The organism is Nonomuraea sp. 10N515B (genome assembly GCF_052245915.1).
GTDB lineage: Bacteria > Actinomycetota > Actinomycetes > Streptosporangiales > Streptosporangiaceae > Nonomuraea.
Genome location: NZ_JBQQBQ010000010.1, coordinates 171,588 through 225,918 on the forward strand (window position 1 = coordinate 171,588; position 54,331 = coordinate 225,918).

Annotated in this window: 58 protein-coding genes (2 of these 58 only partly in view); 27 read left to right on the forward strand and 31 right to left on the reverse strand. The window is 71.5% G+C overall.

Going from position 1 to position 54,331, the window contains the following annotated elements:
* Nucleotides 1-841: the 3' portion of an SGNH/GDSL hydrolase family protein gene (locus ACTWQA_RS17425; protein WP_443160245.1), read on the forward strand. Its footprint begins 419 nt before the window's first position; only the last 841 of its 1,260 coding nucleotides appear in the window; its start codon lies beyond the left edge, outside the window; its stop codon occupies nucleotides 839-841.
* Nucleotides 842-850: 9 nt separating this feature from the next.
* Here ACTWQA_RS17425 and ACTWQA_RS17430 read toward each other — a convergent pair whose 3' ends face one another.
* On the reverse strand, nucleotides 851-2,065 hold the full coding sequence (locus ACTWQA_RS17430; protein WP_443160246.1) for a PP2C family protein-serine/threonine phosphatase: 1,215 nt from the start codon (nucleotides 2,063-2,065) through the stop codon (nucleotides 851-853).
* Between the two features lie 80 nt (nucleotides 2,066-2,145).
* A complete protein-coding gene (locus ACTWQA_RS17435; RefSeq protein WP_443160247.1) occupies nucleotides 2,146-3,918 on the reverse strand; it encodes an aldehyde ferredoxin oxidoreductase C-terminal domain-containing protein in 1,773 nt (590 codons plus the stop codon).
* A 177-nt stretch (nucleotides 3,919-4,095) separates the two neighbouring features.
* Here ACTWQA_RS17435 and ACTWQA_RS17440 point away from each other — a divergent pair, with 177 nt between their 5' ends.
* Nucleotides 4,096-4,866 carry an SDR family oxidoreductase gene (locus ACTWQA_RS17440; protein WP_443160248.1) on the forward strand — a complete coding sequence of 257 codons (771 nt, stop codon included), beginning with the start codon at nucleotides 4,096-4,098 and terminating at the stop codon, nucleotides 4,864-4,866.
* A gap of 58 nt (nucleotides 4,867-4,924) precedes the next feature.
* Here the strand turns inward: ACTWQA_RS17440 and ACTWQA_RS17445 are convergent, their stop codons facing one another.
* The gene (locus ACTWQA_RS17445; RefSeq protein ID WP_443160249.1) at nucleotides 4,925-5,185 is read right to left on the reverse strand and encodes a hypothetical protein; all 261 of its coding nucleotides are present in this window, start codon (nucleotides 5,183-5,185) and stop codon (nucleotides 4,925-4,927) included.
* Entirely contained in the window at nucleotides 5,182-5,991 is an 810-nt protein-coding gene (locus ACTWQA_RS17450) for a phytanoyl-CoA dioxygenase family protein (protein ID WP_443160250.1), read from the reverse strand. Before ACTWQA_RS17450 ends, ACTWQA_RS17445 begins: the two co-directional genes overlap by 4 nt.
* 85 nt (nucleotides 5,992-6,076) lie before the next feature.
* On the opposite strand from ACTWQA_RS17450, the gene ACTWQA_RS17455 reads away from it, so the two are divergent.
* Nucleotides 6,077-6,853, forward strand: coding sequence for a helix-turn-helix domain-containing protein (locus ACTWQA_RS17455; RefSeq protein WP_443160251.1), 777 nt, complete (start codon nucleotides 6,077-6,079; stop codon nucleotides 6,851-6,853).
* A 9-nt stretch (nucleotides 6,854-6,862) separates the two neighbouring features.
* On the opposite strand, the gene ACTWQA_RS17460 is transcribed toward ACTWQA_RS17455, so the two are convergent.
* Nucleotides 6,863-8,719, reverse strand: coding sequence for a LamG-like jellyroll fold domain-containing protein (locus ACTWQA_RS17460; protein WP_443160252.1), 1,857 nt, complete (start codon nucleotides 8,717-8,719; stop codon nucleotides 6,863-6,865).
* A gap of 203 nt (nucleotides 8,720-8,922) precedes the next feature.
* Here ACTWQA_RS17460 and ACTWQA_RS17465 point away from each other — a divergent pair, with 203 nt between their 5' ends.
* Together ACTWQA_RS17465 and ACTWQA_RS17470 are read left to right on the forward strand one after the other, a co-directional pair.
* Nucleotides 8,923-9,873: a transglycosylase SLT domain-containing protein gene (locus ACTWQA_RS17465; RefSeq protein WP_443160253.1), complete on the forward strand. Its 951-nt coding sequence runs from the start codon at nucleotides 8,923-8,925 to the stop codon at nucleotides 9,871-9,873.
* Between the two features lie 89 nt (nucleotides 9,874-9,962).
* Complete coding sequence (locus ACTWQA_RS17470) at nucleotides 9,963-10,403, forward strand: hypothetical protein (protein WP_443160254.1); 441 nt, start codon at nucleotides 9,963-9,965, stop codon at nucleotides 10,401-10,403.
* A 67-nt stretch (nucleotides 10,404-10,470) separates the two neighbouring features.
* On the opposite strand, the gene ACTWQA_RS17475 is transcribed toward ACTWQA_RS17470, so the two are convergent.
* Genes ACTWQA_RS17475 through ACTWQA_RS17495 form a run of 5 tightly spaced genes read right to left on the reverse strand, consistent with a single transcriptional unit; the run spans nucleotide 10,471 to nucleotide 13,137 of the window.
* Nucleotides 10,471-11,058 carry a hypothetical protein gene (locus ACTWQA_RS17475; protein ID WP_443160255.1) on the reverse strand — a complete coding sequence of 196 codons (588 nt, stop codon included), beginning with the start codon at nucleotides 11,056-11,058 and terminating at the stop codon, nucleotides 10,471-10,473.
* Entirely contained in the window at nucleotides 11,055-11,459 is a 405-nt protein-coding gene (locus tag ACTWQA_RS17480; RefSeq protein ID WP_443160256.1) for a hypothetical protein, read from the reverse strand. The genes ACTWQA_RS17475 and ACTWQA_RS17480 overlap by 4 nt, the downstream gene beginning before the upstream one ends.
* 30 nt (nucleotides 11,460-11,489) lie before the next feature.
* The gene (locus ACTWQA_RS17485; RefSeq protein ID WP_443160257.1) at nucleotides 11,490-12,080 is read right to left on the reverse strand and encodes a hypothetical protein; all 591 of its coding nucleotides are present in this window, start codon (nucleotides 12,078-12,080) and stop codon (nucleotides 11,490-11,492) included.
* A gap of 4 nt (nucleotides 12,081-12,084) precedes the next feature.
* Nucleotides 12,085-12,642, reverse strand: coding sequence for a hypothetical protein (locus ACTWQA_RS17490; RefSeq protein ID WP_443160258.1), 558 nt, complete (start codon nucleotides 12,640-12,642; stop codon nucleotides 12,085-12,087).
* A gap of 42 nt (nucleotides 12,643-12,684) precedes the next feature.
* Entirely contained in the window at nucleotides 12,685-13,137 is a 453-nt protein-coding gene (locus ACTWQA_RS17495; RefSeq protein ID WP_443160259.1) for a hypothetical protein, read from the reverse strand.
* Nucleotides 13,138-13,323: 186 nt separating this feature from the next.
* Between ACTWQA_RS17495 and ACTWQA_RS17500 the strand changes: the two genes are divergently transcribed.
* The 3 genes from ACTWQA_RS17500 to ACTWQA_RS17510 are packed head-to-tail and all read left to right on the forward strand — an operon-like array spanning nucleotide 13,324 to nucleotide 18,489.
* Nucleotides 13,324-13,608, forward strand: coding sequence for a CATRA system-associated protein (locus tag ACTWQA_RS17500; RefSeq protein WP_443160260.1), 285 nt, complete (start codon nucleotides 13,324-13,326; stop codon nucleotides 13,606-13,608).
* A gap of 1 nt (nucleotide 13,609) precedes the next feature.
* Complete coding sequence (locus ACTWQA_RS17505) at nucleotides 13,610-14,779, forward strand: CATRA conflict system CASPASE/TPR repeat-associated protein (protein ID WP_443160261.1); 1,170 nt, start codon at nucleotides 13,610-13,612, stop codon at nucleotides 14,777-14,779.
* Nucleotides 14,776-18,489, forward strand: coding sequence for a CHAT domain-containing protein (locus ACTWQA_RS17510; protein WP_443160262.1), 3,714 nt, complete (start codon nucleotides 14,776-14,778; stop codon nucleotides 18,487-18,489). The genes ACTWQA_RS17505 and ACTWQA_RS17510 overlap by 4 nt, the downstream gene beginning before the upstream one ends.
* A 19-nt stretch (nucleotides 18,490-18,508) precedes the next feature.
* On the opposite strand, the gene ACTWQA_RS17515 is transcribed toward ACTWQA_RS17510, so the two are convergent.
* Nucleotides 18,509-18,853: a hypothetical protein gene (locus ACTWQA_RS17515; protein ID WP_443160263.1), complete on the reverse strand. Its 345-nt coding sequence runs from the start codon at nucleotides 18,851-18,853 to the stop codon at nucleotides 18,509-18,511.
* Between the two features lie 393 nt (nucleotides 18,854-19,246).
* A complete protein-coding gene (locus ACTWQA_RS17520) occupies nucleotides 19,247-19,567 on the reverse strand; it encodes an ATP-binding protein (RefSeq protein ID WP_443160264.1) in 321 nt (106 codons plus the stop codon).
* 109 nt (nucleotides 19,568-19,676) lie between these two features.
* On the opposite strand from ACTWQA_RS17520, the gene ACTWQA_RS17525 reads away from it, so the two are divergent.
* From ACTWQA_RS17525 to ACTWQA_RS17535, 3 genes are all read left to right on the forward strand, one after another.
* Nucleotides 19,677-20,651: an RNA polymerase subunit sigma-70 gene (locus tag ACTWQA_RS17525; RefSeq protein WP_443160265.1), complete on the forward strand. Its 975-nt coding sequence runs from the start codon at nucleotides 19,677-19,679 to the stop codon at nucleotides 20,649-20,651.
* A gap of 78 nt (nucleotides 20,652-20,729) precedes the next feature.
* Nucleotides 20,730-21,353 (forward strand): maleylpyruvate isomerase family mycothiol-dependent enzyme, encoded by a 624-nt coding sequence (locus ACTWQA_RS17530; protein ID WP_443160266.1) that lies wholly within the window; start codon nucleotides 20,730-20,732, stop codon nucleotides 21,351-21,353.
* On the forward strand, nucleotides 21,350-21,655 hold the full coding sequence (locus ACTWQA_RS17535; protein ID WP_443160267.1) for a hypothetical protein: 306 nt from the start codon (nucleotides 21,350-21,352) through the stop codon (nucleotides 21,653-21,655). Before ACTWQA_RS17530 ends, ACTWQA_RS17535 begins: the two co-directional genes overlap by 4 nt.
* Here the strand turns inward: ACTWQA_RS17535 and ACTWQA_RS17540 are convergent.
* From ACTWQA_RS17540 to yczE, 3 genes are all read right to left on the reverse strand, one after another.
* The gene (locus ACTWQA_RS17540) at nucleotides 21,652-22,035 is read right to left on the reverse strand and encodes a VOC family protein (protein WP_443160268.1); all 384 of its coding nucleotides are present in this window, start codon (nucleotides 22,033-22,035) and stop codon (nucleotides 21,652-21,654) included. The two genes, ACTWQA_RS17535 and ACTWQA_RS17540, sit on opposite strands and share 4 nt — an antisense overlap.
* A gap of 75 nt (nucleotides 22,036-22,110) precedes the next feature.
* Entirely contained in the window at nucleotides 22,111-23,865 is a 1,755-nt protein-coding gene (locus tag ACTWQA_RS17545; protein WP_443160269.1) for a glycoside hydrolase family 15 protein, read from the reverse strand.
* An 87-nt stretch (nucleotides 23,866-23,952) separates the two neighbouring features.
* A complete protein-coding gene (yczE, locus tag ACTWQA_RS17550) occupies nucleotides 23,953-24,561 on the reverse strand; it encodes a membrane protein YczE (protein ID WP_305921391.1) in 609 nt (202 codons plus the stop codon).
* Nucleotides 24,562-24,624: 63 nt separating this feature from the next.
* Between yczE and yczR the strand changes: the two genes are divergently transcribed.
* Nucleotides 24,625-26,055, forward strand: coding sequence for a MocR-like transcription factor YczR (yczR, locus tag ACTWQA_RS17555; RefSeq protein ID WP_443160270.1), 1,431 nt, complete (start codon nucleotides 24,625-24,627; stop codon nucleotides 26,053-26,055).
* A gap of 55 nt (nucleotides 26,056-26,110) precedes the next feature.
* Here the strand turns inward: yczR and ACTWQA_RS17560 are convergent, their stop codons facing one another.
* Both ACTWQA_RS17560 and ACTWQA_RS17565 read right to left on the reverse strand, forming a co-directional pair.
* The gene (locus tag ACTWQA_RS17560) at nucleotides 26,111-26,719 is read right to left on the reverse strand and encodes a trimeric intracellular cation channel family protein (RefSeq protein WP_443160271.1); all 609 of its coding nucleotides are present in this window, start codon (nucleotides 26,717-26,719) and stop codon (nucleotides 26,111-26,113) included.
* Between the two features lie 10 nt (nucleotides 26,720-26,729).
* Nucleotides 26,730-27,593: an oligopeptide:H+ symporter gene (locus ACTWQA_RS17565; protein ID WP_443160272.1), complete on the reverse strand. Its 864-nt coding sequence runs from the start codon at nucleotides 27,591-27,593 to the stop codon at nucleotides 26,730-26,732.
* A gap of 130 nt (nucleotides 27,594-27,723) precedes the next feature.
* On the opposite strand from ACTWQA_RS17565, the gene ACTWQA_RS17570 reads away from it, so the two are divergent.
* The 3 genes from ACTWQA_RS17570 to ACTWQA_RS17580 all read left to right on the forward strand — a co-directional run bounded on the left by ACTWQA_RS17570 (nucleotide 27,724) and on the right by ACTWQA_RS17580 (nucleotide 31,354).
* Nucleotides 27,724-29,568, forward strand: coding sequence for an AMP-dependent synthetase/ligase (locus ACTWQA_RS17570; protein WP_443160273.1), 1,845 nt, complete (start codon nucleotides 27,724-27,726; stop codon nucleotides 29,566-29,568).
* Between the two features lie 73 nt (nucleotides 29,569-29,641).
* Nucleotides 29,642-30,730: a hypothetical protein gene (locus tag ACTWQA_RS17575; protein ID WP_443160274.1), complete on the forward strand. Its 1,089-nt coding sequence runs from the start codon at nucleotides 29,642-29,644 to the stop codon at nucleotides 30,728-30,730.
* Between the two features lie 129 nt (nucleotides 30,731-30,859).
* Nucleotides 30,860-31,354, forward strand: a complete 495-nt coding sequence (locus tag ACTWQA_RS17580; RefSeq protein ID WP_443160275.1) for a hypothetical protein — start codon at nucleotides 30,860-30,862, stop codon at nucleotides 31,352-31,354.
* A gap of 71 nt (nucleotides 31,355-31,425) precedes the next feature.
* Here the strand turns inward: ACTWQA_RS17580 and ACTWQA_RS17585 are convergent, their stop codons facing one another.
* Nucleotides 31,426-32,073, reverse strand: coding sequence for an NAD(P)-dependent oxidoreductase (locus ACTWQA_RS17585; RefSeq protein ID WP_443160276.1), 648 nt, complete (start codon nucleotides 32,071-32,073; stop codon nucleotides 31,426-31,428).
* A gap of 98 nt (nucleotides 32,074-32,171) precedes the next feature.
* Between ACTWQA_RS17585 and ACTWQA_RS17590 the strand changes: the two genes are divergently transcribed.
* The 3 genes from ACTWQA_RS17590 to ACTWQA_RS17600 all read left to right on the forward strand — a co-directional run bounded on the left by ACTWQA_RS17590 (nucleotide 32,172) and on the right by ACTWQA_RS17600 (nucleotide 34,478).
* On the forward strand, nucleotides 32,172-32,543 hold the full coding sequence (locus tag ACTWQA_RS17590; RefSeq protein WP_443160277.1) for a winged helix-turn-helix transcriptional regulator: 372 nt from the start codon (nucleotides 32,172-32,174) through the stop codon (nucleotides 32,541-32,543).
* A 136-nt stretch (nucleotides 32,544-32,679) separates the two neighbouring features.
* A complete protein-coding gene (gene moaA, locus ACTWQA_RS17595; protein ID WP_327580944.1) occupies nucleotides 32,680-33,669 on the forward strand; it encodes a GTP 3',8-cyclase MoaA in 990 nt (329 codons plus the stop codon).
* A gap of 11 nt (nucleotides 33,670-33,680) precedes the next feature.
* Nucleotides 33,681-34,478 carry an NTP transferase domain-containing protein gene (locus ACTWQA_RS17600; RefSeq protein WP_443160278.1) on the forward strand — a complete coding sequence of 266 codons (798 nt, stop codon included), beginning with the start codon at nucleotides 33,681-33,683 and terminating at the stop codon, nucleotides 34,476-34,478.
* A 315-nt stretch (nucleotides 34,479-34,793) separates the two neighbouring features.
* On the opposite strand, the gene ACTWQA_RS17605 is transcribed toward ACTWQA_RS17600, so the two are convergent.
* The gene (locus ACTWQA_RS17605; RefSeq protein WP_305921401.1) at nucleotides 34,794-35,108 is read right to left on the reverse strand and encodes a DUF3099 domain-containing protein; all 315 of its coding nucleotides are present in this window, start codon (nucleotides 35,106-35,108) and stop codon (nucleotides 34,794-34,796) included.
* A gap of 99 nt (nucleotides 35,109-35,207) precedes the next feature.
* On the opposite strand from ACTWQA_RS17605, the gene ACTWQA_RS17610 reads away from it, so the two are divergent.
* Complete coding sequence (locus ACTWQA_RS17610; protein WP_305921402.1) at nucleotides 35,208-35,420, forward strand: dodecin; 213 nt, start codon at nucleotides 35,208-35,210, stop codon at nucleotides 35,418-35,420.
* Between the two features lie 101 nt (nucleotides 35,421-35,521).
* Entirely contained in the window at nucleotides 35,522-36,079 is a 558-nt protein-coding gene (locus ACTWQA_RS17615; protein ID WP_443160279.1) for an arsenate reductase/protein-tyrosine-phosphatase family protein, read from the forward strand.
* Between the two features lie 36 nt (nucleotides 36,080-36,115).
* Here the strand turns inward: ACTWQA_RS17615 and ACTWQA_RS17620 are convergent, their stop codons facing one another.
* Together ACTWQA_RS17620 and ACTWQA_RS17625 are read right to left on the reverse strand one after the other, a co-directional pair.
* Nucleotides 36,116-37,486, reverse strand: coding sequence for a metallopeptidase TldD-related protein (locus ACTWQA_RS17620; RefSeq protein WP_443160280.1), 1,371 nt, complete (start codon nucleotides 37,484-37,486; stop codon nucleotides 36,116-36,118).
* Complete coding sequence (locus ACTWQA_RS17625) at nucleotides 37,483-38,976, reverse strand: TldD/PmbA family protein (protein WP_443160281.1); 1,494 nt, start codon at nucleotides 38,974-38,976, stop codon at nucleotides 37,483-37,485. The genes ACTWQA_RS17620 and ACTWQA_RS17625 overlap by 4 nt, the downstream gene beginning before the upstream one ends.
* Nucleotides 38,977-39,053: 77 nt before the next feature.
* Here ACTWQA_RS17625 and ACTWQA_RS17630 point away from each other — a divergent pair, with 77 nt between their 5' ends.
* Nucleotides 39,054-39,749, forward strand: a complete 696-nt coding sequence (locus tag ACTWQA_RS17630; protein ID WP_305921406.1) for a beta-ketoacyl-ACP reductase — start codon at nucleotides 39,054-39,056, stop codon at nucleotides 39,747-39,749.
* Nucleotide 39,750: 1 nt separating this feature from the next.
* A complete protein-coding gene (gene fabI, locus ACTWQA_RS17635) occupies nucleotides 39,751-40,515 on the forward strand; it encodes an enoyl-ACP reductase FabI (RefSeq protein WP_305921407.1) in 765 nt (254 codons plus the stop codon).
* An 84-nt stretch (nucleotides 40,516-40,599) separates the two neighbouring features.
* On the opposite strand, the gene ACTWQA_RS17640 is transcribed toward fabI, so the two are convergent.
* A complete protein-coding gene (locus ACTWQA_RS17640; protein ID WP_443160282.1) occupies nucleotides 40,600-41,415 on the reverse strand; it encodes a hypothetical protein in 816 nt (271 codons plus the stop codon).
* Nucleotides 41,416-41,542: 127 nt separating this feature from the next.
* Complete coding sequence (locus ACTWQA_RS17645) at nucleotides 41,543-42,490, reverse strand: aldo/keto reductase (protein WP_327580951.1); 948 nt, start codon at nucleotides 42,488-42,490, stop codon at nucleotides 41,543-41,545.
* A 114-nt stretch (nucleotides 42,491-42,604) separates the two neighbouring features.
* Here ACTWQA_RS17645 and ACTWQA_RS17650 point away from each other — a divergent pair, with 114 nt between their 5' ends.
* The 5 genes from ACTWQA_RS17650 (at nucleotide 42,605) to mshC (ending at nucleotide 46,670) form a co-directional block, all read left to right on the forward strand.
* A complete protein-coding gene (locus tag ACTWQA_RS17650; protein WP_443160283.1) occupies nucleotides 42,605-43,291 on the forward strand; it encodes a histidine phosphatase family protein in 687 nt (228 codons plus the stop codon).
* 9 nt (nucleotides 43,292-43,300) lie between these two features.
* On the forward strand, nucleotides 43,301-43,849 hold the full coding sequence (locus ACTWQA_RS17655) for a DUF3090 domain-containing protein (RefSeq protein WP_443160284.1): 549 nt from the start codon (nucleotides 43,301-43,303) through the stop codon (nucleotides 43,847-43,849).
* Between the two features lie 183 nt (nucleotides 43,850-44,032).
* Complete coding sequence (locus ACTWQA_RS17660; protein WP_443160356.1) at nucleotides 44,033-44,746, forward strand: SCO1664 family protein; 714 nt, start codon at nucleotides 44,033-44,035, stop codon at nucleotides 44,744-44,746.
* Nucleotides 44,747-44,776: 30 nt separating this feature from the next.
* The gene (locus ACTWQA_RS17665) at nucleotides 44,777-45,436 is read left to right on the forward strand and encodes an NRDE family protein (RefSeq protein WP_443160285.1); all 660 of its coding nucleotides are present in this window, start codon (nucleotides 44,777-44,779) and stop codon (nucleotides 45,434-45,436) included.
* A 10-nt stretch (nucleotides 45,437-45,446) separates the two neighbouring features.
* Entirely contained in the window at nucleotides 45,447-46,670 is a 1,224-nt protein-coding gene (mshC, locus tag ACTWQA_RS17670) for a cysteine--1-D-myo-inosityl 2-amino-2-deoxy-alpha-D-glucopyranoside ligase (RefSeq protein ID WP_443160286.1), read from the forward strand.
* 56 nt (nucleotides 46,671-46,726) lie between these two features.
* Here the strand turns inward: mshC and ACTWQA_RS17675 are convergent, their stop codons facing one another.
* The 8 genes in view from ACTWQA_RS17675 to ACTWQA_RS17710 are tightly spaced (at most 2 nt apart) and all read right to left on the reverse strand, a layout consistent with a single transcriptional unit that may run on beyond the window.
* Entirely contained in the window at nucleotides 46,727-47,689 is a 963-nt protein-coding gene (locus tag ACTWQA_RS17675; protein WP_443160287.1) for a UDP-glucuronic acid decarboxylase family protein, read from the reverse strand.
* Complete coding sequence (locus ACTWQA_RS17680; RefSeq protein ID WP_305921416.1) at nucleotides 47,686-48,573, reverse strand: glycosyltransferase family 9 protein; 888 nt, start codon at nucleotides 48,571-48,573, stop codon at nucleotides 47,686-47,688. Before ACTWQA_RS17680 ends, ACTWQA_RS17675 begins: the two co-directional genes overlap by 4 nt.
* The gene (locus tag ACTWQA_RS17685; protein WP_305921417.1) at nucleotides 48,564-49,238 is read right to left on the reverse strand and encodes an SDR family oxidoreductase; all 675 of its coding nucleotides are present in this window, start codon (nucleotides 49,236-49,238) and stop codon (nucleotides 48,564-48,566) included. Before ACTWQA_RS17685 ends, ACTWQA_RS17680 begins: the two co-directional genes overlap by 10 nt.
* Nucleotides 49,235-50,566, reverse strand: a complete 1,332-nt coding sequence (locus ACTWQA_RS17690) for a PfkB family carbohydrate kinase (protein ID WP_443160288.1) — start codon at nucleotides 50,564-50,566, stop codon at nucleotides 49,235-49,237. The genes ACTWQA_RS17685 and ACTWQA_RS17690 overlap by 4 nt, the downstream gene beginning before the upstream one ends.
* Nucleotides 50,566-51,114, reverse strand: a complete 549-nt coding sequence (locus ACTWQA_RS17695; protein ID WP_443160289.1) for a D-sedoheptulose-7-phosphate isomerase — start codon at nucleotides 51,112-51,114, stop codon at nucleotides 50,566-50,568. Before ACTWQA_RS17695 ends, ACTWQA_RS17690 begins: the two co-directional genes overlap by 1 nt.
* A 2-nt stretch (nucleotides 51,115-51,116) precedes the next feature.
* The gene (locus tag ACTWQA_RS17700; RefSeq protein ID WP_443160290.1) at nucleotides 51,117-52,307 is read right to left on the reverse strand and encodes a glycosyltransferase; all 1,191 of its coding nucleotides are present in this window, start codon (nucleotides 52,305-52,307) and stop codon (nucleotides 51,117-51,119) included.
* Entirely contained in the window at nucleotides 52,304-53,482 is a 1,179-nt protein-coding gene (locus tag ACTWQA_RS17705; protein ID WP_443160291.1) for a glycosyltransferase family 9 protein, read from the reverse strand. The genes ACTWQA_RS17700 and ACTWQA_RS17705 overlap by 4 nt, the downstream gene beginning before the upstream one ends.
* A protein-coding gene (locus ACTWQA_RS17710; protein WP_443160292.1) for a glycosyltransferase family 2 protein crosses the window boundary here: on the reverse strand, nucleotides 53,479-54,331 show its 3' portion. The gene runs 167 nt beyond the window's last position; only the last 853 of its 1,020 coding nucleotides appear in the window; its start codon lies off the right edge, out of view — the gene reads right to left on this strand; it ends in the stop codon at nucleotides 53,479-53,481. Before ACTWQA_RS17710 ends, ACTWQA_RS17705 begins: the two co-directional genes overlap by 4 nt.

Here is a 54,331-nt window from a genome sequence, read left to right on the forward strand (position 1 = left end):
CCCGCTGGACCTGCAGCTGCCCGCCGGCTCCGTGCTGGCCGTGACCGTCTACCTCGCCGAGGGACAGGCCTCCAGCGCCATCACCTCGCACCCGGGCTCGCGCACCACCTCCTACCTGGCGAAGGGCAACCAGGCCGACGCCGAGGACCTCGCCGCGGCGACCCCCGTCGACCACTGGTACTTCCTCAGCTCCATCGAAGTGTGGTCCAAGCGCTCCACCGCGGCGCTCGTCCTGCTCGGCGACTCCCTGACCGACGGCAGGGGCTCCACCACCAACCTCAACAACCGCTGGCCCGACCAGCTCTTCGACCGGCTGGGCCGCTCCGGTCCTGCCATCGCCAACCAGGCGGCCGGCGGCAACCGGGTGCTGAACGACGGCCTCGGCCCGGCCGCCCTGGCCCGGCTGGACCGCGACGTGCTCGCCCGCAGCGGCGCCGCATGGCTGATCGTCTTCGAGGGCGTCAACGACATCGGCACCGCCTCGGCCACGCAGGACGCCCAGAAGAAGGTCGCCGACGAGCTGATCGCCGCCTACGACCAGATCATCGTCCGGGCCCAGGCACGGGACCTGGCCGTCTACGGGGCGACGCTCACCCCCTTCGGCGGCAACTCCTATGACGACGCCCAAGGGCTCAGGGACGCGACCCGGCAGGCGGTCAACGACTGGATCCGCACGAGCGGCAGGTTCGACGCCGTGATCGACTTCGACCGGGCGGTCCGCGATCCCGCCGACCCCCGGCGGCTGCTGACGTCGTACGACGTAGGCGACGGCCTGCATCTGAGCCCGGCCGGCTACCAGGCACTCGCGCACGCCGTGCCCGCCCGGTTGTTCCACCGGTGACGGACGCGCTCACATCGTGAGCTGGCGCCGGCGCTCGCTGCGCCACTCGACCGTCATCACGGTCGCGTCGTCCTGCAGGCGGCCGCTCTGGTGCCGCAGGATGGCCTGGATCAGCCGGCGCAGCGTCTCCGGCGCCGACACGCCGTCGGCCTCCTGGCGGATGACGAAGTCGACGAAGCGCTCCAGCCCGAAGGTCTCCCCGTCCGGGCTCTGCGCCTCGATGATGCCGTCGGTGTAGAACAGCAGCCGGTCGCCGCGCTGCAGCTGGTAACGGAGCAGACCCGTGGAGATCCCCAGACCGAACCCCATGGGCGGGTCCGGGATGGGGGCGCTTTCCAGCGTGGTCACGCACCGGCCGCCGCGGATCACCAGCGGCGGATGGTGGCCGCGGTTGACCCAGCTCAGCTGCCCCGTGCGCAGGTCCAGGCAGGCCAGAATGCCGGTGGCGAACCGGCCGGTGAAATGCTCCTTGATCGCCGCGTCCACGGCCTCGCTGATCGCGGGCAGCTCCATCCCGAGGCGGCGGTTGTGGCGGCACGACCCCATGGCGACGCTGGCGGTCAGCCCGGCCGACGTGTCGTGCCCCATCGCGTCGAACAGCGCCAGATGCAGCAGGGAGCCGTCGACCGCGTAGTCGTAGGCGTCGCCGCCCATCTCGTAGGCGGGCTCGAGTGCGGCACTGACCACCACGTCGTCGCTGGCGAACGTGCCCGGCGGCAGCAGGGTCCACATCACCTCGGCCGACAGGGTCATCGGCCGGGCGCGGACCAGCCGGGCGAACGAGTCGCTGTGCGGCCGCTTGCTGATCATCAGCACCGCCACCAGGGACGCCAGCTGCTTGACCCGCCATTCGACCAGCTCGTCGTAGGCGGACACGGTCGCCCCCAGCACCCCGACCCGCTCGGTCCCGTCCAGCAACGGCACCCACAACCGCCGCCCATCACCCGCCGGCACGGTCTTGGCCTGGACGATCTCCACGACGCGGAACGCGCGGCCCGCCATCGTGCTGTCGATCCCCATGGGCTCGAGCGGCTCCCCGGACGGGCCCAGCTGCCCCGGCAGCGGCACCAGGAGCAGCTGCTGCAGATCGGTCGCGTAGATCACGGTGTCGGAGCAGCCGAGCAGCCGGGCATGGGCGGCCACCAGGGCCGGCAGGTCCTCCATCGCGGCCAGGTGCGTGGCCTCGAGCAAACCGCCCAGCGTACGCTCACCGTCACTTTGCAACGGCTCCTCCTCCCCCGTGCAGTGACCCATACCCCGCCCACCGCCCGTCACCCAGCGCGACCAGGGCGGCAGCGGCGGGGTCAGCGCCAGCCGAGCTCGTCGTAGAAGGCGTCGCGCGCCCGCGCGAACGCCTCCCGGTCCAGCACGGCGCCCTTGTACGGCCCTTCGGCGACCGGCTCGTCGTGCATCCGCGCGGGCAGCTCGTCGCGCCCGCCCATGCCCTCGCGGGCGGCGTACGCCCGCATCTCGTCGAGTCGCCGCTGCCCGGCCGCCAGCAGGTCCTCCAGCGTGAAGTCCCGGCCGAGCACGGCGGTGACGAGCGCGGTCAGGCGATCGATGGTCAGCGGCCTGGTGGGGGAGGAGGCGAACACGCACAGGTTGAGCGCGTCCAGCCCGCTCCACAACCGCAGCAGGCGGGCGCTGCGCCGCCCCCGCTCGGCGTCGAGCACGCCGGCGGGCGCCGGCCGGGCTCCGATCCTGGCGGCCTCGGGGAAGCTGTAGGCGAGCCCCGCGACGGGATCGAAGTCGAGATCGTGCTCCAAAGCGTCGTAACGTGGCCCGTTGGGGGCGAGGGCGTACCCGAGCCCGATCCCCGGCTGGATGCGCGGGTCGAAGCAGGGCAACTCGGCGCCCTTGACGGTCATCGCGTACGGCGCGGTCTGCGGCCCGAGCCGCGCGGCGGCCCGCGCCGCCCCCTCGGCCAGCAGATCGCCGAGCTGGCCGGCGCGCCGCGCGACGTCCCTGATCAGCCCGGGCAGCGCCGCGGCGTCGCCGAACGCGGGCCCGCCCGGCAGCAGCCCGCGCTCGGCACATTCCATCGCGAAGGCCAGCGTCCCGCCGAGGGAGACCTGGTCGAGCCCGAGATCGTTGCAGAGGGCGTTGGCGTCCAGCACCGTGTCGAGGTCGTCGATCCCGAGATTCCACCCCAGCGACAGGAACGCCTCCTGCCCGAGCCCGCCGGACCTGCGCTCGTCCGCGGACGGAGAGGCGTACACCTTGAGGCAGTCGTTCGGACACCCGGGACAGGCGCCCCTGAGCACCACCGCCCGGCCGTCATAGTCCCGCACGCCGGGAACCCGCAATCCCCCTGGCAGCGTGAAGTTCCGGACGGAGGCGTACCCGGGGACCGGCGGCTCCCCGGCCCAGCTGGCGAACCCCGGCTCGCCGGCCTGGAGGGCGGCCAGCGGGTTGCCGGCGATCGCGTCACGGTAGTAGCGGTCGATCGCGGCGACCGCCGCCGGATCGGCGACCTCGGCCGGCGCGTCGCCCACGCACACGATCGCCTTGAGGTTCTTGGCGCCGAACACCGCGCCGATCCCATACCGCCCGGCGGCGTAGGCGTAGTCGGTGACGACGCTCGCGTACCGGACGAGGTTCTCCCCGGCCGGCCCGATCGCCGCGACGTGCGCGCCCCGCCCATGCCGTGCCCGGAGCGCGTCGGTGGTGGCGGTGGTGCCCAGCCCGCGCAACTCCCCGGCCTCGTGACACGAGACCTCGCCATCGCGGACCATCAGGTAGGAAAGCCGCTCGGCGCGCCCCGTCACCGCCAGCGCCTTGACACCGGCGCCCCGCATTCCCGCCGCGAAGGGCCCCAGCGCATGTGCCTCCCCGGCCACCCCGGTCAACGGCGACTTGGCCAGGAAGACGCCCTTGGCCAGGCCGGGCGCGCGCGTCCCGCCGAGCATCCCCGCCGCCACGAACACCAACGCCCGCGGGTCGAAGGGGTCGAGCCCGGCGGGGGTGCGCTCGGCCAGCAACCGCAGCCCGAGTATGGACCCGCCGTAATGTCCCGGCTCGCCGAAGCGGTGCTCACGCTCGACGGTCCCGCTGGTCAGATCGACGATCAACGGCACGGCACGACCTCCCTTAGACGCTGCGGCGGCACACCATCACACAACACTTGCGCGTCGCAAGCCCAGCTGCGGGCAGGGGAGCCGGATGAAACGCTTCTTCAAGGCCATGCTGCCGCACCGGCCGGCACGTTCGTCCCGCGACGGTGACCGCGGGGCGAACCAGGAAGGGACGTCCAGATGACAGGAACCGTCGCCGTCGTGACCGGAGCCGCGCGTGGCGTGGGCCGCGGCATCGCGCTCGTCCTCGGCGAGACCGGGGCGACCGTCTACGTCACCGACCGCGAGAGCCGTGATCAGCGCCACTCCGATCTGCCGGGCACGGTCGAGGACACCGCCGAGCAGGTGGACGAGCGCGGCGGGCGCGGCGTTCCCGTCCACGTCGACCACGCCGACGACCAGGCCGTCGAGGCGCTCTTCCAGCGGGTACGCGCCGAGCACGGCGGCCTCGACCTGCTGGTCGCCAACGCGTTCGACGGCAACGCCCTGCCGTTCCACGGCGGGCCGTTCTGGACGCTCCCGCTCGACCACTGGCACAACATGATGCACCTTGGGGTACGCAGCCACCTCGTGTCCGCGTGGCACGCCGCCCCGCTGCTGATCGAGCGGCGGGGCCTGGTCGTGCTCTCCGGGTACGCCGACGCGTCCGCGGAGGTGATAGCCGGTCACGTCTTCTACGACCTGGCCATGACGAGCGTCGCCCGCCTGGCCCGTACTCTCGCCCACGACCTGCGCCCGCACGGCGTCACCGCGCTCACCCTGTCACCCGGCCTCACCCGCACGGAGGCGATCGTCGCGGTGCTCGGCGACGACCTGCCGGGCAGCGACTCGGTGGAGTTCCCCGGTCGGGCCGTTCGCGCCCTGCTGGAGGACCCCGGCGTGGCCCGGCACTCGGGCCGCACGCTCACCGTCGCCGACCTCGCCAAGGAGTACGGCTTCACCGACGTCTGACCGCGGATTTCCCGGACCTCCTTGGGCGATCCACACGATGAGGCATGGGTTCGCTGCCTTACGAAAGCTTCTCGAAGAAGAACTCGTGCTTCAGGAAGGACGTGTCGTATTCGCTGCCGGGATACGGCGGGATGAGCTGCGAGGTCTGGAACAGCCGCCAGCCGTCCCGCAGGGCGTCCACCCCGGTTTCGTACGGCGGCTCGTCCCCGTCCCCCGCGGTCGGTTGGGTACGCCCGGTGCCGTCGTAGGCGGACCAGCCCACCACGGGGGCGTCCAGCGCGGAGGTGGCCAGGTAGAGAACGAGGACCTGCTGCTTCATGCGACGACCCTCCCGGGGCGGTTGTTCACGCGTGTCGTCCAGTAGTCGATGTCGAACGCCGGATCGGCGGTCATCGCCCGCCACAGGCGCACCCGGTTGTGGACCTCCAGCCGCCCTGTCGCGTGCTCGTACCAGGGAAAACGCCGGTCCAGCTCGGCGATCACGGCAGGGTCGGCCAGGTCGGAGGTGTCCCAGAGGCGCACCTGCGGCACGGTCGGGTTGAAACGGATCTTGAACATGTACCGGCGCTGGTCGCTGTCGTTGCGCCGGCCGCCGTGCCAGATGCCGTGGTGCAGCAGCATCACGGTCCCGGGCGGGCAGGTCAGCCGGGTCTGCCCGCGCAGGTTCTGGTAGCGGCCGGTGTCGCTCTCGTTGATGCGGCGCAGGTGGCTGCCCGGCACCACCAGGGTGCCGCCCATGTCCGCGCTCACCTCGCGCGGGTAGTACATGAGCTGCACGTCGAAGGCGTCCATGCGGGTGTCGATGATGGCGTCGGCGTGCAGCGGCTGGGCCTCGCCGCCGCGCGGCTCGCGCACGTGCACGGCGTGGTGGTCGACGGTCGGGTCCGGGCCGACGAGGGAGCGCAGGGCTCCGGCGACCGCGGGCACCTCGACCAGCCTGCGGGCGAAGGACCCTTCGGGGAAGGCGACGTCGAGCGGGGTCCCGTACGGCACGTGGGGGATGCCCGCCTCCAGCACGTCGATCGCCTGCTCGTTCAGCTCGTCCGGGACGACCCCGTCGAGCCGCAGGTAGCCGGCCGCCACGAACCCGGCCACCTGCGCCGAAGTCAGCAAAGTGGTTCGCATGCCACGAACCTACGATCACGCATATGTCATGTAATGGGTTGTAATCATCGACTGGTGGTTGGTTTTCACCTATATATATGTGTCTATGCGCAGAGTCGCTCTCGCCCTGTCCGACCCTCCGGTCGTGGCCGGGGCGGGCGTGGGCGTGCACGGCGTCGTCAGCTCGCACGACGTGTTCAAACTGCCCGACCTGTGGCAACTCCACCTGTACGGCTACACCGCCGAGCTCGTGCTCGACGGCACCACCCACCCGATCAGGCCCGGCCACGTCAGCCTCGTCCCGCCCGGCGCCGAGGTGCACTACCACTACCGGGGCAGATCGGAGCACCTGTACGCGCACTTCCGCCTGCCCGGTGCCGGCGAGCGGCGCGACGTGGCCGTCATGCGCGACGCCGGGGACCAGGCGCCCCTCATCGCGGCCTCGCTGCGGCAGGCCATCGCCGCCGTGCCCGACACCCGGGCGCGGGCCTCGGCCGAGGTGTGGACGGTGCTCTGGCGGGTGGCCGGGCTGCCCGTGGCCGGCAGCGCGGACGCCGTCGTGGCAGCCGCCATCGAGCACATCGAGGCGGACCTGGCGGCGCCGCTGAGCGTGCCCGGCATCGCCCGCGCCGCCGGGGTCTCCCACAACCACCTCACCCGCCTGTTCCGCGCGCACACCGGGCACACCGTCGTCGGCTACATCCGCCGCCGGCGCCTGGCCCGGGCGCTGCACCTGCTGCGCGAGTCGACGCTGGCGATCCCCGCGATCGCCGCCGCCGTGGGCATCCCGGACCTGCAGGCGTTCAACAAGGCCTGCCGCCGCGAGCTGGGCGCCTCGCCCCGGGCCTTACGGGCCCAGGGCGGCCCCGCCGGCGGCCGGTGAGCCCGCGCATCACTCGTACGGCGTCAGGAAGTCCTTCGGCCGCAGCGCCCGCGCCACGATCCGCACGTCACCGATCCAGCCGTAGTACCCCTGCCCGTACTTCAGCGCGAACTGGGTGCCCCCGATCGCGAACGGCCTGCCCAGTGTGGAGATGCCCTTCGACGGCTGGGCAGGATTCCGGGCGATCTTCGACCCGTCCACGTACATCACGGTCCGCCCCGCGTCGTTGACGACCGCGACGTGCGTCCAGCGCCCGACCGGCAGGGAGTGGCTCCACGACGTGGGGTCGGCGTCCCGGTCGGCCGGATACACGACGTACTGCAGGAACCGCTCGGGCGACAGGTTGAGGCTGCACGTCGGCTCCTCGGGCGACCAGCCACTGGTCTTGCCCGCGTCGCCGCTGCGGCCCTCCCAGCTCAGGATGCCCATCCATGCGTGGTCGCCGGCGAACGGGTCCGGCAGCTTGATGAACGCCTCGATCGTGTACCCGGTCTCGAACGTCATGCTGTTGATCGGGGCGGCGGCCGACGACCTGAGCACCGCGCCCCGGTCCGGGCTCTTGCCGCCGTCGAAGCGCAGGCTGGCGTGGGCCGGCTGGCCCTCGTGGTGCTCGGCCGACCACTTCAGCACCTCGGGGGCGCCGGCGTGCAGCAACTCCATGGTCAGGTCGTTGCCGCCGCCGGTGAGGTCACGCACGACCGCTCCCGCGGGGACGACGGCGCCGTCCGCCCCCGCGCCGCCGAACCCCTCGGCGTCGAACCGCCAGTACGCCACCGTCCCCCTCGGCATCACGGCCTTCGCCGGCCGGGCCGGAGGCAGGGGGCGCGGGGCGAACCCGGCGAACCGCTCGTCGAAGTCGATGTCGATGCTGAAGCGGTCCACGGGCCCGGTCAGCTCGAGGATCTCCGCCTCCAGGAGCGTGCGGTCCTCCGGGTCGCGATCGAGCAGCCACGGCGACAGGGTCTCCACGTCGATCACGTTCCGCACCAGGTCGAAGGCGTAGAGGCGGACCATGCCCGCGCCGCCGTAGTAGCGGTCCTGGTAGTTGGCGATGTGCACGTGCACGTCGTGTCCCGCGTCGTTCTTGAGCACCGTCCGGCCGGGCGGCCAGTAGTGACCGTTGAGCGTCAGGAAGATCTGGTCGTTGCGCCGGATCAGCGTGTCCCACAGCCGCTGGCCGTACTGCGACAGCGCCGCCTTGCCCGACGCGTCGGCCCAGGCCAGGTCGTGCGTGGTGAGGATGACGGGCAGCGTGCGGTTGGCGTCGAGGACGCCCTGCGCCCACTGCAGGCCCTTGTCCGAGATGCGCCAGTCCAGCGCCAGCACCAGCCATCGCCGCCCGCTCCCGCCGGCCTCCAGCACGTGGTAGGTGTTGTAGCCGTCGGGCGAGGCGCCGCGGAACGTCGGCATCCCGGCATACCTCGCCGGGCCGAACGCCCGCAGGTACGCGCTGTCGCCGCGCTGGTCGTCGGTCGAGGACCGGACGTCGTGGTTGCCGGCGAGCACGCTGTAGGACAGCTTGCCGTCGATGGCCTTGAACGCGTCGCCGGCCAGGCCGATCTCGTCCTCGGTGCCGTGCTCGGTCACGTCACCCAGGTGCGTCACGAACGCGATGTTCCTGCTCTCGCGCTCGTCTCCGGTGAGGAAGCGGAACGTCTGGCGTACGGGGGCCGGGTCGGAGCGGTCCTCGTCGAAGAGGTACTGCGTGTCGGGCAGCACGCCGATGGTGAAGCGGGGGTTGTCCCGGTCGTACCTGCCGCCGGTCGCGGCTTGGGCAGGGGTGGCGCTCATGCTCAACAGGGCTCCGGCGGGCGCGGCGACGGCCACCTGGAGTAACGTGCGGCGGCCGAGCGAGGGGTGGGTCATGGGGTTCTCCGTTTCATGGTGCCGCGCAGCACCATGAGCCGCGCACGTGGCCCGGTGGTTCCCCCGGCGCGAACGCCTGCCCTCCGACGGTGGAAATCTTGGCCGCCCGCAATGTGGCGTGATCGGAATGGTGCGCAGGCCTGTGTCGCGAGCGTCCGCGCCATCGGCGCCTTCATGCGCGCACTCCGGTAGGTTGGCCGACCATGGAGGAACGCCAACGCCTGAACCGTCCACGACGCCCCGCCCGCGCCGTAGCCGCGGCCGCGGCCCTCGCCTGCCTCGCCTCGTGCGGCCAGGCGGCCCCCGCGGGGGACGCCGGCGCGTCCGGGAGCAGCCGATACGCGGCGTCGTCGCCGGCGACGCCCTCTCCCAGCACGACGGCGAGCCCGTCCGCGGCCGGCGACCTCCCCGCCCCCGGCGCGGCCGTCCCCAAGGACGCCGCCCGGCTGGCCGCCGCCTTGCGCAAGACCACCACCGCGCTGCACGCCGCCATCGACCGCTGGTCCAAGAAGGGCGAGCCGCCCCAGGACGTCCAGCTCCTGGCCCTCTACCAGCAGCGCATCTACCGCCACGCCGCCCGCAACCCCGCGGTCGCCTCCCAGGCCTTCGCGCGCCTGCCCGCCGCGCTCGCCGCCCAGGCCAAGGACAACACGACCGCGATCCGCGGGCTGCTCGCCCTGGCCCACCCCGTCAAGCCGTCCGCCACGTTCAAGGTCGCCGCCCCCCGCCCCGCGGCCGAGCTGCTCGGCTACTTCAAGAAGGCCGAGCGCCGATTCGGGGTGGAGTGGGAGGTGCTGGCGGCGGTGATGTTCGCCGAGACCAAGTTCGGCCGGGTGAGGTCCGCCAGCCACACCGGCGCCCAGGGGCCCATGCAGTTCATGCCCGGGACGTGGCGGGCGTACGGGATGGGCGGCGACGTCCACGATCACCAGGACGCCGTCATGGCGGCGGCCAACTACCTGCGCGCCAGCGGCGCCCCGGGCAACTACCGGCGGGCCCTGTACGCCTACAACCATTCGCAGGCGTACGTGGACGCCATCCTCCGGCACGCCCGCCAGATCAAGCGGGACGCGAGGAACTACTACGTCTACTACAACTGGCAGGTGTTCGTCCTCACCACGGCCGGCGAGCGCCGCCTGACCGGTCCGCGCTGACCCAGGCCGGGGAGTCGGCATCGGCCACCGTATGTGGTGGGCCCGAAACCGGCTTGATCGGCTTTGCGGGTTGATGTCACCATCCTCAGGTGCACGAACAGGAACTGCAGCAGATCGAGGCGAACGTCAGCCTCGCGATCGACCAGCTCGGACCTCTCAGTGACGTGAGCTTCGGTCTCAACCCGGAGTCCGTCGAGTGGGTCGAGGGCTTCATCGAGCGGCAGCGTTCCCGGCCGGACTTCGACCTGGAGCGGATCGGCGGCCTGGTCGGTGTGCTCGGCTCGTTCCTGGGCGCATGCGTCATCGCTGCCACGGGCGGCAGCTGGCACAAATCTGACGATGACGCACGGGGCGTGCTCCTTCCTGAAGGCACCATGGCGTTCCCGTTCGCGAAAATACGCAAGCAGTTTCGTGACGGGGTGGAAGCCGGCGAATCGATCGTCAGCTTCTACCGGATCGCGGTGGACTTCATCGCCACGGGGAAGATGCGGGAGGCACATGAGGGCGGTGCCGGCCCGCACGCAACCTGATCCCTTCCCCGTGGCTGCGGCCCCGGCTCGAGGCCTCGCTGCGGACCCGGACCATCCACGCCGCAAATTACGCGTGGTCGGCGCAGCAGGGTGTGGGGTTGGGCACCTCGGCCGGCGCGATGCGGCCGCCGGCGGCGGGCATCGCCAGCAGCGTCATCAGTCCGTCCCGCCACACCGGTCTGACATGGTCGGCGGTCACGACCTGCACGTCGTCGCCGGGCGGATCGGGGGAGGCGAGCACCACCACCCGTTCGATGGCGGACCTGCCCAGCAACTCGCCGACGCGCACGGTGCCCGTGAGCAGGTCACGGCCGGGATAGGCGGCCACCCGCCCGCCCCGCCGCGCCTCGTGCTCCGCCGCCGCCAGCGCAGCCCCCGCCGCCAGCGGCCCGGCACGGTGCTCGCCGGGAACCCACGACACGTCCGCGGGAACGCCCGCGACCGACTCCGAGCCGGACACCGCTACCGACGCCGCGGCTGATTGCGGCACGGCCAGCGAGCACGCCACGTGCGGGTCGCCGCCTGCCGCGTCCGCCGGGACGAAATGGGTGCATCCGATGGCGTCGCCCGGCAGGCCGAGCGCCTGCGCCACGGTGTGGAGCAGGCGCTCGGCCTGCTGAAGGGTTCGCGACCCCGCGTCGAAACCGAGGATCATCGGCGCGGAAGCACCCAGATCGGATTGCTGTAGAACCACAGGTCGTTCCATGGGTTGGCGTCGCCGTACACGTCGATCGCCGGCCCGTGCGGGTCCGCGGCCGCGCCCAGCAGGCCCGGCGCGCTGCGCTTGCCGTCGGTACCGCGCAGCCGCACGTACACCGGCCGGTCGATCGCGCCCAGCTGGTACGTGAACGTCACGGTCCCGCTGTTCTTGTTCACCTCGTACGACTGCACGACCTTCGTGTTCGGCGTGGTGAAGGCGTCCTTGTCGGCGGCCGGGCCGGTGACGTCACCCTGGATGACGTCCACCCGGGCCAGCGTCGGCACGACCTGCGCCCAGTTCGGCCGCCCGGCGAGGGTGATCTCGATGGCCAGCTCGACCCGCGCCCCCTGCCGCACGTGCAGGGTGTCGCCGAGGGTGACCCCGCGCTACCCGGTCCCGGCCGCCCGCGCCCGCACCACCAGCCCGCTGATCAGCCCGCCGTGGTCGACCCAGATCCGCCCGGCGCGCAGACCCTCCATGACGGCCCGGTAGTCGAAGCCCTGGCTGCCGACGTGCGTCCGGCTGTAGTAGCCGGGCCAGAAGTCGCCGGAGCCGAAGTTCGCCACACCCTTGTAGAGAGGGTCCTCGTACTTGCCGTTGGCGTTGAAGTCGCTGCCCGGGCCGCGGTCGCTGGTGCCGCCGTGCACCCAGTGCGCGTCGGAGTTCGCGGTGATCCACCACGGCTTGCCCTCCGCCAGCAGGCTGTCCCACAGCCCGCCCACGGTGGAGGTCATCCAGTCGAACCCGCCGAAGGTCTTGTAGCTCTCGGCCGGGTACGCGCGGAAGGAGTCCGCGCCCGGGTTGCTGTCGTAGTAGCCGCGGCCGCCGCCCGGGCCGTTCGGCTTGGCGATGCCGGCCGCCTGGTGGCCGGGCGCGCCCTCCATGCCGACCGCGATCGACGGCTGGGCGTCCCGCCACCCGCGGATCTCGTGCGGCGAGTCCAGGCCCTTCCTGGACGGGTGGTTGGCGAGGAACAACGCGTCAGGAACCCGGCGCCGCCACCTCGTTGCTGCCCGGGGCGACGAACACCGTGCCGTGCTCGGCGGCCGGGATGTTCCACTCCAGCCCTTGGAAGACCAGCGTGTCCCTGACGGTCTCGCGGGCGGCCACGATGTCCGGGTTGACCTTGTCCACGCCGATCTTCGCGTGCGTCGCGCCGCCGTGGTCGGTGATGACCATCCAGCCCAGCCCGTACGCGTTGCCGTGCCGTACCTGGTCGATGACCCGGTAGATGCAGTCCGAGCTGTACTGGGTGTGGATGTGGTGGTCGCCGGCCGGCCACAGGTAGCCGTCCTTCGGCTCCCGCCCGCGCCCCGCGATCTGCTGCTCGCCGTCCGCCGCCGCGACGCCCGGCGTCCCGAGCACACCGGCGGCCGTGAGCCCCGCCCCGAGCAGGCCGGCCCGCCGGAACATCCGGCGCCGGGACAGCTGCCCCGGGGACAGCTCGCCGTCCGGAATCGAAAGATCCCGCGCCGCCGCGCCGTCCCCTTCGTGCGGCTGCTCGTGGTCGTGCTCGTGGTGGTGGTGCCCGTGGCCCATGACTTCGCGTTCTCCGTCCCGCCGGAAATGAGGGTGCACCGGCTACGGCGGGAGCGTGGCGGAACCGGATGAAGCGGACATGAACACCACGAGATCAACGTCTGCCTGTGAGCTGTGAAAACAGGGGGGCGTCGGCACGCGGGGAGGCCTGGAGGCGGACGCTTGGCCTCCAGGCGGTCGGCCTCGCCGCGTGGCGAGGATCTCGCGCCCCCGCTCCGGCGTGATCAGGGCCGCGACCTCGGGGTGGGCCAGCAGTGCGATCGGCTCGATGTGATCTTCGCCCATCGGTCGCCACACCGCCAGGGCTTTGCGCAGCATCGGCCACGGGTCGGCCCCCGGAGCGGCGCGGGCGGCGCGCACCGCGGCGTCGAACTCCGCGTTGCCGAACCGGACGCGGAACCCGGGCTCGGCCGCCCGCTCGGGGAAGCCGGAGACCGTGCCGCAACACCGACAGGATCGTCTGGCCCGCCGCATGATCGCCTCTTCTCGTCCCACTCGCGCTGAGTCTGGCACTGTGAGCGGGCTCATCTCAGCAGACGCCCCCGACATCGCGGGCGCGAAATCCCGGTCTCCTCGTTGAACCCAGCCGCGACGACACCTGCTTCGGAGGATTCGGGCTGCAACGGAGTCCCTCTGTGAACCGATGACTCTGTGGAGCGACCTGGCGACGGGGGGAGACGCGTGGGGCTGCACGGTGAAGCGGTCGAGCTGCTGCGAGACGCGCTGACGTGGTGGACGCTGCCGGCGGCGGCCTGGGTGGACGTGGAAGTGGTGGTCGGCAGGCTGGAGTCCTCGGGCGATGTGGCGGTCGAACTCGGCCACTTGGAGCTGGCCGGACCGATGCGGATCAGCACCTGGTACGGCGACCAGCCCGTGGTGCCGATGCCTGAGGAACTGCGAGAGCGGGTCAACGAGCTGATCCACACCCTGACCCTCGACACTGAGGACGCCGATGGAGCCGGCTGACTTGGCCAACCCCGCTCTGATCGTCCACGTGTTCGCCGGCGCCGACGGCCCGCAGGCCCGGGAGCACGAACGGCGGCTGCGCGAGATCTGGGACGCGCTCGGTGACCGGCTCGGCATGCCCGTGACGCATGCCGGGCCGATCGAGGTGCGCACCGCGGACGGGGACTCGGGACGGCAGGCGCTGCTGCGCCGGGAACGCGACATGCGCTGCCTGAGCGTGGCGTTGACGGGCGGGACCTGGCGGGAGCTGAACGAGCTGTGGCGCGAGTGCGCGGGTGACGCCGGCGCGTGGGCCATGGGCGAGTGCCGGCTGTTCGTCGCCTATCCGCGCACCGCGGCGACCGCGCGGCGGACGAACGCGGTCCTGCGGGCGCTGCCCGAGCCGTACTCGAGGGGCCGGATGGCGACGGTCAGAGGCGTGGCGGTGTGGGAAGTCGGCTTCGACGATGACGAGCGCAGCCGGCGGACGTTCGCGATGCTGGCGCCGCCTGAGCTGGAGGCCAAGCTCGACGCGTGGGCCTGGACGCGTGGAGATGACCGGATGCCGCCGCTGGTGCGGCACCTCATGCACGCCGCCAAGCTCCGCTACGAGCTGCGCGTCTACCGCCAGGGCAAGGGTTTCCGCGCCGCCCGCCACCGGGTGGACGAACAGGTGGAGACCCTGTTGAAGACGCTCGGCGGCGGCGACGACCTGCCGGCCGCTCGGCGTGAGCTGGCGGCCCGGCAGACCGCCGAGGCCGGCCTGATCTGGACCCTGACCAGGCTGCGGGAGATGCAGACGACCGTGGGGATCGCCCGGCACAACATGCGGGAGCAGTCCCTGGGCGACGACCTGGACCTGGCCGACTGGCTCCGCATGCGCCTGGACGACGATCTCGCCTACGCCGAGGCGACGCGGGAACGCGCCCGCGAGATCGGCGCCATCGCCGATCAGGTGATGGCGGAGCGGTTGCAGCGTAGGGCGGAGGAGACCGAGCGCCGCTGGGAGCGGTTCCGCGTGCTGGAGACGGCCGTGGTCGGGATGCTACTCATGGTGCTGGCCGCGATTCAGGCACTGGGTTACCGCGTGCCCGTTCCCGAGAGCGTCAAGCCGGTCATCGTGGGAGGGCTGGGCCTGACGGCTTTCGCGCTGACCGCGTTCGGCTTCTTCAGATGGCGGAGGAGACCATGAACCCCGAGGTTCACATCGCCAGGTTCCTGCAGACCCGTGATCTGCGGGAGCTGGAGTCCGGCATCGCCGCCTACCACAGGGAGATCGCCCGCGACCCCGATCCGCTGCTGCTGACCGGCCTCGGCAACGCGATGAGCATGCGCTTCGACGCGCTCGGGCAGGAGCAGGACCTGACCGAGGCGATCACGCTGCACCGCCGCGCGGTGGCGGCCCTGGCGGGAAAGCCCGGATTGGCCGAGGCCCAGGCCGGTCTTGCGACCGTGCTGGGGAATCACCGGCACATCGCCGGCCATCACCTGGACGAGGTGCTGCAGCTGTATGCGTCGGCGCTGCGCGGTGACCTGGTGGACAGGCCGCTGGTGCTGGCCAACCACGGCATGGCGCTGGTGCTCGGCTACCAGATCACGGGCGACAGGCGGCACCTGCTCGACGGCATCGACGCGTTACGCGTGTCCGTGCGGGCCACGGACCCGGCGCACGCCGCCTACCTGTGGCGGTTGGCCAAACTGGCCAGCACCCTGGTGATGGCCAACGACGATCCGGACCGCGCCGCGGAGCTGAAGGAAGCCCTCCATGTCATCCGGGAGCGGTACGCGCAGGCCCCCGAGCCCGTCAAGCAGGAGATCCAACTGCTCGTCGGGGCGCTCCTGCACGCGGATGAGATTCCCGTCCTCCCGCCCGAGCAGTGGGAGCAGATCCGCCGCTCCATGGCCGGCCACCTGCCCTCCGGCCCGCAAGCCCGTCGCCGATTCCTGGCGGGTCTGGGCGGCATGCTGATCGAGGACGTGCGCCGATCAGGCCGGCTCGAACGTGCCGATCAGGCGGCCGAGCTGCTGCGCCGGGCCGTGGCTCAGACACCGCCCGGCTACCCCCAGCTGGCCGAGTTGTACATTGGGCTCGGCGCCGTCCTCGGCCTGCGCATGGAGTTCAGCGGCACGTACGAGGACCTCGACGAGATGATCGACGCCCTGCGACGCGGGGTCGCGGCGGCCAGGCCCGGCGACGACAACGCCGGAATGTACCACTCGGACCTGGGCAACGGGCTGATGCTGAAGTTCCGGCTCGGCGGCGGCCTGACCGTGCTCAACGAGGCCATCGCCTGTTACCGGCGGGCCCTGGCCGTCTCGCCGGACCATCCGGAACGGGCCATGGCATACACCAGCCTCGGCTCGGCGCTGTTCTTCAGATACGACCTGACCGGAAAAGCGCCCGATCTCGACGAGGCGATCGACAGCCACCGCACGGCCACGTCGCTGACCGCTCCTGAGCACGCCAACTACGCGCTGTATCTGGCCAACCTGGGCGGCGCGTTGGAGCAGCGCTACAAGGTGACCCGCCGGGGCGAGGACTCCGAAGAGGCGGCGAAGGTGTTGCGCGAGGCGGTGGCCGCCACGCCGGAGACCAGCCCGTACCGCCCCGGCCATCTCGCGAACCTCGCCGAGATGCTGCTCGAGCGCTACAGGTTCACCGGGCAGAGCGCGGCGCGGGAGGAGGCCGACGAGCTGTTGCGCGAGGCCATGGGAACGATTCAGCCGGGAAACATCCAAGGGCCCTTGGTCCTCAACAGCCTCGGCACCGTGCTCATGGAGGGAGAGGAGGACATCGACGGGGCGATCGGCGTGTTCCGCCGCGCCCGCGATGCCGCCCCGGCCCGCACCTGGACGCGGACCCTCGCAACCGTCAACCTGGCCAATGCGCTGCTGTTGCGGTCCACGTCGAAGGAGACGCCCAAGGCTCAGCTGGCGGCGATCACACGGCTGCTGGACCCGGCCGCCGAGAAGGGCATGTGGAGAAAACTGCTGCGGGGGGACCGCCGGGTGGAGGAGACGCCGGACCTGGACGAGGCGGTCGCGCTCTTCACCGAGGCGATCAAGGCCGACCCGCCCGGTGGTCCCGTCGCCTATAACGGGCTGGGCCTGGCGCTCAGCACGCGTTACGGACTCACCGGCAAGCCCAGGACACTCCTGCAGGCCGTCCGCGCCGCCCGCACCGCGGTCGAGACGTCGGCCCCCGGCGACTCGACCCGATCGATCGCGCTGTACTACCTGGCAGAAGTCCTTGTCGAGCAGTGGGAGCTGACCCGGGCGGAGGCCGACCGCGACGAGGCGCTGGCCCGTTTCCGCGAGGCCACCCAGGTAGAGACCGCCTCGGCCGGCTGGCGGGCGAGCGTGGGCAAACGCTGGGGCGAGGTCGCCATGGAGGCGGGCCTGGCCGTCGAGGCCGTCGAGGGGTTCGCCGTCGCGGTGGCCGCCCTGGACGAGGCGGCCTGGCGCGGGCTGGGCCGCGCCGACCAGGAGCGAATCCTGGGCGAATACGAGAGCCTGGCCCGCGACGCCGCCGCGGCGGCCATCAGGACCGGCGACACCGGCCGGGCGCTCGAACTGCTCGAACAGGGCAGAGGCGTCATGTTCGCCCAGGTCATCGGGGACCGCGCCGCCTACGACCGGCTGCGCGCGGCGGCGCCGGAACTGGCCGACCGATTCGGCGAGGTGCAGGATGAGCTGGACGCGGCCGAGCGCATGGACCTGAACGAAGACCTGGCCCTGTCCGGTGGCAGCGGCGGACCCGGAACCCTGGGGATGGCAGGCGGCCCGAGTGCCGATCGCCGCCGGCTTCTGGATCATCGGTACACGCTGGCGCGCCGCCGCCGCGAGATCCTCGAGGCGATCAGGAAGCTGCCGGGCTTGACCGACTTCCTGCGCCCGCCGCACGCCGACGGCTTGCTGGCCGCCGCCGAGGACGGCCCCGTCGCGGTGGTGAACGTCAGCCGCCACGGCTGCGACGCGCTGCTCGTGACCTCCGAGGGCGTGCGGGTCGTTCCACTCGACTTCACCGCCTCCGCGGCCCAGGACCAGGCCGACCGTTTCGTCGCGGCCCTGCGCGGCAAGGCCGTCGACGAGGTGACCTCGTGCCTGGACTGGCTGTGGGCGCACGTCACCGGCCCGGTGCTGGAGGCACTCGGCCCGCTGCGCCGGATCTGGTGGTGCCCGACCGGCCCGCTGACCCTGCTGCCGCTGCACGCCGCCGGATCGGCACTCGATCTGGTCGTCTCCAGCTACACGCCCACGTTGCGGGCGCTCATGCACGCCCGCGGGCAGTCCGGGCCGCGGGCCGAGCGGCGTGTCCTGCTGGTCGGCGTCCCTGAGGTTCCCGGCGACGCCGCGCTGAAAGGCGTGGTCCGCGAGCTGGAGGCGGCCAGGCGCTGGCTTCCCGGCGCGCGGGAGCTGACGGCGGACGACGCGACTTGCGAGCAGGTGCTCAGCGCGCTGGATGACACCGCCTGGGTGCACTTCGCCTGCCACGCCGCCCAGCGGCTGCACGACCCCTCCCACGCCAGGCTGATCCTGCACGACCGGCCGCTGACCGTGCGTGAGCTGGCCGCCCGCCGCCTAGGGCAGGCCGAGCTGGCGTTCCTGAGCGGGTGCGAGACCTCGCGCGGCGGGACCGTGCTGACCGACGAGGCGGTGAGCATCGCCTCCGCCATCCAGCTCGCCGGGTTCCCGCACGTGATCGGCACGCTCTGGCCGATCGCCGACGTGCACGCCCCGGCCGTGGTCGACGCGGTGTACGCGATGCTCACGGCCGGCGGCACCCGCGAGCCGCATCCGCACGGAGCGGCCGCCGCCCTGCACGCCGCCGTCCGCTCCCTGCGCGACCGCCGCCCCGGCTTCCCGATCTTCTGGGCCCCGTACGTGCACATCGGACCCTGACCGAAGATGATCTCGGGACTTAGAATCTACCTCTGGGGAATTTCGGCCCGGGGCCGTATTTGACTCCGGTTCCCCCGCGTGCGTCTCCAATTTTCTCGAGTATTTGCCGCTCCCTCAGGCTGTTGAGCAGGTCACGGGCGGCGTATACATGAATATCGAAGAGCCGGCGAATCGTCTGGTTAGTGACGAAGCCGTACTCTCTCACATGGTCGACGACCTTCTGATCGGTGTCATCGACGGCGCGGCGCCGATACGAGACCGATCGTGACATTGCCGCGAGCACGTCAGACCGTAGCCGGTACGTTGGGAACGGCTTCTTGGCCGTTCTCTTAGTCGGCTCGACCAAGTCGTACTCCTCTGCCATGGTGAGCAAGACTTCTTGCGCCTCGACCGGAGTCCTCTGGATTATCCCAGCAAGTTTGCACGCTTCGATTCCGCTGTTGTGGCCGCGAGTAGCAGTACGCCCGCGTTGGTGACGCTTCCGTTAGGTGCGATCAGCCGGAGAGACTCGAGAAGTGCCTGGTCTGACAAATGGGCGAGATGGTCACGACCAGCAGCTTCCAGAAGGCGGCGAAGTCTTTCGATTTCGACCCCACTGAGCCGGTCGATGCCGATGCTGGAGGCATCCGCCGACCAATCCACTTGGTGGGGAGGGAAGGGGAGACATTCTCTTCCAAGACGGCGCGTGGCCAATCCAGCCGCATTGCTGTGTGGCATGACACCCTGGGGAACGGTGACAAGCACGATGCGGACGCCGTCAATATATCTTTCGCTGACGAACGCCGTGATCGGCGGGGCTCGTGCGGTCGAATATCCCTTTGCGTATAAGGTCGACCGTATAATTCGGCGGAACTCCGCGAAGCGCACGCTCGCGGTCGGTCGCTTTGTCGTCGATGCCAAGGATTACGGTGCCACCGCGAGCGTTTACGAAGCAGACAAGGGCGTCGGCGAGCATGTTGAGGCTCGCTTCGGGGGAGTCGGCGACAAGCTTGAAGTCCAGCGTGTCCGTCTCCAGGGAGTCCGCAGTGACTCCTTGCCCGAGCATGGCGAGTGCTGCGTCCGCTTCGGCGTGGTTCACGTCTCTGAGGCCAACTGAGAAGTGTAGTAATCACAACGTTTCTCTCCTGGTTCCGGACTTGGCTCACGTCGCCTGCTGAGGTCGTCGATTCGCTTGTCATCATGGGTGGATGGTCGTTTGGGATGAGTCCGATTCCGTGGTGACGAGTCTGGAGTCGTTGCGGGGTCCGTTGACCGGATACTGCTATCGCCTCCTCGGTGCCTCGAGCGAGGTGGACGACGCCGTGCAGGAGACGATGCTGCGGGCGTTCCGGGCGATCGAGGGTTATGACCCGGATCGAGCGGGGCTCTCGACCTGGGTGCACAGGATTGCCACGAATGTCTGTCTGGACATGCTGCGAAGCGCCGAGCGACGGGCGTTGCCGTGGGACATGGGGCCGGCATCGAGTGGCACCGACATCGGTGTCCCTCTCGCGGCCGCGCGGTGGGTGGAGCCGTTGGCGGACTCTCGCTTGACGGGAACGGCCGACCCGGCGCACCTCGCCATGCGACATGAGACGCTGCGCCTGGCCTTCATCACCGCTCTGCAGTGGTTGCCGCCGCGTCAGCGTGTCGTGCTGGTGCTGCGGGATGTCCTCGGGTTCACCGCCACCGAGGCTGCCGAGATCATGGAGACGTCGGTGGCGGCGGCGAACAGCGCGTTGCAGCGAGCGCGGGCCACGCTGGAGAAGCACCGGCCGCGTCCAGCTGACGCGCCCGAGCCGGACAACGTGGCTCAGCGCGATCTTCTGCAGCGCTACGTGCACGCTTTCCAGACGCACGACGTCCACATGCTGGTCGGTGTGCTGGCCGACGATGTCCGGTCAGGGATGCCGCCCTTCCTGTGGTGGCTGGACGGGCCGGCGCATGTCGTCGCGGCGATGTCTAGTACGGATGCCTGTGCCGAGGACCGGCTTGTCCGCGGCAGGCCGGCCAACGGGTGCTGGACGCTCGGTCAGTACCGGCCGGACGAGAACGGGGTCCTGGTGCCGTTCGCCCTCTTGGTGCTCGAGCTCCGGAGTGGGCGCATCAGCGAGATCGTCACGTTCCTGGGCTATGGTGACCGCTTCGGCGCGTTCGGTCTGCCGGAATTCCTCGAAAACTGATCCAGGGGAACCGATGAGTCCAGCCGCCTTCCGTCGTACAAGGGACGACACGTCCACTACGATCCGAAGGTCACCTTCATGTCATCGACCGATGCAGACCTGAAGCAGCACATCCACGCCGAGAGAGAGCGTCTGGCGAGTCTGCTCGCCGGACTCCACGACAAGGACTGGGACCGTCCGTCCCTGTGCTCGGGATGGCGGGTGCGTGAAGTCGTCGCTCACATCACCACGCCCTTCCGCACGACCCTGCCCCGGCTGGTGGTGGGACTGGCCGCGGCACGGTTCTCCTTCGACCGGTACGCCGATCGGGCCGCCCGCAAGGACACCGCCCGCATGTCCGATGCCGAACTCCTCGCTTCCCTGCGCGCCAACATCACCAACGCATGGCAGCCACCAGGCGGAGGGCCTGCCGGAGCACTGGCTCACGACACCATCCACGGCCTCGACATCACCGAGCCGTTGGGTCTGCCGTCGTCTCCGGCCGAGCGCATTGCCCTCGTGCTGGCTGGCACGAACGCCCGGAGCTTGTCGTACTTCGGGGTCGACCTCGCGGGCATCCAGCTGCGCGGCATGGACGCCGATGTACGCCTGGGCGAGGGCGAGCCCGTCGACATGCCGGTCAAGGACATCCTGCTGACCATCACCGGACGCCGGCCCCTGCCGCAGGGCCGGGCCGCCTCGCACAGGGAGAGTGATCGATGAGCACCGTAGACGAGCTGCGCAGCCTGGCGCTCAGCCTGCCGAACACGACCGAGGGCACTCACTTCAAGCGGCCCACGATCCGGGTCAAAGGCAAGAACGTGATCGGCATCGAGGGAGAAACCCACATCACTTTCGCTCTGCCACCTGAGGCTGCCGAAGCAGCCGCCTTGCGGTCTCCGGGTTCCATTGAGGTGATGGAGCGGAACGGGAAGCCGATCGGTGTCCGAGCCGACATCGCCCGATGTGACGCCGTCCTTCTCGCAGAACTCGTCCACATCTGCTGGTCGCACGTGAAGGGTTAAGAGGCTCGGCGGAAAAGGCAGAAAGGGTGCCCGTCGGGATCCAGCAGCACGCGGACATCCTCCTGCGGCTGGAACTCGGCCGGCACCGCACCGCACCCCACCGCCCACTCCACGGCCGCGTCCAGATCGTCGACCTCGATGTCGAGATGCTGGGAGGCGGTCTGCTTGCCGGAGACACTCGGCCACACCGGCCTTGCGTAACACCGCTCGTACTCGAAGTTGAGGGTGGGGGCGACCGTGTGCTCCGGCGGGCGGATCTGCGCCCAGCCGCCCTCCTCAGGTTCGTCTGGTGCCGGGCCTTCTTCGGTGGTGACGGGCAGGCCCAGCACGTGGGAATAGAACCGCGCGAGCTCGCGCGGTTGTGATGTTCCGATCGTCACGGAGGTTACTTGCAGACGCGGCCGCATGGTCCGAGGCTCCCTTCGAAGGTCGCATGGAGAAGAGCGATGACGCCGCTACGACAGAGCCCGGGCGGCGTGGATCAACGGGACGTGGCTGAAGGCCTGGGGGAAGTTGCCCACGAGACGGCCGTAGCGCGGGTCGTACTCCTCCGCCAGCAACCCCACATCGTTCCGCAACCCCAGCAGCCGCTCGAACAGGTCCTTCGCCTCCTCCTTCCGCCCCTGCATCGCCATGACCTCCACCAGCCAGAAGCTGCACGCCAGGAACGCGCCCTCCCCGCCCGGCAGCCCGTCCACGTCGTTGTCCGCGGCGATCGGATAACGCAGCACGAACCCGTCCGACATGAGCTCCTTCTCGATCGCCGCCACCGTGCCCACCATCCGGGGATCGTCGACGGGCAGGAATCCCACGACGGGCATCATCAGCAAAGCGGCGTCCAGCTCCGACGATCCGTACGACTGCGTGAAGGTGTTCCGGCTCGGGTCGTACCCCTTGTCGCAGATCTCCGCGTGGACGACGTCCCGCAACGTCCGCCACTTCTCCACGGGGCCGGTGCGGCCGAACCGCTCCACGTATTTGACCGCCCGGTCGAGCGCGGCCCAGCACATCACCTTGGAATGCACGAAGTGCCGTCGCGGGCCCCGCACCTCCCACAGTCCCTCGTCCGGCTCGTCCCAGTGATCCTCCACGTAGTCGAGCAGCTGCCGCTGGATCGTCCAGGCCCGGTCATCGGCCGACAACCCTCGGGTGCGCGACACGTAGAGGCAGTTCATGACCTCCCCGTACACGTCGAGTTGCAGCTGCTTGACGGCCTCGTTCCCGATCCGCACCGGGCGCGAGTCCTCGTAGCCGTCGAGCCAGTCCAGCCGCAGCTCGGGCAGGCGGCGTTCGCCGGCGACGCCGTACATGATCTGCAGGTCCTGCGGGCGGCCGGCGATCGCCCGCAGCAGCCACGAGCGCCAGTCCGCCGCCTCCTCCAGGTAGCCGGAGGAGATGAGCGCGTCGAGCGTCATCGTCGCATCGCGCAGCCAGCAGAAGCGGTAGTCCCAGTTGCGCACCCCGCCCAGGTCCTCGGGGAGCGAGGTGGTGGGGGCGGCCACGATGCCGCCGGTGGGCGCGTACGTGAGCGCCTTCAGCGTGATCAGCGACCGCATCACGGCGTCCCGGTACGGCCCGTCATAGGTGCATCGGGAGACCCAGTCCGCCCAGAAGGCCTCGGTCTCGTCGAGCTGGTCGTCGCAGTCGATCTGCGGCGGCATCGGCTCGTGCGAGGGATGCCAGGTGAAGATGAACGCCAGCCGGTCGCCCTCCTTGACGGTGAACGTGGCCCGGTGCGCGTAGTCGCCGCCCTTCAGCGGCACGGGGGAGTGCAGCCACGCCGAGTCGGGCCCGCCGATCGCCTGCAGGTGCCCGTTGGTGCGCCGCACCCACGGCACGATCCTGCCGTAGTCGAAGCGCACTCTGAGCACCGTGGACATCTCCACGGTCCCGGAGACGCCCTCGACGATCCGCACCACGTCGGGGTTGCGGTCGCGGGGCGGCATGAAGTCGACCACGCGGACCGTGCCGGTCGCGGTGTCCCACTCGCTCTCCAGAATGAGGGTGTCGGGCCGGTATCGTCGCCGGTCGGCGTGCCTGCGGCCGGTCGGGCCGAGCCACCAGTGACCGTTGCGTTCGCCGCCGAGCAGCGCCGCGAAACACGAGGGGGAGTCGAACCTGGGCAGGCAGAGCCAGTCGATGGAACCGTCCCTGGCCACGAGCGCGGCCGACTGCATGTCTCCGATCAGGGCGTAATCCTCGATCCGCATGCCTACAGACGCTACTCGCACATGGGGTGATCCCGCGGCCGAGTCCGATCATGTCGCGTCATGTCCGGACCGGCCGCGGAGCTCACGTCAGCGGGAATCGAGCGGGAACCAGCGGGTGAACAGCTGCGTCAGCGGCCCGATGGCCAGCGCGAACGCCAGTGTCCCTATCCCGACGGTGCCGCCGAGCAGCCAGCCCGCCGCCAGTACGGTGATCTCGATGAGGAACCGGCCCAGGCGCACCGACAGCCCGAGCCGGACCAGGCCCGTCATGATGCCGTCCCGCGGTCCCGGGCCCAGGCCGGCGCCGATGTACAGCACGGTCGCCAGGGCGATCGCGACGACGCCCAGCGCCACGTACAGACTCTGCAACGCCAGATGCGCCGGCGTGGGCAGCAGGAAGATCGCGGCGTCGGCGAACAACCCCAGGAACACCACGTTGCTGATCGTCCCGAAGCCGGGCTTCTGCTTGAGCGGGATCCACAGCAGCATCACCAGCGCGCCCACGCCGATGATCACCGTGCCGATCGACACCCCGGCCCTGATCGCCACTCCCTGGTGGAACACGTCCCACGGGTCGTTGCCCAGTCCGGACTCCACCTGGAGGCCGATGCCCAGGCCGTAGAGGGCCAGCCCGCCGTACAGCCGGGCCAGGCGGGCGGGAAAGGAACTCACTCGGGGGACGGTCGTCTCGCTCATAATGGCCTCAGAGTGGCAGGCCACCGGCTTGCCAAAACAGGGCCAATCATGAAAAGTGGCCTTATGAGGCATCTCTCGGCGGCTCAGGTGGCCCGGCTGGTCAACGTCGACCCGGGCGCCCGCCCGTACTACCGGGCGCTCGCCGACGGCGTCCGCAGCCTGATCATGGACGGCCAGATCCCGGTACGCGTCCGCATGCCCGCAGAACGCCACCTCGCCGAGATCCTCAAGGTCAGCCGCACCACGGTGACATCGGCGTACGACCTGCTGCGCGAACGCGGCTACCTGGACAGCCGCCAGGGCTCGGGCAGCTGGACGGCCCTGCCCGACCCGGCCACCACGTCGGACAACCCCTGGCTCAGCACCGGTGGCGACGGCCTGATCCAGCTCCACTGCGCCGCCCCGCCCGCGCCCTCCGCCCTGCGGAGCGCGATGCTGGAGGCGGTCGAGGACCTGCCGAGATACGGCATGGGCAACGGCTACGACCCCATCGGCCTGCCGGTGCTCAGGGAACGCATCGCCGCCCGCTACACCGCCAGAGGGCTGGCCACCAGGCCGGAGCAGATCGTCGTCACCACCGGCTCCCAGCACGCCATCCAGCTCGTGCTCGGCCTGCTCGTCGGCTCCGGGGACCCGGTGCTGGTGGAGTCGCCGACGTACCCGCACGCCATCGACGTGGCCCGGCAGCGCTCCGCCCGGATCGTCCCGGTCGGCATCTCGCACGAGGGCTGGCAGGCCGACCTGCTGATCGGGGCCATGCGCCAGTCCGGCGCCCGCCTGGCCTATCTCATGCCCGACTTCCAGAACCCGACCGGCGCGCTCATGGACGACGCCACCCGCGCCGCCGTCGTCGGCGCGGCCCGGCGTACCGACACGCTGGTGCTGGTGGACGAGACCTGGCTGGAGCTGGCCTTGGACGAGGTGCCGCACACCTCTCCCATGGGCTCGTTCGACACCGACAGCCGCGTGATCAGCATCGGGTCGGCGTCGAAGTTGTGGTGGGGCGGGCTGCGCATCGGCTGGATCCGCACCACGGCGGCGCTGGCCCGCCGCCTGGCCGTGCACCGCTCGGCCGTGGACATCGCCAGCCCGGTGCTGGAGCAACTGGTGGTGGCGGGGCTGTTCGACCGGCTGGAGGAGACCCGCGCCGAGCGCCGCCGCACCCTGCGGGCCTCACGGGAGGCGCTGGTGTCGGCGCTGCGCGAGCAGGTGCCCGAGTGGACGTTCACGGTGCCCCGCGGCGGCGGCACGCTCTGGGTCCGGCTCAACGGCGACGCCGCCACTCCGCTGGCCGAGGCGGCCGCCGCCCATGGCGTGCGCCTGGCGCCCGGCCCGTGGTTCGGGTTGGAGGGCACGCTCGAGGGCTACCTGCGGCTGCCGTACACGCTGCCGCCCCAGGTCCTGTCGGAAGCGGTCACCCGCCTGCGCGCCGCCCGCGACCACGGCCCGCACGGCGCCTCCCGCCCGCCGGACCCGCTCATCGCCATGGTGTGAGCGGATGCACCTCGGCCGTCGCCTGGTGACCGCACGCCCCGCGACGACGATCACGCTATTCGCCGACCCCCCTGGCCAGCGGCGCGCGCCACTTCCGGCGCATCGCCGCGATCCGCAGCCCGAACGCCAGCACCGCCGCCCCCAGCGTCGCCGCCCACCCGTGCAACCCGTACCACCACTCCGCCGCCATCACCCCCGACCCCAGCATCGCCGGAACGGCGTACAGCTGGCGGTCGTACAGCAGCGTCGGGATCTCCCCGGCCAGCACGTCACGCAACATCCCGCCGCCCACCCCTGTCACCACCCCCAGCAGGGCCGCGTGCAGCGGGCTCAGCCCGTACTCCAGCGCCTTCTCCGTCCCCACCGCGCAGAAGAGCCCCAGCCCGGCCGCGTCCAGCACCAGGATGGCCGGCATCACCCGGGCCACGTGCGGATGCCAGAAGAACACGATCACCGTCGCCGCCACCGGCACCAGCACGTAGCCGACGCTCTGGAAAGCGGCCGGCCGCACGTTGAGGATGAGGTCGCGCACCACGCCGCCGCCCAGGGCGGTCATTCCGGCCAGCACCATCATCCCGACCACGTCCAGCCGTTTGCGCACCCCCATGAGCGCACCGGACAACGCGAAGACGAAGATACCGACGAAATCGAGAAGCTGAGACACGGCACCCTGTCTACAGGATGGCCTCGGCATGGTAGTGCTCAGCCATCAGCACCCGCAGCCGCCGCGTGAACATGAACAGCGCCACCCCGGCCACGATCGCCAGCGCGGCCGCGATCGCCATGGCCACGAAGCTCAGCCCCACCATGACCAGCGCGAACCCGAACTTCTGCGGCGTGCTCACCCGCGTGCCCAGCCGCACCCACAGCGCCGCGAACACCGGCACGAAGATCATGATGAACAGCGGGTTGAACGACTGCGTCGTGGCCGCCTGGATCTGTATCCCGAACAACGACAGGTCGGTATGGTGCTGGGCGAAGAACAGCAGCTTGGTCGGCGCCAGGTCGTAGATCATCCAGAAGACCGCCGCGGCGATGAACAACCAGATGTACGCCTTCATCCGGTCCCGCTCGTCCTCGGTGAGATGGTGACCGCCCATCAGGATGTAGGCGAAGTACGCGATCGGCACCGCCAGGATGATCACCGTGATCACGATCGTGAGCCGGTCGATGGTCAGCGTGCCGGTCAACGCCCACCAACCCAGCGCGACCACCGCCACGCCCGTCCCGAGTCCCGCCAGCCGGCCGAAGCGGCGCCGCTCGCCGGGGGACAGGCGCAGCCCCGGCCGCTCGCCGACGCCGCGCAGGGACCGGCCGCCCCACACGTACTGGATCAGGCCGAGCGCCATGCCGACCGCGGCGGCCCCGAACCCCAGGTGCCAGCGGTCGCCCGCGGCCAGCCAGCCGACCACGAGGGGCGCGAAGAACGTGGCCAGGATGGCGCGCATCCCGTACCAGCTGAACCGCTCCCACATCTCGGTGCCGAACAGCGTCGCCAGTCCCCACGGGTGCCCGAAGAACGTCCTGCCGCCGGCCATGGATGAACCCCCCGAATCGCATCCGTCCGATCACTCTATGTGAACGCCGCCTGCGAGGTCTTGCCGCTACCCGGCACGTGTGGTGCGATGCATGCCACTCGTGCAAGTGAATACTGACGGGAGGCGCGCCATGGCCGAAGTCCTCGAGGTCCGAGCCGAGATCGAGCAGCAGATAGCCGGCCGTACCGTATGCCTGCAGCTCCAGCAGGTGGCCGAGCGGCATCCCGACGCACCCGCCTATTCCGACCCTGAGGGCGACGGCTGGCGCACGCTGACCTACGCGCAGGCGCGTCAGCGGGTCCTGGAGATCGCGGCCGCCTTCGCCACGCTCGGGCTCGAGCCCGGCGACTCCGTGGCGCTGATGATGGTGAACCGGAGCGAGCACGTGCTCGCCGACCTCGGCGCGGTGCACGCGGGCGGCGTCGGTTGCACCGTCTACTCCACGTTCGCCCCCGAGCAGATCGCGTTCGTGGCCGAGAACGTGGGCGCAAAGTACGCCGTCCTCGGCGGCCCCGCCGAGCTGGCCCGCTGGCAGCCCGTGCTCGACCGCCTCACCGGCCTGCGCAGGATCGTCATGCTGGAAGGCGCGCCGCCCGGCGACGACCGGTTCATGACGTGGGCCGACTTCCTGGAGCTCGGCCGCGCCCGCCTGGCCGACGACCCCGCCCAGGTCGAGGACCGCTGGCGCGCCGTGACCCCCGGCGACGTCGTCACCGTCCTCTACACCTCCGGCACCACCGGCATGCCCAAGGGCGTCCCGCTCACCCACGGCAACGTCTTCTACGAGGTCGCCGCCACCGACCGGCTCACCTCGCTGCCGACGCTGGGCACGCAGATCTCCTACCTGACCTACGCGCACATCGCCGAGCGCATCCTCAGCCTCTACCTGCCGCTGCTCAAGGTCTCCCACGTGCACTTCTGCACCGACCTGGCCAACCTGGGCGCCACGTTAGGACAGGTCAGGCCGATGATGTTCTTCGGCGTGCCACGCGTGTGGGAGAAGATGATGGCCCGCCTGCTCGCCGTGCTCGCCACCCAGCCGGAGGAGCAGCAGGCCGCCGTGCGCGCGGCCATGGCGGCCGGCCAGGCCTACGTCGAGGCCGGCCAGTACGGCCACACCATCACGCAAGAGATCCGGGAGGCCTACGAGAAGGCCGACGCCTCCCTCCTGTCGATCATCCGCGGCATGATCGGGTTCGACCGCGCCGAGTGGACCGCCACCGGCGCCGCCCCCCTCGCCCCCGAGGTGCAGAACTTCTACGCCGGCCTCGGGCTCAAGGTCATCGACGTGTACGGCATGACCGAGACCACCGGGGCGTTCACCGGCAACAGCCCCGCCTGCTACCGCCTGGGCACCGTCGGCAGGGCCGAGCCCGGCGTCGAGATCCGCATCGCCGAGGACGGCGAGATCCTCACCCGCAGCCCGCTCAACACCCGCGGCTACCTCAACCGCACCGAGGCCACCGCCGAGCTGATCGACGCCGGCGGCTGGCTGCACACCGGCGACATCGGCACGGTCGACGAGGACGGCTTCTACCGGGTGGTGGACCGCAAGAAGGAGCTCATCATCACCGCCGGCGGCGAGAACGTCTCCCCGGCCGAGATCGAGAACCATCTCAAGCAGCACCCGCTGATCGGCCAGGCCCTCGCGTACGGCGACCGGCGGCCGCACCCGGTGGCCGTGCTGACGCTCGACGGCGAGGTCGCGCCCGGCTGGGCGCAGGCCCGCGGCATCACCTTCGCCTCGCTCGCCGAGCTGGCCGAGCACCCCGAGGTGCTCAAGGAGGTGGGGGCCGCCGTCGAGGCCGCGAACGCCAAGCTGGCCCAGGTGCAGCAGGTCAAGAAGTGGGCGCTGCTGGGCACCGAGTGGACCGCCGAGACCGAGGAGCTCACCCCGAGCCTCAAGCTCAAGAGGCGGATCATCCACGCGAAGTACGCCGACATCATCGAAGGGCTCTACGGCGAGCCGCGATAGCGGCACAGGTTTTGCCATTCGGGGCGTGTGTTGTGGTCCTCGCCATGACCGGGCGGTTCCTACCGTCTCGATCATGACCAGAGGACTGCTTCTCGTCTCGCTCACGGCGGGGGCGCTCACGGCGCTCCCCGCGCCCGCGCCCGCCGCCGTGACCCCAGCCGTGACCGAACTCGCCATCCGAGCCATCACCGTACGTCCCGCCGAGCCCGTGGTCGGGGCTCAAGGCTCCGTCCGCCTGGTGGTCGACGTGGTCGCCAAGGGTGCGCGGCCCAAGAACGGCGTCACCGTCAAGGTCGATCCGGGCGCCCCGCCCGGGCCGTTGCTGGTGTCCAAACCGCCCATCACGGACCCGACGGTCCCGGCACCGTCGCCATCGGACCCGGCCGGCCCGGTCCCATCACCGCCGGCCGCCCAACCGGGCTCGCTCCACCCGATCGACCCGCTCCCCGGATACGACCCGTCCCAGTCCGGTCAGCCGCCGCAGAGCGCGGGACCGATCCAGCGCAGGGAGCCCTTCCAAGGAACAGAGCCGGTCCAGGGCGCAAAGCCGGTTCAGGGCGCAGAGCCGGTCCAGGGTGCGCCGGCCCCAGGGCCGCTCCAGGGCGGGGCGCCCGCGGTCCAGGACGGGAGCCTTGAGCGCGGTGCGCGACCCCTCGCCGCCCCCGCCCTCCCGCCGCGGCTCGTGTGGCGACTGGCGGCGAGCCCACCCGCGGCCGACAGCTGGCGGACCTGGCGTTTCCTGCCCGACAAGCGCCTGAGCCGCTTTTACCCGACCGGCACCTGGACCGTCACCGCCATCGCGCGGGGCCAGGACGGGGCGACGGTGACCGAGTACGCGTCGTTCCAGCTCCGGCGGGAGACCAAGCTCTCGGAGGTGCAGGCCGAGCGAGCCAGGGGCGCGGTACGCCTGCGCGGCTCGCTCACGAGGGTGGACCCGCGCGGCCTCACCGACTTCGGCCCGTTCGCCAAGCAGCGGCTGGAGATCCTGTGGCGCCAGGACGACGCCGCCGGCTGGGAACGGGTCGGCGAGGCGGTGACGGATGCCTCGGGGGCGTTCGACGGCACGATCCTGGGCCGGGCGGGTGGCCAGTTCCGCGTCCGCTACGCAGGAACGGCCCACTACGCCCCAGATGTCTCTAAATCCCAGCAAATAGCCCAATAGGCGGCCCGGCATCGCGCGGGCGTTGCGGAATCGTGATCAACTTTACTCCAACTTTTCCTTACCCTTACGCGTCATTGGCAGATGACGCGCCCCGCTTGGGGCTCGTTTGACACGGGGAAGGAAAGTCACGTGAAGATGCGACGTCTCGCCGCCGGCCTGGCGGCCGCCGCACTGGGCGCCACCGTGGTGGCCACCGCGGCTTCGCCCGCACTCGCGGACGAGGTGGACCCTGACTTCGCAGGCGGCAACACGAGCCTGACGTTCGACGCGAACCCGGAGCCCGCCTGGCGCGGCAAGCCCATCGACCTCGAGGGCAAGCTCTCCGTGGAGTGCGAGGAGGACTACATCAGCGGGTTCGTGTCGGTGCACCACGCCGACACCTGCAAGAAGCAGGAGCGCTGGCACCGTCTCGGCTGGAAGCGGATCGTGATCCTCTTCCAGCCCGACGGCAGCGGCAAGTGGGAGTACGTCGACACGGTCAGGACCGGCCGCAACGGCTACTTCCACACCACGGTGCCGGCCCGCACGTCGGGCACCTGGCGCGCGGTCTTCGAGGGCGCCAAGTGGCTGGAGCCCTCGGAGGGCACGGACTGGGTCAAGGTCATCGGCCGCCACCACCACTAGCGTCACCTGGGACGCCCGGCCGGCTCCGGCCGGGCGTCCGCCATGTCCGGGCCCCCAGTAGTCAGCAGGCGTCAGTAGGACACGGCGACCTGCACGCGGTGATGCCGGCCGTCGCCGGCCTCATCCACCACCGCCACCGCCAGGTCGGCGAACGAGAACACCGGCCCGCCCGCCGTCGCGTCCGGCACCCGCCCGTCGCTGATCCGGTACCGGCCGGTCCGGTCCGCCTCCTCGTCCAGGAATACCGGTGGCGGCGCAAGCACCACCCAGTCCAGGCCGGACTCCTCGTACACGGGCAGCTCCGCCGCGTGCCCCAGCGAGAACGCCCGGGCGTCGCCGGGGAAGCCGGGCGTGTCCGCCAGCCGGACCCCCGGCGCCACCTCCAGCAGGCTGCCGACGCCGACCGCCACCAGGCGGCGCACCCCCGCCCGTGCCAGTCCTTCGACCAGAGCGCGGGCCGCGGCCGCGTAGAACTCCTCCGCGGGCACGTCCATCCGGGCGGCCGCCTGGACCGCCGCATCCTGCCCGGCCGCGACGGCCGCCACGCTCGAGGCGTCGGTGACGTCCCCGGCGACCACCCGGACCCCCTCGCGCGCCAGGCCCTCGTGCCTGCCGGGATCGCGTACCACCGCCGTCACCTCGTGCCCGCGCCCGGCCGCCTCCGCGACCACCCGGCGCCCGGCCCGTCCGCCCGCGCCGAAAACCACGATCCTGCCCATGCCGGCACTCCTCTCCCCGGCCGGGCTTCCCGGCCGCTGCGCCGACGGTAGAGGGCGACCTGTCGCTTTCCGCAACGATAGTTACCTACGATGACGTCATGGTGCCGCTCGATCCCGACATGTTCACCGGCTGCCCGCCAGTCGCCGCGCCCATCCGCATCGGCGACAAATGGACCGCGAAGATCATCCGCTGCCTGGAGTCGGGGCCGCGGCGCTTCACCGAGCTCCAGACGCCGCTGCGCGGCATCACCCCGAAGGTCCTCACCGAGTCCCTGCGCGCCATGGAACGCGACGGCCTGCTCACCCGCACCCCGTACGATGAGATCCCGCCACGGGTCGAGTACGCGCTCACCGACCTCGGCCGCAGCCTCCTCGAACCCATGAACGCCGGCTGCGAATGGTCCAGGAGGCACCTGGCCGAGCTGATGCGCGCCCGCGAGAGCTGGGAGTCGGCCAGGCTGGGGGCATGAGAGCCCCGACGCCACCGAGGGAAAGCGGAATCGATCTAGGCGCGGATGCGTTGTGGCGCAGAAGGGGCGATTTTGAGTGGCCGCCGACAGGCGTCGTAGGCTGGCCCTCTGGCGAACGAATAGGAGGTGACGCCCCGTGTTGCGAGACTCGTTCGGACGGGTGGCGACAGATCTTCGGGTGTCCCTCACGGACAAGTGCAACCTGCGCTGTACGTACTGCATGCCGCCCGAGGGCCTCGACTGGCTGCCCAACGCCAAGCTCCTCACCGCCGACGAGATCGTCCGCCTGGTGCGGATCGGGGTCGAACGTCTCGGCGTCACCGAGGTCCGCTACACCGGCGGGGAGCCGCTGCTGCGGCGCGAGCTGGTCGACATCGTGGCCCGCACCACCGAGCTCCAGCCGCGGCCGCAGGTCTCGCTGACGAGCAACGGCATCGGGCTGGCCCGCCTGGCCGGGCCGCTGGCCGCCGCCGGGCTCGACCGGGTCAACGTCTCGCTCGACACGCTCGACCCCGAGACGTTCAAGCGGCTCGCGCACCGCGACCGGCACGCCGACGTGATCGCCGGGCTCGCCGCGGCGGACCGGGCCGGGCTGCGCCCGGTCAAGGTCAACGCCGTGCTCATGCGCGGCCTCAACGAGCACGAGGCGGTCCCGCTGCTGCGCTGGTGCCTCGAGCAGGGCTACGAGCTGCGTTTCATCGAGCAGATGCCGCTGGACGCCCAGCACGGCTGGAGCCGCGCGGACATGGTCACCGCCGACGAGATCCTGGGTCTGCTGGCCGACGGGTTCGACCTCGTGGCCGACGACCTGGAGGAGCGGGGCAGCGCGCCGGCCGAGCGGTTCCTCGTCGACGGCGGGCCGGCCAGGGTCGGCGTGATCGGGTCGGTGACGCGGCCGTTCTGCGGCGCGTGCGACCGGGTCAGGCTCACCGCCGACGGTCAGGTCCGCAACTGCCTGTTCGCCACCGAGGAGTCGGACCTGAAGACCGCCATGCGGGCGGGCGCGTCCGACGAGGAGCTGGCCGAGCGGTGGATCGCGGCGGTGGCCCGCAAACGCGCCGGGCACGGCATCGACGACCCTTCCTTCCTCCAGCCGTCCCGCCCGATGTCCGCCATCGGCGGCTAGGCCCGGCGGCGATGGGGCGGGTCTACGACGCGGTGATCCTGGCCGGGGGACAGGCGCGGCGGCTGGGCGGGCGGGACAAGCCCGCTCTCACCGTGGGCGCCAGATCCCTGGTCGAGAACGTCGTCGCCGCGGCCTCAGGCGCCCGCCGCACGATCGTCGTCGGCCCGGAGCGCCCTCTTCCCGGTGTCCTGTTCGCCCGTGAGGATCCGCCCGGCAGCGGCCCCATCCCCGCCCTGACCGCCGGTCTGGCACACGTCACGGCCCCGTGGGTGGCGCTGCTCGCCGGCGACCTGCCGTTCCTGACCGTGGCGCACGTACGGGCCCTGCTCGACGCCGCCGGCCCCGGCGCCGGCGCGGTGATGGTGGACGACGGCGGGCGCGAGCAGTGGCTCGCCGGCGCCTGGCCGGCCACGGAGCTGAAGCAGGCCCTCGCCTCCTACGGCGGACGCTCGCTCAAGGGCCTGCTGGCCCCCCTTGCCGGCACGCGCCTGGCGCTGCCCGGGCGGCCGTGGTTCGACTGCGACACAATGGACGATCTGGAGGAGGCTCGTATGAACGTGCTCAACGAATGGACCGCGCTGGCCTGCAAGGAGCTGGGCATCGACCCGGCGACCGTGGACCGCGACCAGATTCTCGACCTGACCAAGGAGGTCGCCCACGGCGTGGCCCGCCCGGCCGCGCCGCTGACGGCCTACCTGCTCGGGCTGGCTCAAGGGGCGGGCACCGCTCCTGAGGACGCTGTGGCGAAACTGACCACATTGGCGAAGAACTGGGGCCGCGCCACCACCGAGACGCTGACAGACGACTGACACTCGAACGAACTCTTGAAGTCAAGCCCGCGCCCGCCTGAAAGTTTCCTGTGAATTTTGGGGCGAGCGCGGGTGTAAACGATTTCGGGAAAGCGGCCCTACCGATCTGTCTGGTGGGGGCCGCACTAGATCGTCCGGCCGGCAAAGGTTCGCCAGAAAAGGGCGACGCCGGGTGGTTACGGGGGCAAACCACCCGGCGTCGCTTCATCGGCGTTCCGACGGGGGCCCGGAACGCCGGCACCAGCACTCCGACGGGGGACCGGAGCGCTTGGCTAAAGCGTACACCTACAACCCATGGGATGCGTCAAGACTTAGTCACGACCCGATCTCGCGTCGATGCAGCGGTATCTCGGTTTGGTTAGCTTCAGGGCTCTGAAAGGTAGGAGGCGGGGCAGCCTTCCCCCTCTCATTGGCCCCGATTACCGCTATGTATGGCAAAAAGACCGCGGCCGCGATGAACAGCAGCCGGTACGGCCACGGCACCGGCACCACGACAGCCAGGATCAGGCAGATCGTGCGAAGCCCCATCTTGATGAGGTAGCTGATCTCGCGCTTGCGGATGTCCGCCGACAGCGACGGCCTGGCGTCGGTGACCTGGTGGACATCTGGTTTCCTGCGCCACCCCTTCATAGCTTCCACGGTAGACCTCGCAGGACCCGGGTGCGACGGCGCACCCGGGTGGTGACGGGGGTCATGCGATCATGGCCTTCGGGTAAGGAGGAGAGGACGATGACGGATCGAACGTACCGGGTCACCGAGATCGTCGGAACGTCGACGGAGAGCGTCGACCAGGCCATCCGCAACGGCATCCGGAGGGCCGCGCAGACCCTGCGCCACCTCGACTGGTTCGAGGTGACCGAGATCCGCGGCTACATCGACGCGGGTGAGGTCGCGCACTTCCAGGTGGGGTTGAAGGTGGGCTTCCGGCTGGAGGACGCCTGAGCGGCGTTCTGAGGGCCTTCCCGAGGGTGGCAGGGCGCGGGGCGGCCGGGCCGGCGCCATCCGCCTCTCGTGATCCGAGCTGAGCGGTTAGATTGGCCGATGTGAGTGCCGAATTCCGACTTCTCCTGGTCTGTACGGCCAACATCTGCCGTTCCGCCATGGCAGAAGTGATCGCCGGGGCGATGCTCCAGTCAGCGCCCCTGCCCATGGCGACGGCCAGCGCGGGGGTGCGCGCCATGGTCGGCCACCCCATGGCGCCGCACGCCGTCGCCGCGCTGGCCAAGCTCGGCCTCGACGGGCGGGCGCACCGGGCCCGGATGCTGGACCGGGACCTGGTCCGCTCGGCGGACCTGCTGCTGACGATGGAGGCCGCGCACGTGCCCGTCGCCGTGGGCCTCGACCCGGAGGCCGCGCCCAAGACGTTCACGCTGCCGGAGTTCGCCGCGCTCGCCGCCGGGGCCGGAGGCCGGCGCTACCGCTCCGACACGGTGGAGCGGGCGCGTGCCATCGTCCAGTCGGCCGCCGTCCGCCGCGACCGCAGGCGCGTCCTGGACGTGTACGACCCGTACGGCGGCCCGCCCGAAGGCTACGACGCCTGCGCCAAGACCGTCGGCGAATCCCTCAGCCACGCCCTCGGCGCCCTCCTCGGCCCCCGCTGACCTGCTCACCTACGGGCGCGACCGGCTGCCGGGTCGTCAGCTCGCCTGGCTGACCGTGGACATGTTGAAGTCCGGCACCCGCACCGGCGGCATGATCGTCCGCTGGAAGTAGTCGTTCCACTCCCGCGGCAACGTCCGCTCGCTCGCCCCCACCTCCGTCAGCCGCCCCAGCAGGTCCACCGGGCTCTCGTTGAAGCGGAAGTTGGTCACCTCGCCCACGACCTCGCCGTGTTCCACCAGGTAGACCCCGTCCCGGGTCAGCCCGGTCACGAGCAGCGTCTGCGGGTCGACCTCCCGGATGTACCACAGGCAGGTGACGAGCAGCCCGTGCTGGGTGGAGGCGATCATCTCCTCCAGCGACCGCCCGCCCCCGGCTCCCGTCATGATCAGGTTGTCGATGCCCGGCGTCACCGCCAGCCCGCTCAGCTCCGCCGAGTAACGCGTCTGCAGCAGCGCCTCCAGCCGCCCGTCCTTGATCCACTCGGTTGGCCCCAGCGGCAGCCCGTTGTCGAAGACCGAGCTCTGCCGGCTGGAGGCGTGCGCCGTCACGAACGGCGCGCACGCGATGCCCGGAGCGGCCGGATCGCTCGACAACGTCACCGGGAGCGTGCCCAGCTGCTCGCCCACCCGGGTGCCCCCGCCCGGCTTCGAGAAGACCGAACGCCCGTCCAGCGCGTCCCTGGCCCCCGACGACCAGAACAGGTAGATCATCAGGTCGGCGACCGCGCTGGGCGGCAGCAGCGTCTCATAGCGCCCGGCCGGCAGGTCCACCCGGGTCTTGGCCCACTCCAGCCGCTGCGCCAGCGAGGAGTCGAGCGCGGCCACGTCCACGTCGGTGAAGTCCTGCGTGGACACGCCCGTCCAGGCCGAGCGCTTCAGGTCGGCGGACTTGGCGTTGAGCTCCATCCGCCCCGTCGGCTGGTCGTGGCGCAGCCGCACGCCCGTGGACGTGCCGAGGAAGGTCGTGGTGAACGAATGCTCGGCGAAGCCGTACAGTTTCCTGCCGCCCGCCTCGGCGGCGGCGAAGGCCTCGCCGAGCGCCGGCGCGAACCCCTCGAACACCCCGATGTCGGTCGGACGCGCGTCAGCGTCCCATTGCGACGACGCAGGCACGCCCTCGACGAGCGAGCGGGCGTCCTCGGCCGGCTGCGCGTCCCGCGCCGCCGCGTCCGCCGCCGCCACGACGTCGGCGAGCTGCTCGTCGCGCACGGAGGCCCGCGACACCACGCCCACGCCCTCGCCCGCGATCGAGATCACGGTCAGCCGCGAGGAGCGGGCGACGCCGTTCGTGGTGAGCGTGTTGCCCGCGAAGCGCAGATTGGCCGTGGACCCCTCGTCCACGAGCACCACGCAGCCGTCGTTCCGGGAGAGCTCCAGCGCCCTCTCCACCATCTCCTGAGGCGTCACTTCCCACCCTCCTGCACGGTGTTGAGGATCCGCACGCCCTTGAACAGCGCCGACGGACATCCATGACTCACGGGGGCGACCTGCCCCGGCTGTCCCTTGCCGCAGTTGAACGCCCCGCCCAGCACGTACGTGTCAGGCCCGCCGACCGCCTCCATCGACCACCAGAAGTCCGTCGTCGTCGCCTGGTAGGCGAAGTCCCTGATCTGCCCGGCCAGCTTGCCGTGCGAGATCCGGTACGCCCGCTGCCCGGTGAACTGGAAGTTGTAGCGCTGCATGTCGATCGACCAGCTCTTGTCGCCGACGATGTAGACGCCCCGCTCGACCCCGGCGATCAGCTCGTCGGTCGAGGGCCCGTCGGGCGCCGGCACCAGCGACACGTTCGCCATGCGCTGGATGGGCATGTGCCCGGGCGAGTCGGCGAACGCGCATCCGTTGGACCGCCCGAGCCCCTTCATCAGCGCCATCCGCCGGTCCAGCTGGTAGCCCACCAGGATGCCGTCCCTGACGATGTCGAAGCTCTGCCCCTGCACGCCCTCGTCGTCGTAGCCGATCGTGGCCAGGCCGTGCGTGACGGTCCTGTCGCCGGTCACGTTCATCAGCGGCGAGCCGTAGACCAGCTCACCCAGCTGGTCGAACGTGGCGAAGCTGGTGCCCGCGTACGCCGCCTCGTAACCGAGCGCCCGGTCCAGCTCGGTGGCGTGGCCGATCGACTCGTGGATCGTCAGCCACAGGTTGGACGGGTCGATCACCAGGTCGTAGTCGCCCGCCTCGACCGACGGCGCCGCCAGCTTCTCCGCCAGCAGCTCCGGCAGCTGGTCCAGCTCGGCCGGCCAGTCCCAGCCGGTGCCCGTCAGGTATTCATAACCGCGCCCGACCGGCGGCGCGATCGTCGACATGTCGTCGAAGCCGCTCTCGTGCGCCTTCATCACGTTGAGCTTGGGATGCACCCGCACCCGCTGCTGCGTGGTCACCGTGCCGGCCGTGTCGGCGTAGAACTTCTGCTCCTTGACCTGCAGCAGCCGCGCCGACACGTGGTCGGCGCCCTTCATCAGCCCGGCCGACCACGCCGCCAGCAGGCCCACCTTGTCGGCCTGCGGCACCTCGAACGGGTCCACGTCGTAGGACGACACCCATACGGCCTCGGCGTGCACCGGCTCCGGCGCCAGCTCGATCGGCTCCCTGTTGATGGGCGCGCTCACCTCCGCCACCCGCACCGCCTGCTCGGCCACCACCGCGGCGGCCTCGGGCGTCAGGTGGATGCCGGCGGCGAACCCCCACGTGCCACCCTTGACGACCCGGACGGCGTAGCCCAGGTCGTCGGCGTCCATGGCGCCCTCGAGCCGGGTGTCGTAGAGGCTGAGCGTCTCGGCTCTGACGCGTTCGAGCCGGAAGTCGGCGTGTTCGGCACCGAGGTCGCGAGCGCGTTGCAAGGCGGCGTCCGCCAGCTGCCGCAGCGGCAGCTCCAGGAAATCGGGATCGATCTGGCGCATGTCCACGATCCTAACCCCGTGATCTTGTGCCACCCGGACAAGCCGATACCGGCGGGTAGGAGATAACGTCAGGTTCCATGGCACGCTCAGTACTCGTCACCGGGGGCAATCGCGGCATAGGCCTCGCGATCGCCCGTGAACTCGCCGCGGCCGGCGACGCCGTCGCGGTCACCTACCGATCGGGGGAGCCGCCCGAGGGCCTGTTCGGCGTGCGCTGCGACGTCACCAGCACGGCCGACGTCGAGGCGGCCTTCGACAAGGTCGAAGCCGAGCAGGGCCCGGTGGAGGTCCTGGTCTCCAACGCCGGCATCACCAAGGACACGTTGCTGGCCATGATGAAGGAAGACGCCTTCACCGACGTCATCGACGCCAATCTGACCGGCGCCTACCGCGTGGCCAAGCGGGCCATCCGCCCGATGATGAAGCTCAAGCGCGGCCGGATCATCCTCATCTCCTCCGTCGTGGGCCTGTCCGGCCAGGCGGGACAGGCCAACTACGCCGCCTCCAAGGCGGGCCTGGTCGGCTTCGCCCGCTCGCTGGCCCGCGAATACGGCTCGCGCAACATCACGGTCAACGTGGTCTCGCCCGGCTTCGTCGCCACCGATATGACGGCCGATCTCGACCACGAGAAGATCGTCGCGAACATCCCTCTCGGGCGGCAGGCGGCCCCCGAGGAGGTCGCGCGTGTCGTGCGCTTCGTGGCGAGCGACGACGCCTCCTACATCACCGGGGCCGTGATCCCGGTCGACGGCGGACTCGGAATGGGGCACTGACGTGGGCATTCTCCAAGGCAAGCGGATCCTGGTGACCGGCGTGCTCACCGACGCCTCGATCGCGTTCTCGGTGGCCAAGCTGGCGCAGGAGGAGGGCGCCACCGTCGTCCTGACCGGGTTCGGCCGGCTGAGCCTGGTCGAGCGCATCGCCAAGCGGCTGCCGTCCCCGGCGCCGGTGCTGGAGCTCGACGTCCAGAACACCGAGCACCTCGACACGCTGGCCGCCCGGGTCGGCGAGCACGTCGACGGCCTCGACGGGGTCGTCCACTCGATCGGCTTCGCCCCGCAGAGCGCGCTCGGCGGCAACTTCCTCAACACCTCGTGGGAGGACGTCGCCACCGCGCTGCAGGTGTCGACGTACTCGTACAAGTCGCTGGCCGTGGCCTGCCTGCCGCTGATGAAGGAGGGCGGCGCGGTCGTCGGCCTCGACTTCGACGCCTCCAAGGCGTGGCCCGTCTACGACTGGATGGGCGTGGCCAAGGCCGGCCTGGAGTCCTGCAACCGCTACCTGGCCCGTGACCTCGGCAAGCAGAACATTCGCGTCAACCTGGTCGCGGCCGGGCCGCTGCGGACGATGGCGGCCAAGTCGATCCCCGGCTTCAAGGAGTTCGAGGACAGCTGGCCCGAGAAGGCGCCGCTGGGCTGGGACCTGGGTGACACGGTCCCGGCCGCCAAGGCGTGCGTGGCCCTGATGTCCGACTGGTTCCCGGCCACGACCGGCGAGATCGTCCACGTGGACGGCGGCGTCCACGCCATCGGCGCCTGACCTGATCCCTCGGGCAACGTCTGGGCCCGCGCCGAGGCGAGCTCCCGGCCGCACCTGAGCGTGTGACCGGGGGCGTTCCCCGGTCTATGCCAGGCGGTGGCGGCCACTGCCGACGCGGGCCGGCTCGAACGGGATCGACTCGACCTGCTCCGTACGCTGCCGCCGCTGCTGCACGATCCGCGCGGCCAGCACCGCCGACCCCAGCAAGGCGATCGTCAGCGCCGTCCCCAGCACGTCGGAGGCCGGCGGCGTGGGCCGGACCACGTGCCGGTCCTGCATCGGCACCGTCAGCTCGTGCGCGAACGGGTTGGGCCACAGCAGGTCCACCCGGGGCTCGTCCGTGTCGGCGGTCGGCCGCTCGGTCACCGGCCGCTCGTTGTCCATCTGCTGCGGCCGGCTCTCCGGCGGCGTGGGCGCGCCGGTCTGCCCGGTGGTGGATTCCTTGTCGCGCGAGCCGGTGCGGTCGGGGGAGGGCGTGGGGGACGACCCCTTGTCCTGCACGGTCTTGTCCTTGCAGGCCAGCACGGGGAGGCACACGAGCCCTTCGGGCACCAGCCCGGTCTTGGTCGGCGTGGCCGACGGCTCGGATGGCGTTGCCGGGGTGGCCGTGCCGGTCGGGACCGCCTCGCCGACCCGGCCGAGCACGTCGTCGGTGGTCTTGTCCACGCCGCTCGTCACCGGGTCGGTCGTGCCGCCGGTCAGCGAGTCGACGGTGTCGGTGACGGTGGTGACGACGTCGCACAGGGTGTTGGTCACCCCCGACAGCAGGCCTCCGCCCTTTGCGCAGTCCTGGCCCGTGGCGGCGGACGCGGTGGCTGCCGCCGCGGCCGGGGCGGCAACCGGGACGGCCGACAGCGCCACCGCGAGAACTCCGGCCGAGATCGCGGTCCTGCTCCCCATCCGTCCCCTCCTGCCTCGCCTCCGAAGGAAATCTTTATGGATATCGCTCGTCAGACGCAGGCTTTTCGCGGGTAAAGTTGCGATTCGGTATCGACTAGTGATACGTGAGTGATGCTCTCGTTCGTGATCAGTCAAGTGACGACACGTCATCGAGGGCCTCTCGGATCTCTATGGGCAGCACCACGTCCTCGGCCGGCAGGGCCCCGGTGAGCTGCGCGTGCGTACGGGCGCCGACGATGGCCGAGGCCACGCCCGGCTGGTCGCGCACCCATGACAGGGCCACGGCCAGCGGCGACACCCCCAGCCCGTCGGCCGCCGTCATGACGGACTCGACCACCCGGCGGCTCCTCTCGTCGAGGTAGGGGCGTACGAAATCGGCGAAGTGCGGGGCCGCGGCCCGGGAGTCGGCCGGGATGCCGGTGCGGTATTTCCCGGTCAGCACCCCCCGGCCCAGCGGAGACCAGGCCAGCACCCCGACGCCGAGATGGGCCGCGGCGGGCAGCAGCTCGCGTTCGGGCTCGCGGGCCAGCAACGAGTATTCCACCTGAGCCGAGGTGATCGGGATGCGTCCGGGGATCATTTTCTGGGTGACCGCCGCGGCGGCCAGCTGCCAGCCGCTGTAGTCGCACACGCCCGCGTAGACGGCCCGGCCGGAGGCGACGATCGCGTCGAGCGCGGCGAGCGTCTCCTCCAAAGGCACTTCCTCGTCGTAGGTGTGCAGCTGCCACAGGTCGACGTAGTCGAGCCCGAGGCGGTTGAGCGAGTCGTCGACCGCGGCGATCAGGTGGCGCCTGGAGGCGTCGCGCGGCCGCCGGCCCGCCGGCGTCACCACGGCCTTGGTGGAGATCACCAGCTCCGCGCGCGGCACCGAGTCGCGCAGCAGCCGGCCGAGGAGCCGCTCGGCGTCGCCGCCGGTGTAGACGTCCGCCGTGTCGACGAGCGTGCCGCCCGCGTCCACGAACGTGCGGAGCTGGGCGGCCGCCTCGTCCGCGTCGGTGTCACGGCCCCAGGTCATCGTGCCGAGCCCCAGCCGGGACACCGACAGGCCGCTGTGGCCGACATAGCGCTGCTCCATGATCCCGCCAGGTTACCGCTCGGGCGGCCTCGACGTCGTGCCTCGGCGGCCCGCGCCACCCACGCCCGTCCGCCCGGCTTCGACACGGTGATCGACGCCTGCGACACTTGCGGGGTGACCACGCTGCTACTGGCCCGGCACGGGCTGACCCACCTCACCGGGCCGGTGCTGGCCGGCCGCACTCCGGGGGTGCGGCTGAGCGAGGCGGGCCGGGTGCAGGCCGCCGCGCTCGCCGAGCGCATCGCGGGCGTCAGGCTGGACGCCATCGTCTCCAGCCCGCTCGAACGCTGCAGGGAAACGGCCGAAGCGGTGGCCGAGGGCCGGGAGCTCGGCGTGGAGGTCGACGAGCGGTTCATCGAGTGCGGTTACGGCGGCTGGACCGGGCGGCCGCTGAAGGAGCTCGCCCGCGAGCCGCTGTGGCAGGTGGTGCAGGCGCACCCGAGCGCGGCGACATTTCCGGATGGGGAGTCGCTGGCCGGAATGCAACAGAGGGCCGTCTCGGCGGTCCGGGAGTGGAATCAACGCCTGGGGGAGAAGGCTGTCTACCTGGTTTGCAGTCACGGCGACGTGATCAAGTCGATCGTCGCCGACGCTCTGGGGCTCCACCTGGATCAGTTTCAGCGGATAACGGCTGATCCGGCGGCTCTCACCGTCATTCGCTATGCCCCCTTGCGTCCCTTTGTTCTCAGACTCAACGATATGGGGGAATTGCGGCTTCCCGAGGATTCGGAGGAGAAAGACGGGGGAGAAAACATCACCGGGAGCGATGCCGCCGTCGGCGGCGGGTCCGGAACCACGTAAGGTCAGGCTATGCCGGTCTTCGACTACGACCCACCAGAGAGGTTCGTCGCCGGTGCCCTCGGGCAGCCGGGCGCGCGGGTTTTCTTTCTGCAGGCCAGGGCCGAGGGCAGACTGACCACGGTGGCGCTGGAGAAGCTACAGGTGGCCGCGCTCGCGGGCAGGCTGGACGAGTTGCTCGACGAGGTGCTGCGGCTCAGCGGGGGCACCGCGCACGTGCCCGCACTGGCGCCGGCCGACCTGGCCGACGACGCGCCGCTCGACGTGCCGGTCGCGGAGGACTTCCGGGTGGGCACCATGGCGCTGGCGTGGGACGCGGAGAGATCCCAGGTGGTGATCGAGGCGCAGGAGGTCATCGAGGAGGAAGATCTCGAGGGCCCGGACCCCGCGGTGCTGCGCGTGCGGATCAGCGCGGGCGCCGCGCGCGCCTTCACCCAGCGGGCCCTGCAGATCGTCGCGGCGGGCCGGCCGCCGTGCCCGCTGTGCGGGCAGCCTCTCGACGCCACCGGGCACGTCTGCGTGCGCCTCAACGGATACCGCGGGGGTGAGGCGGCTACGTGAGCGAGCGAAGCGAGGGAACAATCAGACGCAGCACCTTGGTCACGAGGCCGACGAAGGAGGCCTTGTGAGCGAGCGAAGCGAGGGAACAATCAGACGCAGCACCTTGGTCACGAGGCCGACGAAGGAGGCCTTGTGACCGCTCCGGAGAGCGAACCGGCCGTCAAACCGTCCAACCCGCCGGGCATGCATGACGAGGACGCCCTCACGCTGCTCCGCGACGGCCGCTTGGAGGTGGCCGGACGCCTCGTCGAGGCCACCAACATGACGCTCTACTGCTCGGTCAAGCTGGGCGACAGCTCGGCCGCCTGCGTCTACAAGCCGGTGCGCGGCGAGCGCCCGCTGTGGGACTTCCCCGACGGCACCCTGGCCGCCCGCGAGGTGGCCGCCTACGAGGTGTCGCAGGCGACCGGCTGGCGCATCGTGCCCCCGACGGTCTACCGCGAGGGCCCCTTCGGCCCCGGCATGGTGCAGCTGTGGATCGATACCGAGCGCGAGATCGACCTCATGCGGCTGGTCAAGAGCCGCAACCCGGTGGTGCGCCGGATGGCGGTGTTCGACGCGGTGGTCAACAACGCCGACCGCAAGGGCGGTCACCTGCTGCCGCTGCCGACGGGGCACGTCTACGGGGTGGACCACGGGGTGTGCTTCTCCGTCGAGGACAAGCTGCGCACGGTGCTGTGGCAGTGGCGCGGCAAGCCGCTGGCCAGGGAGGCGGTGGCCGTGCTGGCCAAGCTGGAGCGCGACCTGGAGTCCGGCGCGCTCGGGCGCAGGCTGCGCGAGCTGCTGACGCTGGCGGAGGTCGAGGCCACCTGGCAGCGGGTCAGGCGGCTGCTGGACACCGGCGTGCACCCCTACCCGTCGGAGGGCTGGCCCGCCATTCCCTGGCCCCCCATCTGATCGCCTGCGCCGGTTTAATACCCTTTGCCCATGTGCACGCTGATCGTGAGAACCGGGCAGCCACTGACCCTCATGGGTGTGAGAGACGAGTTCGCCGACCGTCCATGGGAAGGGCCGGGGGAGCACTGGCCGGACTACCCGGGCGTGATCGGCGGGCGTGACCTGAAGGCCGGGGGCACCTGGCTGGCTCTCCACCCGGCGGCCCGCCGCGCCGCCGCTCTCCTCAACGCCTCCGGCATCCCCGCGCCCGAGACGACGAAGATCTCGCGGGGCGACCTGGCGCTGCGGGCGGCCTACACGGGCGAGCTGCCCGACGCGGACCTGACCCGCTACGACCCTTTTCACCTGGTGCTCGCCGACCTGCCGGCCGATGGGGCGCGGGTGCGGCTGTTCAGCTGGGACGGCGAGCGCAGCACCGTCTCCGGCCTGCCCGAGGGCACCAGCATGATCGTCAACTCGGGCCTTGACCCGGCCAGCGAGCGGGTCGTCGCCTACCTGCCCAGATTCGAGACCGAGGTCTGGCGGGAGCTGATCACGGCGGCGCCGTCCGCCGACCCCGGCGCGCTCATCGTCCGCCATGAGCTCCCCGACGGCCGGGTCTTCGCCTCCCTGTCGGTGATGGAGGTCGCGCTCGCGCCGGACGGTGTGACGTACGACTTCACCGACCTGACCGCAGAACGGGACGGATAGGCTCAGGGACATGAGATCGTGGTCTGCCCAGAACGTTCCAAAGCTCCCTGGTGAGAGCATTCCGCTGCGTCTCTACGACACCTCCGCCCAGCAGGTGCGGCAGACCGATCCCGGGCCGACCGCCAGGATGTACGTCTGCGGCATCACCCCCTACGACGCCACGCACCTCGGCCACGCCAACACCTACCACGCCTTCGACCTGGTCGGCCGGCTGTGGCGGGACGCGGGCCACGAGGTCCACTACACGCAGAACGCCACCGACGTGGACGACCCGCTGCTGGAGCGCGCCGCCCAGACCGGCATCGGCTGGCAGGACCTGGCCGAGCGGGAGATCGAGCTGTTCCGCGGCGACATGGAGGCGCTGCGGATCCTGCCGCCCCGCGAATACGTCGGCGTCACCGAGGTCGTCGGCGGGGTGGCGGAGCTGATCGCCAAGCTGTCGGCCAAGGGCGTCACGTACTCCCTCAACGGCGACGTCTACTTCAGCGTGGCCGACGCCCCCAAGTTCGGCCAGGTGTCCGGCTACGACGAGACCGAGATGCTGGCCCTGTTCGCCGAGCGCGGCGGCGACCCGGACCGGGCCGGCAAGCGCCACCCGCTCGACTGGCTGCTGTGGCGGGCCGAGCGGCCGGGCGAACCGGCCTGGGAGTCGCCGCTGGGCAAGGGCCGCCCCGGCTGGCACATCGAGTGCACCGCGATCGCCCTGGACAACCTCGGCGCCGGCTACGACGTGGCGGGCGGCGGCTCCGACCTGATCTTCCCTCATCACGAGTGCGGCGCCTCCGAGGGGCACGCGGCCACGGGGGAGTGGCCGTTCGCCAAGTTCTACACGCACGCCGGCATGGTGGGCCTCGACGGCGAGAAGATGTCGAAGTCCAAGGGCAACCTGGTCTTCGTCTCCAAACTGCGCCGGGAGCACGACCCGATGGCGGTCAGGCTCGTGCTGCTGGCCCACCACTACCGCGCCGACTGGACCTACGTCCCCGCCCTGATCGCCGACGCCGAGCGCAGGCTGGCCCGCTGGCGCTCGGCCGTCCGCCTGGCCTCCGGCCCGGACGCCGGCGCGTTGCTGGCGCGAGTGCGTGAGCGCCTGGCCGACGACCTCGACTCGCCGGCCGCGCTGGCCGCGATCGATGCCTGGACCGAGGCCGCCCTCGCCGGCGGCGGCTCGGATCCCGACGCCCCCGCCCTGGTCAAGGACCTGGCCGACGCCCTGCTCGGCGTCGCGCTCTAACCCTCGCGAAAACCCGCGCCGGGACGGGCGCCGCGCTCGCGGCGCCCGTCCCCCGCTCAGGCCCGCACCCGCTCGAGCCGCTCGATCGCGGCCAGCTCGGCCGAGAACCACGCGATCGTGCGGCGCAGCCCCTCCTGGGCGGGCACCTTGGCCCGCCAGCCCAGCTGCTCGGCCGCCAGCGTCGTGTCCGGCCTCCTGACCTTGGGATCGTCGGCGGGCCGGTCGACGAACACGATCGGCGACGACGACCCGGCCAGCTCCCTGATCGTCGTGGCCAGCTCCAGCATGGTCAGCTCGTCCGGGTTGCCGATGTTGACCGGCCCGGCGAAGTCGCTGCGGGCCATGGCCAGGATGCCCGACACGGTGTCGTCCACGTAGCAGATCGAGCGGGTCTGCGCGCCGTCGCCGGTGATGGTGATCGGCTCGCCGGTCAGCGCCTGCCTGATGAACGTCGGGATCGCCCGCCCGTCGAACGGGCGCATGCGCGGGCCGTACGTGTTGAAGATCCGCACGATGCCGGTGTCGGTGCCGCGCGAGTGGCGGTAGGCCGTGGTCAGCGACTCGGCGAAGCGCTTGGCCTCGTCGTACACGCTGCGCGGGCCGACCGGGTTCACATTCCCCCAGTACGTCTCTTTCTGCGGGTGTTGGAGGGGGTCGCCGTACACCTCGCTGGTCGAGGCGAGCACGAACCTGGCGCCCTTCTCCCTGGCCAGCCCCAGCGCGTGCAGCGTGCCCACGCTGCCCACCCGCAGCGTCTCGATCGGATAGCGCAGGTAGTCGGCCGGCGAGGCGGCCGAGGCGAAGTGCAGGACGAGGTCCAGCCGGTCCGGCACGTGCACGAAGCCGGTCAGGTCGCACTCGATGAGCCGGAACTCCGGCCGGTCCATCAGATGCTCGACATTGCGCGGCCCGCCGGTCAGGAAGCTGTCCATGCAGACGACCTCCGCCCCCTCCTCCAGCAGCCGCTCGCACAGGTAAGAGCCGAGGAATCCGGAGCCCCCGGTGACCAGAGCCCTCATGACGTGACCTCCAACGCAGCGTCGACGACTTCGGAAACCTCGATCTTCAGCAGGCCGGGATCGACCCGCTGGCCGTGCGGATCCCCGTTGCGCCCGGCCCACAGCGCCACGTGGCGCCAGCCGGGCGGCGGGCCCCACAACGCCGGCGAGACCGGCCCGAACAACACCACCGACGGCACACAGAACGCCGTCGCCAGGTGCGCGACGCCGGTGTCGCCGCAGACCACCAGTTTGGCCCTGCTGACCAGGTCGATCAGGTCGGCCAGGCACGTCTGGCCGGCCAGCATGCGCTCGGGCGGCAGCCCGGCCAGCTCGGCGACCTTCCTGGCGATGGGCACCTCCTCGGCGGTGCCGGTGACGACGACGTCGTCCAGCGTGGCCGCGACCTGCGCGAACCGGTCGGGCGGCCAGCGCCGCGCCGGGAAGGCGGCCCCCGGGTGCACGATCGCCGGCCCCGTACGGTCGGAGATGCCGAGCGTCAGGTCGCCCGGATCGGCTGGGATGCCGTGCCACTCCAGCAGCCCGCACCAGCGCCGCACCTCGTGCACGCCGTCCTGCCACGGCGGTCCCGTGCCGAAGCTGATCAGCCGCGCCGGCTCGGTGCGCCGCAGCGCGTCGATGCTCTGCGGCCCCTTTCCATGCAGGTTGACCGCGATGTCCGGCCGCTCGAACGGCACCCTGTCCATCGGTACGGGGCCCGGCCCCGACACATCCACGTGGCCGTCCACCGCGCCGGTCAGCGGCAGCAGGGCCTCCAGCGTCCGCGGCGCGGCCAGGGTGATCCGGTGCCGCGGGAACGCCTGGCGCAGGGCCCGCAGCGCGGGCACGGCCGTGAGCAGATCGCCGAGACCGAGCCCGCGCAGCACCAAGAGCTCTAGGGCCATGACGTCTCCGTCGAGGGGCACACGACGAGCTCTCTCACCTCGCATCCGGCCGGCTGCCGCAGCGCGAACACCACGGTCTGCGCGACGTCGGCCGGATCGTTCAGCCCAGCCTCGGGACCCGGTTTGTACTGTTCCGGCCGCCCGTCGAAGAAGCTCGTCCGCATGCCGCCCGGAATGAGCAGGGTCACCCCCACCTCGCCGCGCAGCTCCACCGCCAGCGCCCGGGTGAGGCCGACGACGCCGAACTTCGACGCCGAGTACGCCGACGCGTCGCTCAGCGGCCGCAGCCCCAGCGTGGACGCGCAGGTGACGACCCTGCCGCGGGTGTGCTTCAGGTACGGCAGTGCCGCACGGACGACGGACGCGGTGCCGAGCAGGTTCACCTTGATGACCCGCTCCCAGTCGTCGGCCGGCACGTCCTCCAGACGCCCGCACGCGTCGATGCCCGCGGCCGTCACCACGCCGTCCAGGCCGCCGGCCCGCTCGGCCAGCTCGCGTACCGCCCGCTCGGCCTCGCCGCGGTCGGCCAGGTCGGCGGTGACATGATCGAAGCGCTGGTCCGGCTCTCGGACGTCGACGACCAGCGCCCGCCAGCCCTCCTTCTCCACGGCCTCGGCGGTGGCCAGACCGAGCCCGGAGGCTCCCCCGGTAATCAAGATGTTCACTGGATCTCCCTGATCAGATTCGTTGTCGAACGTCCCGGCAGGGTGCTCAGCACGACGATCTGCGCGCCGAGCCTGGCCAGGACCTCGGATTCGGGCAGGACCTCCCCCTCGTAGTCGCCGCCCTTCACCCACACGTCGGGGCGCAGCAGCTCGATGGCGCGGGCCGGGGTGTCCTCCTCGAACACCAGCACGGCGTCCACGCAGCCGAGCGCCCTGAGCACCTCCACCCGGTCACGCGCGTCCACGATGGGTCGCGCGGGGCCCTTCAGCCGGCGTACCGAGGCGTCGGAGTTGACGCAGACGACGAGCGCGTCGCCCAGCGCCCTGGCCCGCCGCAACAGGCTCACATGGCCCGCGTGCAGCAGGTCGAAGCAGCCGCCCGTGGCGATCAGCCGGCCGCCGTTGGCGCGGGTGAGCCTGGCCACCTCCAGCGCCGTGCGGGGCCGGTCGCCGAGCCGCTGCTCCTGGATCTTGATGGAGGCGGCACCGCCGCGCTCCACGAAACGAGACGCCTCGCCGACGCCGATCGCCACCGCGTCCGCGGCGCCGTGGCCGTCGCGCAGCGCCAGGGCCGCGGCGGCGGCCAGCCGGTCGCCCGCGCCGCACGCGTCGTGGCCGCCGGCCCGCACGGGCGGCGGCACCCGGATGAGCGGCCCGCCCTCGACGGCCAGCGCGGCCCCGCACGCGCCCGTCGTGACGGCCACCGCCCTGGCCCGCAGCTCCCGCACCAGCCGGCGGGCGGCCTGGTCGGGGCTGCGGTAGGCGGACGGGCACAACACCCGCGCCTCGGCCTCGCTCGGCGTCAGCAGCGCGCAGCCCGGCATGGGGCGCTCGCCTCTCGGGTGCGGGTCCCACACCACCGGCACGGCGCTGTCGCGCAGCAACTCGCCGGCCATCTTGGCCACGCCTCTGCCGTAGTCGGACACCAGCACCGCGCCGGCCCCGGCGATCGCCTCAGCGGCCGCCTGGCTGGGGGCGTACCTGGCCGTGCCATCCCCGGTGTCCAGCCTGACCAGCGTCTGGCCTCTGGCCCTGACCCTGGTCTTGCGTACGGTGCCGCCGCGCAGCGGCAGCCGTACCAGGTCGAGCTCTCCCGACAGCAGCCCGCACAGGCGGTGCCCGTCCGGGTCGTCGCCGATCGCGGTGATCAGCACGACGTCGGCGCCGTCGCGGGCGGCCAGCAGCGCGGCCAGGCCGGCCCCGCCGGGGCGCGCCTGCTCGGCGGTGAGGTCCACCACCGGGACGGGCGCGTCCGGGCACAGCCGCTCCGCCTCGCCCTCGACGTCCACATCGAGCAACGTGTCCCCGAGCACCACGAGCGGACCCATTAGAGCGCCTCCTCCATCGCATCACACAGCAAGTGGATCAGCGCGAGGTGCACCTCCTGCACGGTCGCCGTCTCCTCAGCCGGCACGGCCACCGCGTCGTCGCACAGTCCGGCCAGCGGATTGGGCGCCGGCCCGGTCATGGCCCAGGCCAGAATCCCGCCCTCCTGCGCCGCCTTGGCCGCGGCCAGCACGTTCGGGCTGGTGCCGCTGGTGGACAGGCACAGCAGCACGTCGCCGGGCCGGCCGTGCGCGCGCACCTGGCGGGCGTAGACCTCCTCGGCGCCGAAGTCGTTGGCGATCGCCGTCAGCGACGAGCCGTCGGCGTGCAGCGGGATCGCCGCGTACGGCGGCCGGTCGTCCCTGAACCGGCCCACCAGCTCGGCCGTCAGGTGCTGCGCCTCGGCCGCCGAGCCGCCGTTGCCGCAGACCAGCAGCCGGCCCCCGGAGCTCAGCACGCCGGCCAGCTTCGCGCCCCACGCGCGCACCCCGGCCGCCTGGCCGTCGACCTTCTCCAGCGTGGTCCAGAGCTTTTCCAGATGAACGTCCACGATCAACCCCCCAGAGCCGCCAGACCGCACAGCTTGCCGTCGATGACCTGCGTGTACACGGCCTCGGTCCGCTCGGCCACGTGGGGCCAGCCGTACCTCTCTCGGGCCCGCCTGGCCCCCGCCGCCCCGAGCCCGGCCCGCTTGTCCGGGTCGCCGAGCACGTCCTTCAGCGCCCTGGCCAGCGCGCGCGGGCGGCGGGGCGGCACCAGCACGCCGCAGCCGGCGACCGTGTCCAGGTGCCCGCCGACCGCGGAGGCCACGACGGGGACGCCGCACGCCATCGCCTCGACCGGGACCATGCCGAACGGCTCGTACCACGGCACCGTCACCACGACGTCGGCCGCGCGCATGAGCGCCGGCACCTGCGCGCGTGGCACGCTGCCGATCACGTGCACCCGCTCGTCGAGGCCGTACGCGGCGGCCAGCTCGCGCAGCCTGACGGCCTCCGCGTCGTCGGGGCTGCCGCCGGCGATCACCAGGTCGGCGCCCGGCAGCCGGTGCAGCGCCGCGATGACGGTGTCCACGCCCTTGCGCGGCACCATCCGGCCGATGCACAGGATCATCTGCCCCCCCGGGCGCGGCGCCACCGGCCCGTCCGGGCAGAACGCCGTCAGGTCCACCCCGCACGGCACGACCATGATCCGCTGCGCGGGAACGCCCATCGCGCACAGCTCGCCCACCTCGTCGCTGCAGGTGGCGAGCACCGCGTCGGCCCGCTTGCCGATCTCGCGCTCGGTGTCGAGGCGGTGCGCCGGGCTGGTGTCCGCCTCGCCCTGCCAGCGCCGCTTGACCGTGCCCAGGGCGTGGAACGTCTGCACCACGGGGATGCCGTCGGCCGCCGCCTGCAGCGCCGCCTGCCCGCTCATCCAGAAGTGGGCGTGCGCGATGTCCGGCGGATCGATCGCCCAGTGGTCGGCGAGGCGGTCGGTGAACTCCGGCATGTACGGTGGCAGCTCGTCCTTCGGTATCGGCACCGGGGGACCGGCCGGCACGTACTCGACCGTGACGCCGGGCGCCAGGGGCACCGACGCCGGCTGCGACGTCGACGTGCGCCGGGTGTGGACCGTGATCGTGTGCCCGCGCTCGGCCAGCGCGACGGCCAGCGCGGCGACGTGCACGTTCTGGCCGCCCGCGTCGACGCCGCCGACCGCGGCCAGCGGGTCGGCGTGCTCGGAGATGAGATCGACCTTCACTGAGTCAGCTCCCTCACTGCCTTGACCACCTGCTCACTTGTCACCTGGGACAGGCATGGGTGTCCGGGGATCGGGCACGTGCGCGCCCTGCTGTCCTTGCAGGGCGCCTGCTGATCGCCGAGCAGCACCGCGGGTACCCCGTACGGGGCCCACCGCGCCGCCGGGACGACGGGGGCGAAGAGGCTCACGACCGGCGTGCCGACCGCCGCGGCCAGGTGCGCGGGGCCGGTGTTGCCGGCCACGAGCACGCTGGCGTGTTCCAGCACGGCGGCCAGTTCGCCGAGAGTGGTCGCGCCGCCGAGGTCGGCTGCGTGGTCGCCGGCCACGTAGGCCGTGAGATCACGCTCCGTGCCGGTCACGACGACGCGATGCCCGTCTTGCGCCAGCTCGCGCACGGCCTGCCGATGCTTTTCGGCCGGCCATGTCCTCGCGGGCGCCGACGTCCCCGGGTGCACCACGACATACGTGCTTTTGCCGGCATCGGCGCCGACGCTGGGCAAATGCCCCGTAAATTTGTCTATATCCGGCAATGGCCGCTGAACAGCGAGTTTGCCGTCATCGCCCGGTGGCAGCTCGAACCCCGCCGCCCGCGCCACGGCCAGCATCCGCTCGGCCTCGGGCACGTCGAGGCTCTCGTCCACGACGTGGCGCACGTCGAGCAGCGAGCCGGGGTAGTCGTTGCTGATCGCCGTGATCCTGCGGACGCCGGCCAGCCTGAGCAGCAGTGCCAGCGGGAGCGCCGACTGGTGGAACGAGGTGAGGACCACCGCCTCGTCGATGCCGTGCAGCCGCCCGACCAGGCCGGCGACGTGCGCCTTGCTGACGGGCGGGGGAGTGTGGTCGATCCACGGTGCCTGCCACTCCACGACGTGGTCCAGGCCGGGCAGCAGCTCCGCGGCCGCCCTGCCGTTCGGGCCGGCCAGGAAGACGACCTCCTCGGCCAGCGTGCGCACGGCCCGGACGGCGGGGCCGGTCAGTAGCACGTCCCCGGCGTCGTCGAGCCGCGCCACCAGCACCCGCCCCCGGCCGCCGGCGCTCTTGGCGGCGGCCCGTTCGGTCTGCTCGGCCCTCGCCCTCGCGGGCGTGGCCTTCACGGCGGAGCCGCATCTCGCGGCGCCCACCGTCGTGCACGGGCCCACACCGTACAGCACCGCTCCCGGCACGCGAGCGCTCATCGCCGCACCCTCCATTCCCCCCGCAGCCGGTGCGCGCATGCGACCGGCGGGATCACCACGCTGGTGACGACCATCCGCCACACCTCATCGGGGGTACGCGGCCCCGGCGCGATCCGCCGCCACGCGAACTCCGCCGTCAAGGCGGCCCACACCGCCCCGGCGAGTCCGGCCAGGACCGCCGGGCCCCGCCCCAGGGCCTCGCGGCGAGCCCCGATGACACCCCGTGCGGCCAGGATCAGCGCCGCCAGCCCAGCCGCCGTGGTGACCGCGTGCGTTCGCAGCCGCCCACGGCCGCCGCCGATGGCCGCCCGCCATCCGGGCCCGTGCACGTGCCGCATCAGCGCGTCGTCGGCGTTGCCCCGCTGGAAGCGCACGCTGGCCCAGAACCCGTCCGGCCGCACCGGATGCGCCGTCACCCGGTCGCCGCGCACGAGCCGGTGGCCCGCCCGCGCGACCCGCAGCGCGAGGTCGGCGTCCTCCCGGTAGGCCCGGGGGAAGCGTTCGTCGAATCCGCCGACCGCCTCCAGCACCGATCGCCGGTAGGCCATGTCGGCCGTCACCCACAGCGCCCGCGCCAGCCCGGCGGTGTTGCGCTCGGCGTCGGTCGGCCGCCGGCCGGACGGCAGCGGCACCACGATGCGCCCCTGGCTGCCCGCCACGTCCTCGGGCAGGTCCACCAGGTCCTTCCAGACCGTCTCGGCCCACCCGGGTTCGGGGATCACGTCGTCGTCGAGGAACACCACCCAGGGCGTGTCCGCGGCCCGCCACCCGGCGTTGCGCGCCGCGGCGGGTCCCCGGCCGCCCGATCGGACGACTCGTAGGCGCTCATGAGAAAAGGACGGCAGCGTC

What these genes read in the sequence shown, in the direction of transcription:
- ACTWQA_RS17440 (WP_443160248.1), top strand. Translation starts at nt 4,096, where the DNA reads ATGACAGGAACCGTCGCCGTCGTGACCGGAGCCGCGCGTGGCGTGGGC.
- ACTWQA_RS17445 (WP_443160249.1), bottom strand. Translation starts at nt 5,185, where the DNA reads ATGAAGCAGCAGGTCCTCGTTCTCTACCTGGCCACCTCCGCGCTGGAC.
- ACTWQA_RS17450 (WP_443160250.1), bottom strand. Translation starts at nt 5,991, where the DNA reads ATGCGAACCACTTTGCTGACTTCGGCGCAGGTGGCCGGGTTCGTGGCG.
- ACTWQA_RS17455 (WP_443160251.1), top strand. Translation starts at nt 6,077, where the DNA reads ATGCGCAGAGTCGCTCTCGCCCTGTCCGACCCTCCGGTCGTGGCCGGG.
- ACTWQA_RS17460 (WP_443160252.1), bottom strand. Translation starts at nt 8,719, where the DNA reads ATGACCCACCCCTCGCTCGGCCGCCGCACGTTACTCCAGGTGGCCGTC.
- ACTWQA_RS17465 (WP_443160253.1), top strand. Translation starts at nt 8,923, where the DNA reads ATGGAGGAACGCCAACGCCTGAACCGTCCACGACGCCCCGCCCGCGCC.
- ACTWQA_RS17475 (WP_443160255.1), bottom strand. Translation starts at nt 11,058, where the DNA reads ATGATCCTCGGTTTCGACGCGGGGTCGCGAACCCTTCAGCAGGCCGAG.
- ACTWQA_RS17490 (WP_443160258.1), bottom strand. Translation starts at nt 12,642, where the DNA reads ATGGGCCACGGGCACCACCACCACGAGCACGACCACGAGCAGCCGCAC.
- ACTWQA_RS17510 (WP_443160262.1), top strand. Translation starts at nt 14,776, where the DNA reads ATGAACCCCGAGGTTCACATCGCCAGGTTCCTGCAGACCCGTGATCTG.
- ACTWQA_RS17515 (WP_443160263.1), bottom strand. Translation starts at nt 18,853, where the DNA reads ATGGCAGAGGAGTACGACTTGGTCGAGCCGACTAAGAGAACGGCCAAG.
- ACTWQA_RS17525 (WP_443160265.1), top strand. Translation starts at nt 19,677, where the DNA reads ATGGTCGTTTGGGATGAGTCCGATTCCGTGGTGACGAGTCTGGAGTCG.
- ACTWQA_RS17530 (WP_443160266.1), top strand. Translation starts at nt 20,730, where the DNA reads ATGTCATCGACCGATGCAGACCTGAAGCAGCACATCCACGCCGAGAGA.
- ACTWQA_RS17535 (WP_443160267.1), top strand. Translation starts at nt 21,350, where the DNA reads ATGAGCACCGTAGACGAGCTGCGCAGCCTGGCGCTCAGCCTGCCGAAC.
- ACTWQA_RS17545 (WP_443160269.1), bottom strand. Translation starts at nt 23,865, where the DNA reads ATGCGGATCGAGGATTACGCCCTGATCGGAGACATGCAGTCGGCCGCG.
- yczE (WP_305921391.1), bottom strand. Translation starts at nt 24,561, where the DNA reads ATGAGCGAGACGACCGTCCCCCGAGTGAGTTCCTTTCCCGCCCGCCTG.
- yczR (WP_443160270.1), top strand. Translation starts at nt 24,625, where the DNA reads ATGAGGCATCTCTCGGCGGCTCAGGTGGCCCGGCTGGTCAACGTCGAC.
- ACTWQA_RS17565 (WP_443160272.1), bottom strand. Translation starts at nt 27,593, where the DNA reads ATGGCCGGCGGCAGGACGTTCTTCGGGCACCCGTGGGGACTGGCGACG.
- ACTWQA_RS17570 (WP_443160273.1), top strand. Translation starts at nt 27,724, where the DNA reads ATGGCCGAAGTCCTCGAGGTCCGAGCCGAGATCGAGCAGCAGATAGCC.
- ACTWQA_RS17575 (WP_443160274.1), top strand. Translation starts at nt 29,642, where the DNA reads ATGACCAGAGGACTGCTTCTCGTCTCGCTCACGGCGGGGGCGCTCACG.
- ACTWQA_RS17585 (WP_443160276.1), bottom strand. Translation starts at nt 32,073, where the DNA reads ATGGGCAGGATCGTGGTTTTCGGCGCGGGCGGACGGGCCGGGCGCCGG.
- ACTWQA_RS17590 (WP_443160277.1), top strand. Translation starts at nt 32,172, where the DNA reads ATGGTGCCGCTCGATCCCGACATGTTCACCGGCTGCCCGCCAGTCGCC.
- ACTWQA_RS17600 (WP_443160278.1), top strand. Translation starts at nt 33,681, where the DNA reads ATGGGGCGGGTCTACGACGCGGTGATCCTGGCCGGGGGACAGGCGCGG.
- ACTWQA_RS17605 (WP_305921401.1), bottom strand. Translation starts at nt 35,108, where the DNA reads ATGAAGGGGTGGCGCAGGAAACCAGATGTCCACCAGGTCACCGACGCC.
- ACTWQA_RS17610 (WP_305921402.1), top strand. Translation starts at nt 35,208, where the DNA reads ATGACGGATCGAACGTACCGGGTCACCGAGATCGTCGGAACGTCGACG.
- ACTWQA_RS17625 (WP_443160281.1), bottom strand. Translation starts at nt 38,976, where the DNA reads ATGCGCCAGATCGATCCCGATTTCCTGGAGCTGCCGCTGCGGCAGCTG.
- ACTWQA_RS17630 (WP_305921406.1), top strand. Translation starts at nt 39,054, where the DNA reads ATGGCACGCTCAGTACTCGTCACCGGGGGCAATCGCGGCATAGGCCTC.
- ACTWQA_RS17640 (WP_443160282.1), bottom strand. Translation starts at nt 41,415, where the DNA reads ATGGGGAGCAGGACCGCGATCTCGGCCGGAGTTCTCGCGGTGGCGCTG.
- ACTWQA_RS17645 (WP_327580951.1), bottom strand. Translation starts at nt 42,490, where the DNA reads ATGGAGCAGCGCTATGTCGGCCACAGCGGCCTGTCGGTGTCCCGGCTG.
- ACTWQA_RS17655 (WP_443160284.1), top strand. Translation starts at nt 43,301, where the DNA reads ATGCCGGTCTTCGACTACGACCCACCAGAGAGGTTCGTCGCCGGTGCC.
- ACTWQA_RS17660 (WP_443160356.1), top strand. Translation starts at nt 44,033, where the DNA reads ATGCATGACGAGGACGCCCTCACGCTGCTCCGCGACGGCCGCTTGGAG.
- ACTWQA_RS17665 (WP_443160285.1), top strand. Translation starts at nt 44,777, where the DNA reads ATGTGCACGCTGATCGTGAGAACCGGGCAGCCACTGACCCTCATGGGT.
- mshC (WP_443160286.1), top strand. Translation starts at nt 45,447, where the DNA reads ATGAGATCGTGGTCTGCCCAGAACGTTCCAAAGCTCCCTGGTGAGAGC.
- ACTWQA_RS17675 (WP_443160287.1), bottom strand. Translation starts at nt 47,689, where the DNA reads ATGAGGGCTCTGGTCACCGGGGGCTCCGGATTCCTCGGCTCTTACCTG.
- ACTWQA_RS17680 (WP_305921416.1), bottom strand. Translation starts at nt 48,573, where the DNA reads ATGGCCCTAGAGCTCTTGGTGCTGCGCGGGCTCGGTCTCGGCGATCTG.
- ACTWQA_RS17690 (WP_443160288.1), bottom strand. Translation starts at nt 50,566, where the DNA reads ATGGGTCCGCTCGTGGTGCTCGGGGACACGTTGCTCGATGTGGACGTC.
- ACTWQA_RS17705 (WP_443160291.1), bottom strand. Translation starts at nt 53,482, where the DNA reads ATGAGCGCTCGCGTGCCGGGAGCGGTGCTGTACGGTGTGGGCCCGTGC.